Source organism: Mesorhizobium sp. NZP2077 (assembly GCF_013170805.1).
Taxonomy (GTDB): domain Bacteria; phylum Pseudomonadota; class Alphaproteobacteria; order Rhizobiales; family Rhizobiaceae; genus Mesorhizobium.
Genome location: NZ_CP051293.1, coordinates 1460661 through 1517036, shown reverse-complemented (window position 1 = coordinate 1517036; position 56376 = coordinate 1460661). Strand labels below are relative to the sequence as shown.

55 protein-coding genes and 1 pseudogene (1 of these 56 cut by a window edge) are annotated in these 56376 nt (G+C 63.0%); 20 read left to right on the top strand and 36 right to left on the bottom strand.

Annotated elements, in window-relative coordinates; all coding sequences use genetic code 11:
• Positions 1-5: 5 nt before the first annotated feature.
• The 7 genes from HGP13_RS07460 to HGP13_RS07430 form a co-directional block, all read right to left on the bottom strand.
• Positions 6-293, bottom strand: a complete 288-nt coding sequence (locus HGP13_RS07460) for a hypothetical protein (protein ID WP_172223397.1) — start codon at positions 291-293, stop codon at positions 6-8.
• Positions 294-711: 418 nt separating this feature from the next.
• Positions 712-1236: a hypothetical protein gene (locus HGP13_RS07455; protein ID WP_172223394.1), complete on the bottom strand. Its 525-nt coding sequence runs from the start codon at positions 1234-1236 to the stop codon at positions 712-714.
• Positions 1236-1784 carry an HNH endonuclease signature motif containing protein gene (locus HGP13_RS07450; RefSeq protein WP_172223391.1) on the bottom strand — a complete coding sequence of 183 codons (549 nt, stop codon included), beginning with the start codon at positions 1782-1784 and terminating at the stop codon, positions 1236-1238. The genes HGP13_RS07455 and HGP13_RS07450 overlap by 1 nt, the downstream gene beginning before the upstream one ends.
• On the bottom strand, positions 1784-1993 hold the full coding sequence (locus HGP13_RS07445) for a hypothetical protein (RefSeq protein ID WP_172223388.1): 210 nt from the start codon (positions 1991-1993) through the stop codon (positions 1784-1786). The genes HGP13_RS07450 and HGP13_RS07445 overlap by 1 nt, the downstream gene beginning before the upstream one ends.
• 12 nt (positions 1994-2005) lie before the next feature.
• Positions 2006-2188 carry a helix-turn-helix domain-containing protein gene (locus HGP13_RS07440; RefSeq protein WP_246707432.1) on the bottom strand — a complete coding sequence of 61 codons (183 nt, stop codon included), beginning with the start codon at positions 2186-2188 and terminating at the stop codon, positions 2006-2008.
• 175 nt (positions 2189-2363) lie between these two features.
• Positions 2364-3260 carry a hypothetical protein gene (locus HGP13_RS07435; protein WP_172223382.1) on the bottom strand — a complete coding sequence of 299 codons (897 nt, stop codon included), beginning with the start codon at positions 3258-3260 and terminating at the stop codon, positions 2364-2366.
• A 94-nt stretch (positions 3261-3354) separates the two neighbouring features.
• Complete coding sequence (locus tag HGP13_RS07430) at positions 3355-4668, bottom strand: tyrosine-type recombinase/integrase (RefSeq protein WP_172223379.1); 1314 nt, start codon at positions 4666-4668, stop codon at positions 3355-3357.
• A gap of 318 nt (positions 4669-4986) precedes the next feature.
• Here HGP13_RS07430 and HGP13_RS07425 point away from each other — a divergent pair, with 318 nt between their 5' ends.
• Positions 4987-5577 carry a cytochrome b gene (locus HGP13_RS07425; RefSeq protein ID WP_172223376.1) on the top strand — a complete coding sequence of 197 codons (591 nt, stop codon included), beginning with the start codon at positions 4987-4989 and terminating at the stop codon, positions 5575-5577.
• Between the two features lie 57 nt (positions 5578-5634).
• Here HGP13_RS07425 and HGP13_RS07420 read toward each other — a convergent pair whose 3' ends face one another.
• The 9 genes from HGP13_RS07420 to HGP13_RS07380 all read right to left on the bottom strand — a co-directional run bounded on the left by HGP13_RS07420 (position 5635) and on the right by HGP13_RS07380 (position 14862).
• Positions 5635-5979, bottom strand: a complete 345-nt coding sequence (locus tag HGP13_RS07420; protein WP_348647133.1) for a hypothetical protein — start codon at positions 5977-5979, stop codon at positions 5635-5637.
• A 6-nt stretch (positions 5980-5985) separates the two neighbouring features.
• Positions 5986-7473 (bottom strand): multicopper oxidase family protein, encoded by a 1488-nt coding sequence (locus HGP13_RS07415; protein ID WP_172223373.1) that lies wholly within the window; start codon positions 7471-7473, stop codon positions 5986-5988.
• Between the two features lie 240 nt (positions 7474-7713).
• Complete coding sequence (locus HGP13_RS07410; RefSeq protein WP_172223370.1) at positions 7714-8067, bottom strand: cupin domain-containing protein; 354 nt, start codon at positions 8065-8067, stop codon at positions 7714-7716.
• A 127-nt stretch (positions 8068-8194) separates the two neighbouring features.
• Positions 8195-9088, bottom strand: a complete 894-nt coding sequence (locus tag HGP13_RS07405; protein WP_172223367.1) for a sugar phosphate isomerase/epimerase — start codon at positions 9086-9088, stop codon at positions 8195-8197.
• 66 nt (positions 9089-9154) lie between these two features.
• Positions 9155-10093: an ABC transporter substrate-binding protein gene (locus tag HGP13_RS07400; protein WP_172223364.1), complete on the bottom strand. Its 939-nt coding sequence runs from the start codon at positions 10091-10093 to the stop codon at positions 9155-9157.
• Positions 10094-10173: 80 nt separating this feature from the next.
• Positions 10174-11166: a ribose ABC transporter permease gene (locus HGP13_RS07395; RefSeq protein ID WP_172223360.1), complete on the bottom strand. Its 993-nt coding sequence runs from the start codon at positions 11164-11166 to the stop codon at positions 10174-10176.
• On the bottom strand, positions 11163-12707 hold the full coding sequence (locus HGP13_RS07390) for a sugar ABC transporter ATP-binding protein (protein ID WP_172223357.1): 1545 nt from the start codon (positions 12705-12707) through the stop codon (positions 11163-11165). The genes HGP13_RS07395 and HGP13_RS07390 overlap by 4 nt, the downstream gene beginning before the upstream one ends.
• Entirely contained in the window at positions 12704-14083 is a 1380-nt protein-coding gene (locus HGP13_RS07385; protein WP_172223353.1) for an FGGY-family carbohydrate kinase, read from the bottom strand. The genes HGP13_RS07390 and HGP13_RS07385 overlap by 4 nt, the downstream gene beginning before the upstream one ends.
• On the bottom strand, positions 14080-14862 hold the full coding sequence (locus HGP13_RS07380) for a DeoR/GlpR family DNA-binding transcription regulator (RefSeq protein ID WP_172223350.1): 783 nt from the start codon (positions 14860-14862) through the stop codon (positions 14080-14082). The genes HGP13_RS07385 and HGP13_RS07380 overlap by 4 nt, the downstream gene beginning before the upstream one ends.
• Positions 14863-15044: 182 nt before the next feature.
• Here HGP13_RS07380 and HGP13_RS07375 point away from each other — a divergent pair, with 182 nt between their 5' ends.
• From HGP13_RS07375 to HGP13_RS07365, 3 genes are read left to right on the top strand one after another with little or no spacing between them, the layout of a single operon-like run.
• Positions 15045-16088 (top strand): class II aldolase/adducin family protein, encoded by a 1044-nt coding sequence (locus HGP13_RS07375; RefSeq protein ID WP_172223347.1) that lies wholly within the window; start codon positions 15045-15047, stop codon positions 16086-16088.
• Between the two features lie 15 nt (positions 16089-16103).
• The gene (locus HGP13_RS07370; protein ID WP_172223344.1) at positions 16104-17378 is read left to right on the top strand and encodes an FGGY-family carbohydrate kinase; all 1275 of its coding nucleotides are present in this window, start codon (positions 16104-16106) and stop codon (positions 17376-17378) included.
• A complete protein-coding gene (locus HGP13_RS07365) occupies positions 17375-18226 on the top strand; it encodes a TIGR01459 family HAD-type hydrolase (protein ID WP_172223341.1) in 852 nt (283 codons plus the stop codon). Before HGP13_RS07370 ends, HGP13_RS07365 begins: the two co-directional genes overlap by 4 nt.
• Here the strand turns inward: HGP13_RS07365 and HGP13_RS07360 are convergent.
• A complete protein-coding gene (locus HGP13_RS07360) occupies positions 18213-19238 on the bottom strand; it encodes a sugar-binding transcriptional regulator (RefSeq protein ID WP_246707307.1) in 1026 nt (341 codons plus the stop codon). The genes HGP13_RS07365 and HGP13_RS07360 overlap by 14 nt on opposite strands.
• A 157-nt stretch (positions 19239-19395) precedes the next feature.
• Between HGP13_RS07360 and HGP13_RS07355 the strand changes: the two genes are divergently transcribed.
• Positions 19396-20196, top strand: coding sequence for a hypothetical protein (locus tag HGP13_RS07355; protein ID WP_172223338.1), 801 nt, complete (start codon positions 19396-19398; stop codon positions 20194-20196).
• 39 nt (positions 20197-20235) lie between these two features.
• Here the strand turns inward: HGP13_RS07355 and ptsP are convergent, their stop codons facing one another.
• The 5 genes from ptsP to HGP13_RS07330 all read right to left on the bottom strand — a co-directional run bounded on the left by ptsP (position 20236) and on the right by HGP13_RS07330 (position 24994).
• The gene (ptsP, locus tag HGP13_RS07350) at positions 20236-22212 is read right to left on the bottom strand and encodes a phosphoenolpyruvate--protein phosphotransferase (protein ID WP_172223335.1); all 1977 of its coding nucleotides are present in this window, start codon (positions 22210-22212) and stop codon (positions 20236-20238) included.
• Positions 22213-22268: 56 nt separating this feature from the next.
• On the bottom strand, positions 22269-22649 hold the full coding sequence (locus tag HGP13_RS07345) for a PTS glucitol/sorbitol transporter subunit IIA (protein ID WP_172223332.1): 381 nt from the start codon (positions 22647-22649) through the stop codon (positions 22269-22271).
• Positions 22650-22722: 73 nt separating this feature from the next.
• Positions 22723-23727 (bottom strand): PTS glucitol/sorbitol transporter subunit IIB, encoded by a 1005-nt coding sequence (locus HGP13_RS07340; RefSeq protein WP_172223329.1) that lies wholly within the window; start codon positions 23725-23727, stop codon positions 22723-22725.
• Between the two features lie 16 nt (positions 23728-23743).
• Entirely contained in the window at positions 23744-24505 is a 762-nt protein-coding gene (locus HGP13_RS07335; RefSeq protein WP_172223326.1) for a PTS glucitol/sorbitol transporter subunit IIC, read from the bottom strand.
• Between the two features lie 51 nt (positions 24506-24556).
• Positions 24557-24994, bottom strand: a complete 438-nt coding sequence (locus tag HGP13_RS07330) for a transcriptional regulator GutM (RefSeq protein ID WP_172223324.1) — start codon at positions 24992-24994, stop codon at positions 24557-24559.
• Positions 24995-25184: 190 nt separating this feature from the next.
• Between HGP13_RS07330 and HGP13_RS07325 the strand changes: the two genes are divergently transcribed.
• Complete coding sequence (locus tag HGP13_RS07325; protein ID WP_172223321.1) at positions 25185-25826, top strand: hypothetical protein; 642 nt, start codon at positions 25185-25187, stop codon at positions 25824-25826.
• Positions 25827-25927: 101 nt separating this feature from the next.
• Entirely contained in the window at positions 25928-26602 is a 675-nt protein-coding gene (locus HGP13_RS07320; RefSeq protein WP_172223318.1) for an HAD family phosphatase, read from the top strand.
• Here HGP13_RS07320 and HGP13_RS07315 read toward each other — a convergent pair.
• The 9 genes and pseudogenes from HGP13_RS07315 to HGP13_RS07275 form a co-directional block, all read right to left on the bottom strand.
• Complete coding sequence (locus HGP13_RS07315) at positions 26599-27732, bottom strand: DUF930 domain-containing protein (RefSeq protein WP_172234634.1); 1134 nt, start codon at positions 27730-27732, stop codon at positions 26599-26601. The genes HGP13_RS07320 and HGP13_RS07315 overlap by 4 nt on opposite strands.
• 220 nt (positions 27733-27952) lie before the next feature.
• Positions 27953-29137: a DUF930 domain-containing protein gene (locus tag HGP13_RS07310; protein WP_172234633.1), complete on the bottom strand. Its 1185-nt coding sequence runs from the start codon at positions 29135-29137 to the stop codon at positions 27953-27955.
• 160 nt (positions 29138-29297) lie between these two features.
• Positions 29298-30095, bottom strand: a pseudogene (locus tag HGP13_RS07305) (ABC transporter ATP-binding protein); the annotation flags it as partial.
• A gap of 1 nt (position 30096) precedes the next feature.
• A complete protein-coding gene (locus tag HGP13_RS07300) occupies positions 30097-31506 on the bottom strand; it encodes a pyruvate dehydrogenase complex dihydrolipoamide acetyltransferase (RefSeq protein ID WP_172223316.1) in 1410 nt (469 codons plus the stop codon).
• Positions 31507-31509: 3 nt separating this feature from the next.
• Positions 31510-32508, bottom strand: a complete 999-nt coding sequence (locus tag HGP13_RS07295; RefSeq protein WP_172223313.1) for an alpha-ketoacid dehydrogenase subunit beta — start codon at positions 32506-32508, stop codon at positions 31510-31512.
• Complete coding sequence (locus HGP13_RS07290; protein WP_172223310.1) at positions 32508-33536, bottom strand: thiamine pyrophosphate-dependent dehydrogenase E1 component subunit alpha; 1029 nt, start codon at positions 33534-33536, stop codon at positions 32508-32510. Before HGP13_RS07290 ends, HGP13_RS07295 begins: the two co-directional genes overlap by 1 nt.
• 2 nt (positions 33537-33538) lie before the next feature.
• Positions 33539-34867, bottom strand: coding sequence for an NAD(P)H-dependent oxidoreductase (locus HGP13_RS07285; protein ID WP_172223307.1), 1329 nt, complete (start codon positions 34865-34867; stop codon positions 33539-33541).
• A gap of 285 nt (positions 34868-35152) precedes the next feature.
• Positions 35153-35902 carry a phosphodiesterase gene (locus HGP13_RS07280; RefSeq protein WP_172223304.1) on the bottom strand — a complete coding sequence of 250 codons (750 nt, stop codon included), beginning with the start codon at positions 35900-35902 and terminating at the stop codon, positions 35153-35155.
• A 70-nt stretch (positions 35903-35972) separates the two neighbouring features.
• A complete protein-coding gene (locus tag HGP13_RS07275; protein ID WP_172223302.1) occupies positions 35973-36761 on the bottom strand; it encodes a 3-hydroxybutyrate dehydrogenase in 789 nt (262 codons plus the stop codon).
• 246 nt (positions 36762-37007) lie between these two features.
• Between HGP13_RS07275 and HGP13_RS07270 the strand changes: the two genes are divergently transcribed.
• Together HGP13_RS07270 and HGP13_RS07265 are read left to right on the top strand one after the other, a co-directional pair.
• Positions 37008-37796 carry an acetoacetate decarboxylase gene (locus HGP13_RS07270; protein WP_172223299.1) on the top strand — a complete coding sequence of 263 codons (789 nt, stop codon included), beginning with the start codon at positions 37008-37010 and terminating at the stop codon, positions 37794-37796.
• Complete coding sequence (locus tag HGP13_RS07265) at positions 37789-38949, top strand: patatin-like phospholipase family protein (RefSeq protein WP_172223296.1); 1161 nt, start codon at positions 37789-37791, stop codon at positions 38947-38949. The genes HGP13_RS07270 and HGP13_RS07265 overlap by 8 nt, the downstream gene beginning before the upstream one ends.
• Before the next feature lie 436 nt (positions 38950-39385).
• Here the strand turns inward: HGP13_RS07265 and HGP13_RS07260 are convergent, their stop codons facing one another.
• Both HGP13_RS07260 and HGP13_RS07255 read right to left on the bottom strand, forming a co-directional pair.
• Positions 39386-40996: an inorganic phosphate transporter gene (locus HGP13_RS07260; RefSeq protein WP_172223293.1), complete on the bottom strand. Its 1611-nt coding sequence runs from the start codon at positions 40994-40996 to the stop codon at positions 39386-39388.
• Positions 40997-41168: 172 nt separating this feature from the next.
• Positions 41169-42383, bottom strand: coding sequence for an ROK family transcriptional regulator (locus tag HGP13_RS07255; RefSeq protein WP_172223291.1), 1215 nt, complete (start codon positions 42381-42383; stop codon positions 41169-41171).
• Positions 42384-42602: 219 nt separating this feature from the next.
• Between HGP13_RS07255 and HGP13_RS07250 the strand changes: the two genes are divergently transcribed.
• The 6 genes from HGP13_RS07250 to ugpC all read left to right on the top strand — a co-directional run bounded on the left by HGP13_RS07250 (position 42603) and on the right by ugpC (position 48672).
• On the top strand, positions 42603-43841 hold the full coding sequence (locus tag HGP13_RS07250; RefSeq protein WP_172223288.1) for an extracellular solute-binding protein: 1239 nt from the start codon (positions 42603-42605) through the stop codon (positions 43839-43841).
• Positions 43842-43922: 81 nt separating this feature from the next.
• A complete protein-coding gene (locus tag HGP13_RS07245) occupies positions 43923-44807 on the top strand; it encodes a sugar ABC transporter permease (protein ID WP_172223285.1) in 885 nt (294 codons plus the stop codon).
• Positions 44807-45652 (top strand): carbohydrate ABC transporter permease, encoded by an 846-nt coding sequence (locus tag HGP13_RS07240; RefSeq protein ID WP_172223282.1) that lies wholly within the window; start codon positions 44807-44809, stop codon positions 45650-45652. Before HGP13_RS07245 ends, HGP13_RS07240 begins: the two co-directional genes overlap by 1 nt.
• A complete protein-coding gene (locus tag HGP13_RS07235; RefSeq protein WP_172223279.1) occupies positions 45649-46671 on the top strand; it encodes an SIS domain-containing protein in 1023 nt (340 codons plus the stop codon). The genes HGP13_RS07240 and HGP13_RS07235 overlap by 4 nt, the downstream gene beginning before the upstream one ends.
• A complete protein-coding gene (locus HGP13_RS07230; RefSeq protein ID WP_172223275.1) occupies positions 46671-47609 on the top strand; it encodes a PfkB family carbohydrate kinase in 939 nt (312 codons plus the stop codon). The genes HGP13_RS07235 and HGP13_RS07230 overlap by 1 nt, the downstream gene beginning before the upstream one ends.
• Positions 47596-48672, top strand: a complete 1077-nt coding sequence (gene ugpC, locus HGP13_RS07225; protein ID WP_172223272.1) for a sn-glycerol-3-phosphate ABC transporter ATP-binding protein UgpC — start codon at positions 47596-47598, stop codon at positions 48670-48672. Before HGP13_RS07230 ends, ugpC begins: the two co-directional genes overlap by 14 nt.
• A 7-nt stretch (positions 48673-48679) precedes the next feature.
• Here ugpC and HGP13_RS07220 read toward each other — a convergent pair whose 3' ends face one another.
• Positions 48680-49249, bottom strand: coding sequence for a TetR/AcrR family transcriptional regulator (locus tag HGP13_RS07220; RefSeq protein ID WP_172223269.1), 570 nt, complete (start codon positions 49247-49249; stop codon positions 48680-48682).
• A gap of 145 nt (positions 49250-49394) precedes the next feature.
• Here HGP13_RS07220 and HGP13_RS07215 point away from each other — a divergent pair, with 145 nt between their 5' ends.
• The gene (locus HGP13_RS07215) at positions 49395-50711 is read left to right on the top strand and encodes an efflux RND transporter periplasmic adaptor subunit (protein ID WP_172223266.1); all 1317 of its coding nucleotides are present in this window, start codon (positions 49395-49397) and stop codon (positions 50709-50711) included.
• Positions 50708-53842 (top strand): efflux RND transporter permease subunit, encoded by a 3135-nt coding sequence (locus HGP13_RS07210; RefSeq protein ID WP_172223263.1) that lies wholly within the window; start codon positions 50708-50710, stop codon positions 53840-53842. The genes HGP13_RS07215 and HGP13_RS07210 overlap by 4 nt, the downstream gene beginning before the upstream one ends.
• A gap of 134 nt (positions 53843-53976) precedes the next feature.
• On the opposite strand, the gene HGP13_RS07205 is transcribed toward HGP13_RS07210, so the two are convergent.
• Entirely contained in the window at positions 53977-54432 is a 456-nt protein-coding gene (locus HGP13_RS07205; protein WP_172223261.1) for a L,D-transpeptidase, read from the bottom strand.
• 342 nt (positions 54433-54774) lie between these two features.
• Between HGP13_RS07205 and HGP13_RS07200 the strand changes: the two genes are divergently transcribed.
• A complete protein-coding gene (locus tag HGP13_RS07200) occupies positions 54775-55107 on the top strand; it encodes a hypothetical protein (RefSeq protein ID WP_172223258.1) in 333 nt (110 codons plus the stop codon).
• Positions 55108-55163: 56 nt separating this feature from the next.
• Complete coding sequence (locus HGP13_RS07195; protein ID WP_081850344.1) at positions 55164-55331, top strand: hypothetical protein; 168 nt, start codon at positions 55164-55166, stop codon at positions 55329-55331.
• Positions 55332-55399: 68 nt separating this feature from the next.
• Here the strand turns inward: HGP13_RS07195 and HGP13_RS07190 are convergent, their stop codons facing one another.
• Positions 55400-56101, bottom strand: a complete 702-nt coding sequence (locus HGP13_RS07190; RefSeq protein ID WP_172223255.1) for a response regulator transcription factor — start codon at positions 56099-56101, stop codon at positions 55400-55402.
• Positions 56102-56146: 45 nt separating this feature from the next.
• Here HGP13_RS07190 and HGP13_RS07185 point away from each other — a divergent pair, with 45 nt between their 5' ends.
• Positions 56147-56376, top strand: the 5' portion of a protein-coding gene (locus tag HGP13_RS07185) for a response regulator transcription factor (RefSeq protein WP_172223253.1). 544 nt of this gene lie beyond the right edge of the window; only the first 230 of its 774 coding nucleotides appear in the window; the start codon lies at positions 56147-56149; its stop codon lies off the right edge, out of view.

Genomic DNA, 56376 nt, shown 5'->3' with positions numbered 1-56376 from the left:
CTGATCTATTCGGGGACGCCAATCTCGCGGATGTAGCGCAACACGTCAGGGTGACTGCGTTCCCCATTGCGGAGGAGTTCAAGGGCGACTTCGTCGTTTTGCAGCACCATCAGCAGGGCGATCCGGCTGATCTCTATCGGCCCTCCCTTTTTCGCTTGTCTGCCTATGCCATCGTTCTTCACCCATCCTCGAATTGTCTTCTCCGTTCGCTTGGCGTAATGGGCCGCCTGGCTTACGGAGAAAATCTCGTCGCGACGCATCAGAACAGCTTTGGGCTTGGGAACGCTGTTCATCGATAGGCCCCCGCCCGGATAATGGCCGCTTGACGGCAAGCCTCGATCGCCTCGATCGCTGAAAGGCAAAACCGGTCCCGCAACTGAGGCAATACAGCCGCAGCACTATCGGCGTTTCCCGCAGCAAGCCACTCGGCGGCTAGTTTGGCTGTAAGGTCGTCGGTGGCAATTTCTGAAACAGAAGCTATCCGATTGGCCGAGGCCTCGAAGATTGAAACGCTAACGTTCGGTCCTGGCTCTTCTTCTCTCCTAAGCCCTTCGACGCTGGTGACGCTCTCGGCTTTCGCGATTTCCTCCGGTCTAAGGTCTCGGTCTAAGGTCTTGGTCTTGGTCTTGGTATGTGCACACGGTGTCACACGGTGTGAAACCACCCCTACAGACTGTCCACACACTGTCACGACACGGTGTCCACACGGTCTCATTGGCCACCTCGCATCAGTCGGGTGCCCATCAGCCGCGACGTGTCGCCGATGATCTGGGAGACCGACTTTGAGTTGCCGGCGGCCTTGGCGGCCTTATCCGCAGCCTTCTGCGCCTCACGTAGAATCCTGGCATCGTTGGCCTCATCGAACGCGGCCACCGCCTTCTCTCGTAGATTGTCGCTTTCGATCGCCTGGAGCCGGCGGCGCGTGCCGGTGGCATGGTCATCGTTTGCCGGCGGGTTATGTCGAAACCACCGCTCTATCAGGATCACGTCGCCATCGGGATCATGGTCGATTAGCCCTACCTCGATGAGTTCCCTGAGAACGCTGGCGTATGCTGCATCTGTCCAGCACAAATCGGCGCAGGCATAGCCGCGCGGGAGTTCGTAAACACCCGCGCTCGTGACATGTGCATTGCTCAGCAGGTAGAGGAAGCCGACCTTGGCTTCGTCAGGCAGGCCGATGAAACGGCGGGACCGCCAAACGGCCGGCGCAACTTTGGTGAAGGTGCGGGCGCTCATCAGACTGCCCCCTCGCACGAAGGCGCAGCGGCGAATTCGCCATAGTGGTGGCGTTCTGCTTCTCGCCGAGCTGATATCGCCTCGGTCTTGTCCCGGAAGTGGCCGAGTTTAACGATCTGGTTGTCGAGACCGATAAACGCCTGCCATTTATTTCGGCTGGCGATAAAGGACACGCCAACCGTGCCACTCGTGTTGGATTTCCCCGGCTTGCGATTCCTGGCATTTTGCAAGGGGGTGGCTTCGCGGAGATTTTTCCACCGATTGTCGGCTCGCATGCCGTTTCGGTGGTCGACAAGATGCTTCGGCCATTTGCCCGTCATCATCAGCCAGATGACGCGGTGCGCCCTGTACAGCCGATAATCGATCTCAACTTGGGTGTAGCCTTCACTCGTGCGAGTGCCCGCGAGCGCGCCACTACGGCATCCCCTGGCCACCCGCCAGTTGAGGGCGCCGGTTTCGGGATCGTAGATCAGCAATTCGCGGGCACGCTCGGCAGTGAGTGCCGGCATTCTTTTCCGATATTCGGCAATGCTTGTTTTCCTAGCCATCAGCGCACCAACCCTGCCAGGCGGCAGACCTCGAAAGCGGTGGCCGGAGGAACCTGAAAACGGCTTGAGATCTTGGCGACGGCGTAAGAGCCGTCATCGATCTCGATTGCCGGATAGGTTTGATTTTGATAGAAGGATGCCGCGACAGCAATTCTATCTACGGGACCGGTCAGCCTGCCAGGGCTGGCCGTTTCCATTTGGAGGGTCATTGGATTGCCCTCCTATGCTGCTACGGAAGTTGATTTGCGGCGGTGGCCCTGCATCCAGGAATCTAGGTCGGAGGGGCTATAGACCACCGTGCGGCCGAGCTTGATGTACTCGGGTCCATCCCCGGTCAGTCGAAGCTTTTCGAGGGTTGAGACTGAGAGACCGACGTGAAGCGCTGCACCATCGGTGCGTAGCATCTTACGGCTGTCTTGGGTGTTCGAGGCGTCCATTTCTTTCTCCGTGCAACGCCGCGAAAGAGCGGCTAACACTCTGAAAGTGAACGGATTCATTGATGATGGCTATTTACGCCACTCAATTGGTGGCGGATGCTGGAGTGAGACGGCGGAAGGGTGGCGGAAGGGTGGCGGACGGCTATGCGCCCTTTGCCGCTTTACGCGGAAACAACGCCGGGCGACCCGACCATACCTCTTTTCTTAACTTTGGAATCGAAACGCCAGGAAACTCTTGTCGCGCCATGGCTTCAAATTCCGCCTGGGTGAAGATCCGGCGTTGATTGTTTTCAACCGAGTTGAACAGCTCAGTGGCCCAAGCAATCAGTTTTTCTGTCTTATAGTCCGTCTTAGTGGTTCTGTCGGGTTCCGGCCTTGAGGCATCCGCAAGTAATCGTGAATAACCGTCGAGGCTATCCCTACTGAAAAAGATATATTGGTGCCCGTCACCACCAACAACGCTATAGCCAAACGGATTGTTCGGACTCATTTGACACCAAAAGAATCGGTTAGCGGCATGTTCTGTATGCCAGACGTAATTGGGAAGAGGATCTCCAATTCGGCCCCCCGCTTTAGGACGTAGCGCAGAAATTAGGTGCCCTTCCGCGCATGCCGATATGATTGAAGCAATGGCGTCGTTGAGACGTTTTTGGGCGCTCACCAATTTCTGGTTGGCCGCTTCGGCGAGTTCTATCCCGACTTGCCACTCTTCCGTGGAGAAACTCAGCGGCTCAGGGCCGTGAGGCCCATATACGACGGGCTTCCTTTCAAACTCCGGTCGGAATTTCCGCAGCAGCGCGTTGATCGTCTCCTTAACTGTTCTCGAAGCGACTGCTTGTGAAGGTGCAAAGGTGCTGCCGTTGGGCAGAACGGTTCTACGCAAATCTAGGGGATTTGCGGTCGTTGGCTCGGTACCAGTCCAAGCATCCCCGTGTATTACTTTGCCCACCTCGTGAACGGCGCGCGCAGCGAATACATAGCCGGGGACGTTGTTAGGCCAAAGTGCCGAATTGCCCCAAAATTGGATACGCTCCTGCATCGCTGCACCTTTGCGATTGCACCGTGAGGGCCGCAGGGAAACCGATGGTGCTAACCGGCTTGTCGGATGGCCGTCCTATCCCTGCGGGTTCATTTCACGCCTTGTCGGCGCGTATTGGTATGACGTTGTTCGCCGGCGCCGCGCCCTCACCCATGGCAGCGGCGATGGACGCGCCGATTGTATTTGACGCGCGTCGCAACGGATCGGCATCGAGATGAGCATAGCGCTGCGTCGTCGCGGCCTGGGTATGACCCAACAGTTTTCCGATTATGGGGAGACCCATTCCGCCGCCGGCACCGAAGCTGGCAAAATTGTGCCGCAGATCATGTAGCCGGAGATCCGTCAGGTCTGCATGCCGAGTAATCATCGCCCACGGACGTTTCAGGTCGGACCGTGGCTTCTCGTCTTCAGTTCCAGCCGCGTCACCGGCAATGACGTACCGCCCGACACGCATGAGACTGGATAGGACGACCATTGCGGGCGCGTTCAGCACAATCGTCTTTTTGCCAGTCTTGGAATCCGCCAACAGCAACAGGCCGCGATCGAGGTCAACTTGTGACCATTCCAGATTCAGGATTTCACCCAGCCGGGCTCCGGTGAAGATAAGAAGGCGCACGGCCGCCGCCGCGTGAGCCCCTATGATGGTTTCGCGTTTTTTCTTCGGCACGTGCTTGGACTTCTTCGTGGGATCGATTTCCCACGAAATGCCCACTGTCTCCGCTACCCGGATTGCCTCCCCGAGGCGCTCCATCTCGTCACCAGATAGAAGACGTTCGCGTGAGGCTTCCGAATATTTCTCAATGCCCTTTGCGGGGTTGTAGCCTTCAGGCACTAAGCCGTGCTTTCCCGCGAAAGCGTACATCGACCCTACCACCGCGACCATACGGTTTGCCTGGAATGGTGTGTGGCTCCACGTGAGATGCAACTTGGCCAAATCGGAACGTGTGAGTTCCTTTGCTTTCTTGGAACCGAGCGCCGGCTTTACGATGCGGTTCAAGATGTCTTCGTAGAGATCCTTGGTGCTGGCCTTTTTCTTCGCCGTCACATGCTTATCGATAAAGTCGGAAATTACCTCCGCCACCGTAGCGGCTTGGCGGTGGTCAATTTTCGCGGCTTGCGGGTCCTGCCCTAGTTTGGCTTGCGAGCGCAGCTTGTCCGCAATCTTGCGGGCCTGGTCAGGAGTGAACTCATCCGCTCTGCCGATCGTGACACGCTTGGTGCTGGCCTTCCTGCCACCGCCGTCAACTTTGTATTCGAACACCCAGGACTTTTGCCCAGACGGAAAAACGCGCAGACCAAACCCCTTGATGTCGGCATCGAACAGCACATACCGGACATCGCGAGGCGAGGCGGCATCGACCGTTCGCTTTGTAAGTTTAAGTTTGCTCTTGATCACCGAAACGGCCATTTCGATCTGGGGTCGTCACCGGGGCGTCACCAAAACGGCAAACCCCAGGAAACAGGAAGAAAGAACATACCGTGAAATGGAATTGACATCAATGGTTTGTGGATACACACGGAAAGAGGCCGAAACGTCGCGCAACTCGTGCCGTGAAATTCCTAATCTGTAGGTCACAGGTTCGATTCCTGTCGGGATCACCACGCATTTTCAATGGCTTAGCGAAGAAATACCGTACCTTTTTTGCGAAATCAGGTCCGTTGGGGAGGTCGAAGACATCACGCCCTCATGCGCACCGTTGATAGACGTCGAGCCGTCGAGTGAGAGGTGCCTAGCCCGCATTGGCATTTCGGCATTCGTCTGCTGCATTGGCTGACGGTGATCGCGCTCGCGGCGCAGATCGCCATTGCCTTCGGACCGATGAGAGGGCCGGGGATGACGATGATGAACTGGCTGCCGCTTCACATGTCGATCGGCGTGACCATCCTGGCCATCATCGTCCTCAGGCTTTGCTGGCGCAGCTCCACCCAGGCCCCTGTCCGGCCAACCTCACGGTTCGTGCGGTTTGCGACGGCTTTCTTCCATATGTTTCTCTACATCACGATCCTCGCCGTCCTGATAACGGGATGGCTGGGCTACCGGCCAATGCCCTTCATGCCTCCCGCACGGCTTTTCGGAAGCCTGCCTGTACCGTTGGCGCCATCCGTCGGCGCGCTATCGGCAAGGGGCTTCGCGTTCGTCCATGCCAAGCTGGTCTGGATAATGCTTGGACTTACCGGCATTCACGTCCTGGGTGCCCTGGCGCATTTCGTTTTGTTGCGCGATAGTGTCGTGCAAAGCATGATCGTCGGCCGTTCGAACACTGCCTCTCGGAATGACCGGCTGATCAAGCCACCGCCCACAAGCCTCCCGCAATGATCACCGCATAGCGTGCGGCCTTGCCTATCGCCACAAGAGCGACGAACACGCCGAGGTTCACGCGTGCGGCGCCCGCCGCAAGCGTGAGAGCATCTCCGACAACCGGCAGCCACGCAAACAATAGTGTCCATTCGCCAAAGCGCCGGAACGTTGGCATGCCTGCTCATAGCGATCGGGAGTGACGGGAAACCAGCGCCTGTTCCGCAGCGTGTCGATGCCACGCCCCAGAATCCAGTTCACCACGGAGCCGAGCGTATTGCCGATCGCGGCAACGGCAAGGAGCAGCACGGGATCACCACGGCCGGAGACGACAAGGCCGGCAAGCACCGCCTCCGACGAGACCGGCAGGACGGTTGCGGCGAGGAACGCGCTGATGAACAACGCGCCATAGAGCGCCACCACGCCGGACTATGCCCGCACGTCGACAATGCCCATCATGCCGAGCTGCTCATGCTCGAGGATGTGGCAGTGGTACATCCTCGGCCCCGGCCGGTCCTGCCGCAACAGCAGCCGCACCGTCTCTCCGCGCGCGACATTGACGGTGTCTTTCCAGGCGCGATAGGCCGGCTTTGATATGGTGCCGCTACGTTCGTGCTCGATCACCTGGAACTGCGTCCCATGCACATGGAATGGATGATCCATGTCCGCCTGGTTGACGATCTCCCAGAGTTCGACCTCGCCTGCCTTGGCGATGACGTCGGTGCGGTTCATATCGAATGCGGCGCCGTTGATCAGGAACCCCATCTCCATGCCGCTGGCGTTCATGGTCATGGTTTCGGTGAAGACGAAACGTCGGCTGACGACAGGAGCGCCGAGCTGCGCGATCGGTCGCAGCCTGTCGGGCAGTGGCGGAACGGGATCCGCCTCAATCTGCGAGACATTGACCGTCAGCAGCGTCAGCCCGGCATCGGCAGGCCGCCCTGGACCCATCCAGCCGCGGTCATAGTCGAGCGTGGCAAGCGTCGCCGCGCCGGGTTTGTCGAAAGAGACGACCAGTTCAAGCCGTTCCGCCGGGCTGAGCAGGATGTCGCCGGCTGCGACTGGGGCCTCCAGCAGACCGCCGTCCGTTCCGATGATCGTCATCGCCGCAGCGCCAAAGGAGAGCCGCAAAAAGCGCGCGTTGGTCGCATTGTAGAACCGGAAGCGCCGCATCGTGCCACAGGGGACCGTCAGTGTCGGATTCTTCTGTCCGTTGACCAGCACATGGTCGCCGACGCGCCCGTTCATCAGGTCCGTCATCGTGTTGTCGGGCAAGGTGCCATCGGCCGCAAGGCGCAGGTCGGTGAACACCAGCACGGTGTCGCCATAGGCGGCCGGGATCGGATCGGCCTTCGGCTTGACCACGAACGCGCCGGCAAGGCCGCGATAGACCTGCTCGGCCGTCTTGCCGTGCGGATGCGGGTGATACCAGTATGAGCCGGCGCTGCCTTCCGGCAGGTCGAAGCTGTAGGTGCGATCGGTGCCGGTCACGACCGGGTCCATCGGATTGCCGTCCTGGTCGGCGGGCACTGGCATGCCATGCCAGTGGATGGTGCTTGCCTCGTCCGCAATCCGGTTGGCGAAGGTGATCTCGACCCTGTCGCCTTCGACCGCCTCGATCAGCGGCCCGGGGCTGGTGCCGTTGTAACCGAGGATCGGCGTGTCCAGTCCTTCGGCAAAACGCACCGTGGCGGACCCGGCGGTCAGCGTCGCCTTGAACAGGCCGGGCGCACTGGCTTCGTTCGCCAGCAGGGGCAATTCGCGCAACGCCTCGCCTTCAGGCAAAACGGCCGCGCCTTGGCCTGCGTGATCGCCCATATCCATGCCGGGCATGTCGTCCATCTTCATCTGAGCAACCGCACGCTCGCTCACAAGAACCGTCGCAAGACCTGCCGCCAGAAAACCACGCCGATGCATCTGTCGTCTCCTCGATCAGCCGCTGAACGCGGGGGGCGATCCTAAGGAGACTGCCGATGCCCGGCCAGGTCAATGCGGCGTTTGGGCCCGCCTGATCGGTCCAGTGTGATGGCCGCGGGAAAGCCCTGAACAAGATTACTCAGGTCGAATTGGCACAGATGAAGGCAGCCGGATTGAAGAAAAGTATTGCAGGTCGGCACATTGCCGACCTGCCTGCTTGGCGTCATCGAGGCCGGGGCGTTAGCCAACCCTGACTACGAAATGCTTGGTCACCGGCTCGATTATCTTCCAGGTTCCCTTGAAATCGGCTTCCACCACGAAAGCGTCGCCGGGGCCGACTTCGACCGGCGTGCCGCCGTCGGGGGTGATGACGATGCGGCCGGCGATCATGTGCACGAACTCATAGTCGGTGTAGGTCGCATGATAGGTGCCGGGCGACGCGCGCCACGTGCCCGAGATGACCTTGCCGTCCGCGGTCGTGTGCTGGACGGCGGTTTGCATGGTCGGGTGGCCCTCGACCACGATCCAGCCAGGCAGGTCGCCGGCTTCCGCGTGTTCGACGGGGCCGAATTTGAGGATCGTCTTGTTCGTCATGCCTGGCTCCTTCTGCTTCATGTATCGCAGAGGGTCGGATAGCCCATGCACATGACGGGAGCAATGCATGCGTCACGAGAACGAGCGGCGTTCAGCAGCTTGGAAAGTCCTGCCGCCCGCGACCGCCCTATGGCCTGTGCCGAGCCGAGACCAGTTCCGCCTTGCGCCGCGCCGTCTCCAGCCCAAGGCCGATGAAGGCGCGCGCGTGCTTGGCGAGTGCCATATTGTCGGTCCACAGATTGCGCCAGATCGCGGTCTTCTTCGACAGGTTCTCGTCGACAATCTCCGACGAGAAGGATTCGAAGCTGAGATCGTCGGCATAGCCGATCGCGGTCAGCGCATCGAATATCGCTGCAAAGTCGATATTGCCGGTGCCGAGGAAGCCGCGATGGCTCTCGCCGATATGGACATAGCCGATCTTGCCCGCGGCGTGGCGGATGGCGAGCCCGACATCGGCTTCCTCGATATTCATGTGGAACGTGTCGAGATGCAGGAAGATGTTGTCCGAACCGGTGTCCTCGATGAAAGCGAGACCTTGCGCGGCGGTGTTGAGCAGATTGCTTTCGAAGCGGTTGACGATCTCGAGATTGAGCGTGACACCGGCCGCCTTCGCTGTCTCGGCGACCTTGGCCAGCACTGCTGCGCTGCGGTTCCACTGATCACGCGTCGGCGCCTGGACCTGCAAGCCATGGCTGGCCGACAGGATGCCGGCGACCTTGCCGCCGCCAAGGTCGCGCGTCAGCGCGATGGTCTGGTTGAGGATCTCGACGCCGCGCGTCGCAATCGCCTTGTCGGCGCTGGAAATGTCGCCGTCAGCAGGCAATCCGATGCTGATCGCCACGCCGAGGCCGAGATCGGCGATACGCTTCGCGAGCCCGCCAATGTCGACATCGGCAGGGTCGAGATAGGAGAATTCGATCAGGTCGAAGCCGGCCTCTCGCGTGTTGGCCAGCGCGCGTTCGAGCTCGCCTTGCGCCGAACTCGCCGACCAGACGAAAGAATGGATTCCAATGCGCGACATGATCGTCTCCGGTTTGCGGATGAGGAGGGCGCGGCCGGGTCAACCGGCCCGCGCTTGTTGGAGTGATCAGCGGGCCGCGGTCCAGCCCTTGTAGTCCTTCAGGTTCTCGGCGGTGATCAGCTTGGGATCGAGCAGCACGATCGGTTCCGCCGGCTTCTTGCCGGCCAGCAATTCAGCGGCCATCGTCAGCGACTGGCCGGCCATCACGTAGGGGTCCTGCGAGGCCGAGGCCTTGATCATCGACTTGCCGGAAGAAAGCTCCTTTTCGATATCGGGCGCGCCGTCGACCGCGGTAAAGATGAACTCGGAGCGGTTGAGCTGCTTGGCGGCGAGCTGGGCGCCGATCGCCGTCGGATCATTGATGGCGAACACCGCGTCGATCTTGTCGAAGCGGGTGAGCAGCGACTGGAACACTTTCAGGCCGCCGTCGCGCGAGCCTTCGGCGTTCTGGTCGTCGGACAGGATCTTGATGTCGGGATGCTGCGCAAGCACATTCTTGCAGCCCTTGACCCGCTCCAGGATCGACGACGAGGCCGGACCGTTGAGAATGACGTAATCGCCCTTGCCGCCGGTGTGGTCGACCAGGTACTGGCAGGCCTCTTCGCCGGCCTTGACGTTGTTGGTCATCACGGTGACGTCGGCGCCCGGCGCCGAAACGTCGAAGGCGGCAACGATGATGCCGGCAGCCTGCGCCTTCTTCACCGCCGGCGCGATCGCCTTGGCATCGACGGCGTTGAGCATGATCACGTCGACGCCGGCGGCAATAAAGGAATCGACCTGCGAGACCTGCTTGTTGAGGTCGTAGTCGGCCGACACCGACGTCACCTCGACCTTCGGATTGATCTTCTTGGCCGCGTCCTCGATGCCCTTGATCGTGGCGACGAAGAAAGGGTTGCCGAGCAGGCCGACCGAGATGCCGACCTTGTTGAGGTCCTTGGCCGATGCCGGCGCGATGGCGACGGCCGCGAATGCGGCGCCGCAGAGCAATTTGGCTATGATCTTCATTACGCTTACTTCCTCCTGATGCCCCGCGCCTCTCGCGGTGCGTTACACAAGCCGGTCGTTGATGCCGGCGACCAGGTCACTCACGTTCTTGCCCCTGCCTGGAGCCGGTAGCGGTCGAGGGCGACCGCCACGATGATGACCAATCCCTTGATGATGTACTGCCAGATGTCCGAGACACCGGCCAAGATGAGCCCGTTGGACAGCACCGCGATGATCAGGCCGCCGATCAGCGTGCCCCAGATCGAGCCGACGCCGCCGACGAAGCTGGTGCCGCCGAGGATGACGGCGGCGATGGCGTCGAGCTCGTAGGACTGGCCGAGCTGCAGGCCGTTGGCGGCGTAAAGCCTTGCCGCCGACATGGCGCCGCCGAGACCGGCGAGCAGGCCGGAGACGCCATAGACGAAGAGCAGCACCAGCGGCACTTTGATGCCGGTCAGCCGCGCCGCCTCGGCATTGCCGCCGACAGCGTAAATCCAGGTGCCGAGCACGGTGCGCTTGAGCACCAGCCAGGACAACACCACCACGCTGAGCGCGATGATGACCAGCCAGGGAATGCCGAAGAGCGAACCATTGCCGATGAAATCGAACGGCAGGTCCGAGTTGAACACGGTCGTGTCCTGCCCGAGCAGGCGGGCAATGCCGCGCACGGCAGTCAGTGAACCCAGCGTGACGATGAAGGGCGGCAGCCTGATATAGGCAACGAGCAGCCCGTTGATGAGGCCGAAGCCGAGACCAACCAGAATGGCCGCCGGCACGCCCAGCAGGCCCCAGTCCGGCACCAGCGACACCATCACCGCCACCATCGCCGCGGCGGCGAGGATGGAACCGACCGACAGGTCGATGCCGCCGGTCAGGATGACGAAGGTCATGCCGGCGGCAAGCACGATATTGATCGACGATTGCTGCGTGACGATGAGCAGGTTGGTCTCGGTCAGGAAGCGGGGATTGATGAACTGGAAGCCCGCCGCCAGCAGCACCAGCACAGGCAGCATGCCGAGCGCGGCAAAGGCCGCACGCAGCCGCCGGCTCCTGACCGTCGCCTGATCCACGCTCGTCGTCGTTCTGTCGGTCATCCCTGGGCCGCTCCCGTCGCAAGTTCCATGATCGCTTCCTGGCGCAGCGGCTCGCCTTCGGATGCCGTCGCCTCGCCCGCGATAGTGCCGTCGCGCATCACCAGCACGCGGTCGGCGACGCCGATCACCTCGGGCAATTCGCTGGAGATCATCAGGATGGCGATGCCGCTGTTGGCGAGATTGTCGATCAGCCGGTAGATTTCCGACTTGGCGCCGACATCGACGCCACGGGTCGGCTCGTCGAGGATGACGACCTTCGGCTCGGTCTCCAGCAGTCGGGCAAGCAGCACCTTCTGCTGGTTGCCGCCCGACAGCGAGCCGGCATTGGTCTGCGCCGAGCGGGTGCGGATCGACAGGTCCGCAATGGCCTTTGACGCGCGCCTTTCGGCGGCGGTGAAGTCGCGAAATCCGCCGGCCCGCGCGTCCCTGGCCAGCACGCCCATGCTGATGTTGTCGGAAATAGACATGTCGAGGAACAGGCCGAGTTCCTTGCGGTCCTCGGTGAGATAAGCGATGCCGGCATCGAGCGCCTCGCGCGGCGAGCCGATGGTTACAGGCTTGCCGTCGAGTTCCAGCGTGCCTGATGTCCGCCTGTCGGCGCCGAAGATCAGCCGGGCAAGCTCGGTGCGGCCGGAGCCGACGAGACCCGCCAGCGCCAGCACCTCGCCCTTGTGCAGGTCGAACGAACAGTTCTTCAGCAGACGGTCGTCGGACATGCCGCGCACCGAGAGCGCGACGGCGCGCTTTTCGTCCGGCGGGCGATGGTCCTTCTTGTAGAAGGCGGAGAGATCGCGGCCGACCATCATCGACACCAGCCGCGAGGCGTTGAGGTCGGCGCGCTCCAGCGTGCCGACATAGCCGCTGTCGCGCAGCACGCTGACGCGGTCGGCGAGCTGGTAGACCTCTTCCATGCGATGGCTGATGTAGATGATGGCGATGCCTTGCGCTTTCAGCGTCGCGATCACCTCAAACAGCCGGTCGGTCTCGCGCGAGGTCAGCGAGGTCGTCGGCTCATCCATGACGATGATGCGCGCATTGGTCGACAAGGCGCGGGCGATCTCGACCAGTTGTCGCTCGCCAAGCGACAGGCTGGAGACCAGCGCACGCGCCGAGAAGGAGACGCCGAGCCGCGCGATGATTTCGTTCGCACGCCGGCTGCATTGGTCGCGGTCGACAATGCCGAAGCGCCGCGGCTCATTGCCGAGGAAGATGTTCTGCGCCACCGTCAGATTGGGCGCCAGCGACAGCTCCTGATAGATCACCGCGATGCCGGCGGCGCGCGCCTTGACCGGATCGCCGGTCGCGGCGGGCACGCCATCGATCAGGATCTCGCCGCCGGCATCCGGGCGATAGGCGCCCGACAGCACCTTCATCAGCGTCGATTTGCCGGCGCCGTTTTCCCCCATCAGCGCGTGGACTTCACCGGCGTGAACGGACAGCGACACATCCTGCAAGGCGCGGACTGCGCCAAACGTCTTGGTGATGTGGCGCATCTCCAGCACCGGCCGGCGCGCCGTCTCGGTCTTGGCCGCCGCGATCATCGTGCGCCTCCCGCCGTCTTGGCGACGCTGCCATGGCCGGCAACGAGATCGCGCCAGCCGTCGCGGTAGCCGGTAAGGCCGGTGAAGCGCGTCGCATGCACCGGCTCCGGCGCCTCGGCGGCGAAATCGCGGCCGACGCTTTCGAAGGCGAGCGCCGCCGCACCCGTGGCGCTGCCTTCCAGCGTGGCGCCCTGCAGAAAAGCCTGGCCGGGACGCAACTGCGCCAGCAGACCGGCCAGCAGACCGCCCGTGTTCAGCCCGCCATCGACGATGATGGTGTTTTGCGAATGGATGAGGTCGAGGCAGAGGTCGACCATAAGCGCCACATAAAGCAGCGCCACCGCAGCGCGTTGCTCGGCGCCGGGCGTACCGCCGATGATTTCGCCACGATGGCCCGATATCGGCCCGCCGGGCGCGAAGCTCGGCAACGCCATGAGGCCGGCGTCGATCGCCTGCTGTATCGAGCCATGCGGGATCGCGCCTTGCCAGCCGCCGCTTATGGTGGCGAATTCGCGGCCACCCATGAAACGGATGGTCGGCACCGAGCGGCCGTCGACATCGACATTGACCAGCATGTCGCGGTCACGGTCGAGCGCTTCCAGCGGGCAGGCGGGATTGAGCACGATGACCCAGGTGCCGGTCGACACCACGGTCAGCGGGCCAAGCTCTTGCCGGCGATAGGCATAGAGCGCCGCATTCGAATCGTGGACGCCATTGTGTATGGCGATTGGCCGTGACGCGTCACCAAGACGCCGCTCGCCGATGACCGCGCCGGCGCGCGCGAAGGCCGGCATCTGGCCGCGCCACCCCTCGGCATCGACCAACGACGAAAAATCCCGTTTGCGCGGCGCCCACAAATGCGAATGGCAGCCGAGATAGGACACTTCGCTGACCGGTCGGCCACCGAGGCGCCAGCTCCAGTATTGGGGATAGCCGAGGATCGATTTCGCCGCAGCGAACGCGCCGGGATCGACCGCCTGCAGCCACAGCATGTGGCGGCCATAGTTGAACCCAAGCGGCAGGCGGGGCGAGAACGTCTCGGCAAAATCCGGAATGCGGCGATCGATCCGCGTGGCGATTTCGGCCGGCGGCTCCTGCTCGTAGTCGAGGATCGGATGCGTCAGCGCCGCGTCGTCCACGAGAGCAAAGGTGCAGCCATGGCCCGACACCATCACCCCTTCGACGCCATGGCTTTCGACCGCGTCCGTGACGGCACCCAGCGCCCAGTCATGGAGAGCGGCCTCGTCGAGCACGCTGAAGCCGTCCTGGCGCGTCCATTTGGGCTGGGTCCGGCGCTCGTCGAGGATGCGTCCGTCCTCACCGAAGACGAACAGCTTCGAATTGGTCTTGCCGAAATCGAGCACCGCCACTTTCACGGGACGGCTCCCGAGGTGGACGCAATCCGCACCATGACGCCGGCGTCTTCCAGCATGCGTGCATCGGTGTCGGAGAGGCCGTCGTCAGTCACCAGCGTGCCGATGCGCGCCAGCGGCAGGGCGACATTGCGCGCGTGGATCGACAGTTTGCGGCTGTCGGCCAACACCACGATCTGGTCGGCGCAGAGGCTGAGTTCAACGATGGAGCGCACCAGCAACGGATGCGATTCCAGCAGTCCCTCCTGGTTGAGGCCTTGCGCGCCGAGAAAGAACTTCGAGGCGTAGAAGGGCGTTGCCTGAGTCTGCGAATGGATGATGCCGGGCTCGCGATGCAGGTCGCCACCGGCAACCGTCAGGCTGCAATGGCCATGGTCGCTGAGATAGGCCGCGAGCGGCATCGAATTGGTGTAGAGGCGGATGTTGCGGTCGGCGAGCTTGACGCCGAGATGGAAACACGTCGAGCCGCCATGGACGATGACCGCGTCACCGTCGCGCACCATGGTCGCTGCGAGAGCAGCGATCTGTCGCTTGGCTTCGACCGCGAGGTCGCGGTTCTCATCATAGGGTCGGGCATAGGCAACGCCTGCCTGTGAAGCGCCGTCGAGCGCTGAGATGCCGCCATAGACCTTCCGCGCCTCGCCGGCCTCGTCGATTCGATCGATATCGCGCCTCACCGTCGCCGCCGAAACGCCAAGCCGCTCCTGCAGCTCGCGCACCGAGGCGAACGGGCGGTCCCGCAGCAATTCGACGATCTGACGCTGGCGGCCGAGGTCGCTCAACTTTTTCCTCCCAATGCCATTTCTCCATGGCAATTGGCGCAACTTACTCAACATTAGTCAGATTGCAAGCCAGTTTTGACGATAGTAGATCACTGTTGACGCAGATCACTCATATCTGCGATATCAGCGCCAACAGCGGCCCGGGCGACGGGATTCCGCGCAAGCGTTGAGGGAAAGGCGCCATGGCAACCCAAGCTGATGCGCAGGAACTGGCAGCCTTGCGGGCTCTTTCAGCCAGCATCGGGCTAAACCCGCATATGACCCAGGCGGCGGGTGGCAACACTTCGCTCAAGGCCGGCGACACGCTGTGGATCAAGGCATCCGGCACCTGGCTGAAGGATGCGCTCACCCACGACATCGTGGTGCCGGTGGCGATGGCGCCGCTGCTCAAGGCGGTCGACGAGCGCGATCCGGCCGCCGACACGCCGCAGGCCTTTGCAATCGATGAACTCAATCCGCGCGGCCTGCGCCCGTCGATCGAAACCACGGTGCACGCCTTGATGCCGCAACGCGTGGTGCTGCATGTGCATTGCGTCGACACGATTTCGCTTGCCGTGCAGACCGATGGCGAGGCCGAGGTCGCCAGGCGGCTCGCCGGCATCGAATGGGCTTACGTACCCTACTGCCGGCCAGGCCTGCCGCTTGCCCGCGGCATTGCCGAGAAACTGCGCCCTGGTGTCGACGTGCTAATCCTTGGCAATCACGGGCTGGTCGTCGCCGCCGAAACCGTCGCCGAGGCGGACCGCCTGCTCCGCCGCGTCCGGTCACTGCTGGCGCGCCCGGCGCGCGCGACCGCCGCGCCCGACATCGCGGCTCTGACGGAGCTTGCCGCTGACAGCTTCTACCGATTGCCGGCGGATGCCGAAGCCCATGCGGTCGCAATCGATCCGGAAAGCCGCCGCATGGCTGAAGCCGGCAGCCTCTATCCTGACCATGTCATCTTCCTCGGCCCGGGCTCGGTGGTGGCGAGACCGGGTGAGGATGCGGCCGGTGTCACCGCACGGCTCGGCGCGGCGCCCATGGCGATCCTGTTTCCCGGCACCGGCGCGCTGATGCGCCGCGACGCCAGCGCCGGCGCCGACGCCATGCAGCGCTGCCTCGCCGATGTGACGGCACGCGTCGATGTCGCGGCACGATTGAACTATCTCACCGCCGCCGAGAATGATGAACTGGTCAATTGGGACGCCGAGCAGTATCGCCAGAAGCTGAATGCCGCAGGCGGCTAGCAAAGGACTGAAGACATGATGCCCCTTGTCATCGGCATCGATATCGGCACGTCGGGCGCGCGCGCCGTCGCCATGCGCCCGGATTTTTCGATTGCCGGCCAGTCCGCAGTCCGCCTCGACAGATTCGGCCAAAATCCCCGCGACCCTTCGGCGTGGTGGCAAGCGGTCCAGGCGGCTCTGACGGATCTGCTTTCCAGCATTGACCGCGCTGCGGTCCGCGCCATCGCCGTCGACGGCACGTCGGGCACGCTGCTGCCGGTCGACTACGCCGGGCGACCCTTGGCCGAGCCGCTGATGTACAACGACAAGGTCGCCGACGCCGACATTCTGGCCGCCATCGCCCGCGAGGCGCCGGAGGCGAGCGCCGCGCATGGCGCCACTTCAGGCCTCGCCAAGGCGCTGCGCTTCCAGCATTTGACAGGCATCGTGGCCGTGCTGCACCAGGCCGACTGGATCGCCGGAAATCTGTCTGGCCGCTTCGACATCAGCGACGAGAACAATGCGCTGAAGACAGGCTATGACGTCGAGGCCCGCCGCTGGCCGGACTGGATCGCGGCCACCGGCATGCGCATGGACTTGCTACCTGACGTCGTCGAGCCGGGCGATGTCACCGGCACGCTCACCCCGGCCGCCGCGAAGCTGTTCGGCCTGCCGCGTGACGTGGTCGTGGTCGCCGGCACCACGGATGGCTGCGCCTCGTTCCTGGCGACGGGCGCCACATCAGCCGGCGACGGCGTCACGGCGCTGGGATCATCGCTGACCATCAAGATCCTGTCCGACCGCCCGATCTCGGCGCCGCGCTTCGGCATCTACAGCCATCGCCTCGGCGACGCCTGGCTCGCCGGCGGCGCGTCGAATTCCGGCGGCAAGGTGCTGGCGCAGCATTTTCCGCTGGCGCGCATCATCGAACTCAGTGCCGCAATCGACCCGACGACCGAGACCGGCCTCGACTATTATCCTCTTAGTATAGCGGGCGAACGGTTTCCCGTCGCCGACCCAGCACTGCCGCCGCGCCTTGCGCCACGCCCGGCTGACGACGCCGACTATCTCAAGGCGATGTTCGAAGGCATGGCCGCGATCGAGGCACTCGGTTACCGCCGGCTTGCCGAACTCGGCGCACCGGCGCTGACCTCGGTCAGGAGTGTCGGCGGCGGCGCAGCAAACAAGGCCTGGACGGCAATCCGGCAGCGCAAGCTCGGTGTCGATTTCCTGCCCACGCTTTCCGATGAGGCGGCCGCAGGCACGGCGCGGCTGGCACTGAAGGGTGCAAGCAAGGCGGGCCTCCTATGAGTGCGAAAACCATCGAACGCCTCGACGGCATCGGACCGCTGGCTGAGCGCTACCAGGTCTTCCTGCTCGACCAGTTCGGTGTGCTGCATGACGGCCAGGGTCCTTATCCAGGAGCGGTGGAGGCGTTGTCGGCGCTGAAGCGCGCCGGCAAGACGGTGGTGCTGATCTCCAATTCCGGCAAGCGCGCCAGGCCCAATGAGGATCGCCTGCTGAAGCTCGGCTTCGCCGCCGGCAGTTGGGACCATTTTGTCTCCTCCGGCGAGGTTGCATGGCGGTCCTTTGATGACATGGCGGCATCGGGAAAGCTGCGCCCTGAGACAAAATGCTTGCTGATCAGCCGCGACAACGACCGCACGGCGATCGAAGGCCTGCCCTTCTTGCTGACGAAGGCCGGTGAAGACGCCGAACTGGTGCTGATCTCGGCCAGCGAGGGCGATCGCTACGACCTCGACCATTACCGCCAGCTGCTCGCCCCGGCGGCAGCGCGAAAGGTGCCGTGCTTCTGCACCAATCCCGACAGGATCATGCTGACGGCGGTCGGACCCCGCTTCGGCGCCGGCGAGATCGCCGATCTCTACGAAAGCCTGGGCGGCAGCGTCACCCGCATCGGCAAGCCCTATCCAGCGATTTTCGACGCGGCCCTGGCGCTGGCCGGCGAGCCGGACCGCAAAAGCGTGGTCTGCATCGGCGACAGCGTCGAGCACGACATATCAGGTGGCAACGGCGCCGGCATCGCCACGGCGCTGGTGCTCGGCGGAATATTGGCGGACACACCGGATCTTGCCGCCGTTTTCGACGAGCAGCAGGCCTGGCCCGATTACATCACGGGGTCCTTCAGCTTGCGCTGACCGCCTCGAGCATGCGCTTGGCGCTTTCCTCGTCGGTGATAAGGATGGTCGGCGCGATCAGGTGCATCGCGCCTAGCAGCGCCTCGGTCTTCTCCGCACCGCCGGAGGTGAGGATGCGGATTGGCGCCGCGCGCAGACGGTCGACCTCCACCGACATCACGTGGCTGTTGACGGGATGGTCGACCAGATCGCCATTGCGGTCGAAGAAATGGAACAGAAGGTCGCCGACCGCGCCGCGCGCTAGCAGGGCCTCCCGGTCCGCTTCCCTGAGAAAGCCGCCGCGAGAAAAGGTGGTGGCCGAAGCAATGCCGCCGACGCTCAACAGAACGGCATCGAGCACGTTGGCCATCTCAAAAACCTCCTGCAGGCCGCAGCGCTCGACCAGCGCGATCTTGGTCTCGACGCTGTCGACGACGGCCGGCGTCGGGATCAGGTAGCCGTCGCCCTGGAAGATTTGCGCGAAGCGCCAGGCGAACTCGGCCGGATTGTAACGCCGCACGACGCCGACACCCCCAAGCAGCGAAATGACCTTGAAGTCGGTGAGCGATTTGGCGCTGATGAAGGGCAGGCTCGAAAACAGCGTCTGGCCCCAGCCGACACCGACGCGCATACCCGATTTCATCGTGTCGGATAGAAAACTGCCGGTCTTGGCGCTGATTGCCGGGATCGGATCGGCATTGGGCGCGGTCAGCGGCGCCACCAGCGCCTGCTGCAGGCCAAACGTCCGCTCCAGCGCGCGCTCCAGCCGCACGATCTCCGACAATTCGCTCTCGATGGTGATCTTCACCTCGTTGCGCGCCCGCGCCTCGGCCAGCATGCGCACGATGGTGACGCGGCCAACGCCAAGCACGTCGGCAATCTCGTTCTGCGTCATCTGCTCGACGAAATACATCCACGCGGCGCGAATCCTGAGGCGGTCCGTCCGGCTTTCGCTAGCGATCTGCTCGGTCGCTTCGACTCCTATCCGCCCCTCGTCGGCCCGCCCCTCTCCGGATTGTCGTCGCCTGGCCAAATCATCCCTCCCCCGCGGCGACGGACAAGCGCGCTGTCGCCGATTCTGCATGCTGGTCTAGTATCGCCTATTGATCTACCAATCGATAGGAACAATGTAGAGTTGGTGGCAGGCCCCCTGCTGGCCGCCCTCCACGGCACTTTCGAGGCGATCCGCGATGCTCCGACAAATCTCCGAAGACGTCCGCGTCAACCTGAAGGACCGGTTGCGGGAAGTCCGCGACATCATCCGCCAAAGCCGCCATGACGGCACCGGCAACGCTAGCGTCCTGCGCGAAGCAACCAGCCATTTGCCGCCGTTTCCGGGCAAGGGCATCGAGGGCCTGCTCAGCCATGCCGCCAGCGCCTTCGACGAAGCGCTGTCGATCGCCGAATCCTTTGTCCCGCATGAGCGCCCGATCAAGGTGGACGGCACGACCGTAAAAGGCCTCGGCACCTATTTCCCGGCCGGAAACGAAGAGCGGCAGTTGGGCGCTGAGCGCCTGTTTCGGCGCGACATGTACTATCTGACCAAGGCGGTGCTTGCCGGGTTGAAGATCGACAATGCCCGCATCCATGAAGCCGATTTTGCCGCCGTGCATGCCACGATGCGCAAGCGCCACGGCGATCTGCTGGCCGCCCTGACCGCTCCCGGCGCTGGACTGCAGGCGATCGCGGCCACCTGCGCGGCGCTGCTGGTCGAGTTGCTCAACCAGCGTCCCGTCCGCTTTGGCGAGGCCGCGCCCGAAATGGCCGCGATTGGTGGTCGGGCGCTCGATATAAGTTGTTTGGCGCCGGTCGTTCTGGCCTGCGGCCTGGCGACAACCGGCCGCGACGGCGCGCCGGAACCGGACATGCTGGAGATCGCGATCCTGGCTGCCGATATCCGTCACGACCGCATCGTGCAGGCTTGCGCCAAGGCGAGCCCGATCGAGGAACTGACCCCTGTCTTTGCCACCTTGCTTGCCCACTTGCCATAACGCCCGGTTGCGCAAAACAAAGAGAACGGCTGCGGAAACCTAATCTCCAGCGGCCATGGCCGTGATCGTCTTCTTGGCGCGCTGGATCGAGGCCGGGCTCATCGAAAGCTCGGTCAGACCCATCTCGATGAAGGTCGGGATCAGATCCGGCCGGCCCGCCGCCTCGCCGCACATGCCCACCATGATGCCTGCGGCAACGCCGGCTTTTGCCGTCAGCTCGATCGCCATCATAACGGCCGGATTGGTGACGTCGTTGAGCTTCGCCACAGTCGGGTTGAGCCGGTCGGCGGCCATGATGTACTGCGTGAGATCATTGGTGCCGATCGAGAAGAAGGCCACCTCCTTGGCCAGCGCCTGAGCGATCAGCACGGCGGCCGGAGTCTCGATCATCACGCCGAGATCGAACGTCGCATGCGGCACGCCCTCGGCCTTCAGTTCGGCGGCGCATTCATCGACAAGAATGCGTGTCTGCCTGACCTCGCCGATATCGGAAACCATCGGCAGCATCACCTTGATGTTGCCGTGCACGGCGGCCCTGAGCAGCGCCCGGAGCTGGCGCTTGAAGATATCCGGCCGGTCGAGGCACATGCGGATGCCGCGCCAGCCGAGGAAGGGGTTCTCCTCGTCGGGGAACTCGATGCCGGCAATCGGCTTGTCGCCGCCGATATCGAGCGTGCGCACGATGACCGGATAGGGCGCGAAGGCCTTGGCCAGCGCCGCATAGGTCTCGGCCTGCATGTCCTCGGAGGGAAGATGCATGTGGCGCATGAACAGGAGCTCGGTGCGGAACAGGCCGACGCCCATGGCGCCCGCCTCCTGCGCCGCCTCGATTTCCTCGAGCGAGCCGATATTGGCCGCGACCTCGATCACCTTGCCGTCGGCGCGCTTCGGCGTCACCGTCTTGAAGACGGTCAGCCCGGCGCGCTCCTTTGTCGCCGCTTCGACGCGGCCTGCGAATTCGGCGCGCGTCGGCTCGTCGGGGTCGATGATCACATGGCCGGTGTTGCCGTCGAGCGCCACGTCGCGCGCCGTGCGCAAGGCATTGACCTGGTCGCCAAGGCCCAGCACCGCCGGAATGCCGTGCGAGCGGGCGATGATGGCGATGTGCGAGGTGGCGCCGCCATGGCCGCAAATCACCCCACCAATGCGTTTCAGCGGCGCGCGCGCCAGATCCCAGGCGCCGATGTCGTCAGCGATCAGAATGGCGCCCTCGGGGATGTTTTCGAGGCTGACGTCGTCTTGGCCCAGCAGCACCAGGCAGACCTGTCGCCCGACGGCATGGACATCGTCCGCCCGCGCATTGAGATAGTGATCGTCGACGGCGCTGAAATCGGCGGCGATGGTGGAAGCGGCGGTGATGACGGCCGAAACCGCGTCATTGCCGCCTTTGATCGCCTTCTCGGCCTCGCCGGTCAGGCTGTCGTCGGCGGCGATATCGCGAAGGGCCGCGACGATGCCGCGGTCTCCGGCCGACAAGCTGTCCTGCGCCAGCGCCCGGTCCATGCGCGCCTGGACGGCGGCGACGGCGGCACGGAACCTGTCGATCTCGCCGGCGATCTCGTCAGCCTGCAGCATGCGGCCTTGTCCGGCGATGTCAGGCGGGAAATGCGCGAAAGCCGGCCCGATCGCGACGCCCTCGCTTGCCGCGACACCGCGCAATCCGTTTGCTTCGCCGGGTGCTGATTGGCGCGCTGGTACGGGTGTCGCTTCCTGGCCGGCATCATTCGCCGGGCTCTGCGGCTCGGCCTCGTCGTCGAGACCCGCCTTGGGGTTCTCGAGATAGCCGATCAGCGCCTCGATCGCCTCGATGGCGTCGGCGCCATTAGCCCGCACGGTGACTTCCTGGTTTTCCTTGACCGCCAGCAGCATCAGCTTGACCGAACTCTTGGCGCTGACCGCCTTGCCGTCCTTGACCAGTTCGACATCGGATTCGAAGCCTTTGGCGAGCTTGACGAATCGCGTGGCGGGACGGGCGTGCAAACCTTCATGCACTCTGACGATGGTCGAGCGTTCCATGGCAAATACTCTGGTTTTGAGCGCCACCTCGAACATAGGCTGCGGCGCGAATGTTGTCAGGCGGCGATGGTTATGATCGTGCCGGTCTTGAGGGCGGCCACGAGCGCTTGTGCATCGACTTGCGACGCGCAGATTTCGCCCGGCCTTTCGGCCTCGGTGGCGCCATTGAACGAAATGACGACATGGCCCATTTCGAGCACCTTGCTCCAGGCGCTGGAGCCCACCGCCGTTATAACAGCTGAAACCGGGCCGAGGGTGATCGAAGCGCCCTTGGCGGGCGCTCCGTCACTTGGTCCGTGCTCCGTCTTGTGGAGCACGGAAACCTCGGCAAGCTCCGGCGGCGAGCCATCCGCAAACAGGATGACCACGCCTCCTTCGGCAAGGTCCGCCACTTCGGGCCCGATGGCAGTGACCCGTGTTCTCAACAGAACCGTCATATGGCGAACCTCATTTTCCTACTTTGACGCAATTCCGGACGGAAAACCGCTTACACTTTTCCTGGAATTGCTTTTAGAACACGATCAGGCTGACGACCCAGGCGATCAGCACCGAGATCGGACCCATGATCTGACGGCTGATGAGCACCGCCGGCACGCCGATTTCGATCGTCTTGGGCTTGGCTTCACCGAGCGCCAGGCCGACGGGGACGAAGTCGCAGCCGACCTGGGTATTGTAGGCAAACAGCGCCGGCAGGGCCATCGCCGGCGAAATCGTGCCGTTGGCGATCTGCGGACCGATGATGGCGACGCCGATGACCTGCGCGATAACAGCGCCTGGCCCGAGGATGGGCGACAGGAACGGCAGGCCGCAAATGGCCGAGATGATCAGCAGGCCGACGATGTTGTTGGCCAGCGGACCCATCGGCTGGGCGAGCACATCACCGATGCCGGTATAAAGGATCAGGCCGATGAGCATGGTTACGAAGGCCATGAACGGCAGCACGTTGCGCACGACCTGGTCGATCGTTCGGCGGCCGGAATTGAAGAAGATGCCGACCACCCGACCCATGACGCGGCCGATCGAGCTGATCAGGCCGATAAGCCCGCCTTCGCTCGGCAGCGGCTGTGGTGCCGCGGCTGCAGTGTTATTGCCTGAACTCATCGATGCTGCTCCCCCCGCAGTGGTGACCGCCTCGGATCCGTCCGCCATTGTGACGTTGGCCGGCTTCACGCCCGAAACGTAGATGTCCTCGGTGATGAACTGGGCCAGCGGCCCAGCCTGGCCGACCGGCGTCAGATTGACGGTCGGGATGCGCTTGCGCGGATAGACGCCGCAGCGTGCGGTGCCGCCGCAATCGACAACGACGACCGCCATCTCGCCTTCGACCGGCGGCGCCTTGAAGCCGTCGACGGCGGTGGCGCCGGTCATGTCGGCGATCAACTGAGCCACGGGATGGATGCCGCCGCCGGTGACGGAGACAACCTTGTCGCGCTGGCTAGTCGGCTCGATGACGAGCGGACCGCCCCAACCTGTGTTGCCCCGGGAGATCTTTACGGCTTTGTATGTCTTGGCCATGATGTCCTCCCCGCCCTTACAGCTCGACGCCCTGGCGGCGTGCCATGATCATGGTGATGCGCTCGGTCAGCATGCCCTTGAGCAGGATGACGACGAGGCCGACAATGGCGTACCAGATCGCCACCTTGACGTGGTAACCGGCGACGACAACGCCCTTCTTCTCAAGCTCAAGCAGAGCCACGAGAATGCCGCCCCAGACGAAATATTCGCCGGGATTGATGTGCGGGAACAGGCCAAGCGGCGGATGCACGTAGGACACGGCCGCGTCATAGAAGGCCGGCTTGTGCTTCTCTTCCAGGAATGATCCGAACGTGTATGCCATCGGATTGGTGAGGAAGAACACCGCCAGCAGCGGCAGCAGAGTATAGCGGGTCAGAGCAATACGGCCGGCACCGCGCGCCAGGCCGTGGACGCGTTCTTCGCCGACCAGTTCGGTGACGGCGTAGAAGGCGGTCATCAGCACCACCAGCGTCGGAATGATGCCGGTGACGAAGCCGGCGAACACTTCGCCGCCCTTCTGGAAGATACCGATGAAGTATTTGCCGATGGCGGTCAGCCAGCCGAGCTGCTCTTCCTGCTGGACGCCCTTCAGCTTTTCCTTGAATTGGTCGACGGTGATCGGTCCGCTGTCCGCTTGCGCCAGGACAACGAGATGATCGGAAGCATGCTCGACGGCGAGCTTGCCATGCAAAGCAGCATCCGAGACCATGGTACCTGCGACATGCAGATTGTGCACGGCCATGTCGGCATGCTGCGCCAACAACGAAAATACAGACATTTCTCCTCCTTATGCCGCCCGCCGGTTATCCCAGTCGGTGCGCGGCGTGTTTTAGGCCCTTGCTACGTTCAAACCGGATAGACCCGGCCTCTTCCCCGGCTCCGACCGTGCTTTGTCGATCTGTTCGATCGCCCGCTTCACGGCCTCGGCCACACCGGGTTCCCCCTCCCCCATGATCGCAGGGTTGGACCGGAGTCGATCGAGGGGGACACCCTCGAATTCTTCATGTCTTTTGAACTTGGTGAAAACGGACCGGCCGCTCATCACCATCACGCGGCGCACGATCAGGTCAGGTGTCACCACGACGAGCGCGATGGTGCCCTTGGCCAGCCGGCCGCGAAAATTGCCGGCTCCGACAAAGCCGTCCTTGTACTGGTCGGTGACGCCCCGGAAGACATCCGAATAGTGCCGCATCTGCAGCCAGACGCCGAGCGACTGCAGGGCCCACACAATAACCAGCAGAAGCAGTCCCCACTGCCAAATCGCCATTCGGTTCTCCTCCCGAAGCCTCCGTTGAACCGCACCTTGGACCGGCGCGCGACAACAGCAAAGTGAGAACATTTGTTTCCGCGAATGTCAATATGTATGATATTGGACTACACCACGCCATCCACAGGGCCGTCGCCGATTTCGGCGGCGGCGCGGCTGTGCTAGCCTGTCAGCAAACGGGATGCATGCAATGGAACTGCCCTTCAGGGACGAACTGGCCCTTATGCCCGACCTGCGCCACCGGTTGCGGCAGCTACGCTGGTTCCGCGCCACCTTCCGCGGCAGCGCCAAGGTGGTCTCGGACACATTCGGCGTGCGTTTCGAGATCGACGAGGCGAAGCTGACAAGGGCTTTTCTCGACTGGGTCGAGATCATGGAGGCGCAGAAGCGCTTCGCCGCGGTAGACCGCGCCGACTTCATCGTCTTTGCCGCCGGCCTGGTGCTGCGCGAGCTGATCAAGCAGGCGCCGGCCAGGGAAATCTCCGGCCTGAGCCAGCTGATCGAAACAGATCAAAATGCCGGCACGCTGGAAATCATCCGCTTCTGGCCCGAAGGCTTCCTCTACACCAACTACTGCGTCTCGGTGATTTCTGCGATCTACGAGCAGGAGTTCGGCACCGCGCCAAGCATCGACAAATGCGCCGACGATCTGCGCACCTGGTGGTCCTATCGCGAGAACGTGACCGACATGCCGGCCTACGCGGTGGCTTTCCTCGACCGCTTCCTCGGTGCAGAACCTAACTGGATCACGCCGGATCGCGCACAGTCCCGGCAAGCCATGCAACGCGCACTGGGATCGGCGCGCGCAAGCGATGCTCTGCGCCATTTGTGATCACACGCTGTTGGATCCATCGGTCATCAAAAACGCCGTACTATTGAACATTTGACTTTTTCCCGATAGCGATGTGCAAAATCGACTCGGGGGAGAAGCGCGTGGCGCGACCAAGGACTATTATTTTCGATTGTGACGGCGTTCTCGTCGACAGCGAGCCGCTGGCCGCCAGGGCCTATGAGCGCGTCTATGAAAAGCACGGCATGCCAGGCGTTCATGGCGGCATCATCGCCCAATGCATCGGCATGAAGCAGTCCGATATCATCGTCAGGATCAGGGAATTGACCGGCCATCAGTTTCCCGCTGCCGCCGACGGCGACATCTGGGCCGAGACCAAGGTTCTGTTCACGCAGGAGTTGAAGCCGACGCTGGGGATCGCCGCTTTTCTGGAGACGCTCGAGGGCGACCGCTGCGTTGCCTCGTCATCCTCGGTCGAGCGCATCAACCACAGCCTTGCCGTCACCGGGCTGGCGCACTTCTTCGGCGAGGCGATCTACAGCTCCTCGATGGTCAAGAACGGCAAGCCGGCACCTGACATCTTCCTCTTCGCCGCCGCCAGGATGGGCGCCAACCCGGCCGACTGCATCGTCATCGAGGATTCGCCCTTTGGCATCCAGGGCGCGGTCGCCGCCGGCATGACGGCGATCGGCTACACCGGCGGCGGCCACACCTATGCCGAGCATGCCGCGCGGCTGACAGCTGCAGGCGCCGATTTCGTCTGCGCCGACTGGCATGACGTTAGCCGGCAATTGTCTAGGCTCGGCGTGCCGGCCTAATAGAGTCCAAGGCTGGCCCATTCGTTCCGCGGGATCACAGGTCCGACACGGAAGTCGAAGGACAAGACTCGCGTTGCATCGCTATCGATCTCGCACCGGAAGGCCACATGATACCATTTGGTGCTTCCTTCGCGGAAAGCGGTGTCCGGGGCGACAAGAGTATTGCCCACCTTCAGCCGAACATTTGGCACTAAGTCAGGAAAATATGAGGCATCCAGCAACTTCTGCTGCAAAACGTTAGCGCAAAGCATGGCAACACGTCGATCGCGAGGTAGGCCGCCTATCGAGGTCGTCGCCAGCGCATCGCCGGTGGCGTCCTGCGAGTAGAGCTTGCGACCACCCGGAAGGCCCGAGTCGTTGCGAGATGCAGACTTCGAAGCCTTTGAGGGGCTGGGCTTCGTTGCATTTGCTGGTTTGGGCTGCGGCGTTGCGGCTGACATGGGAAGCTCGATCTCGCCGCCGCCATCAGCAGCCAAAGGCGCTGGTGCCGCGCCCTGTTGCTTGGCGGCGTCGAGTGCCGCCTGCCTGTCTGCCTCCTGTTTGGCTGCCTGTTGTTTATCCATCTCGGTTGAAGCTGCCTGCTTCTCCGCATCCTGTGTCGGCTTCGCGTCCGTCGCGGTTACCGGCTTCTTGTCGGCCTTGGTTGGTTCTGCCCGCTGCTCGGCGTCTGGCGGCGTGGCAGGCTGGTTCTCCGCGGGCTTCGGCTCGGCCGGCGGCTTCGACGCGTCATCCTTGGCCGGCGCCGGCGAGCCGTCTTGAGCGCTGGCCCCATCCAGAGATTTCCTCGGGCCGGCATCCTTGTCGCCGAACTGAAAGACAGGCTTCAGGACCTCGACTGGCGGGGGATTCTGTACCTGCTTGTCCGGCGGAGGCGGCTTTTCAACCTTCTGCTCGGGTGGTTTTTCAACCTTCGGCTCCGGTGGCTTAGGAGGCGGCACGGGAGCAGGTTTCGGTTTCGGCTGATCGGGCGGAGGCACGAGCGCGACATTGACCGGCTGCTCCTCCTGCCGCTGTTGGGGAGGAATTGGCAGGCCATATATCAGGATCGCCGCGATAAGCGCATGCAGGACCAGCGATGCGGGGATGCCCCACAACAGATTCCGACGCCGTTCGCGTGCCTCGTCCTTCATCCCGACCGATGTGGAATGAAATAGAGGCAGCTTCAAGCGTAGGCTTTGGATTTGCGCAATAAAGCCGCTGGCAGCTCATCGATTTGGATCGCCACACCCAGGGCAGCCCGACAAAGGCGCTGGGGCGGCTCAACGAGTTGCCGCCCACGATCCGATCCATCAAGACCTGGGATCAGCCAGTTCGCCGCCGCCAGGATGGGCGCCAATCCAGCGCGCCGGCCTAATTTAGCGGATACTTAGTGAATCCACGGCTGGCCCATTCGCCAGGCGGGACTAATGACCCCACACGGAAGTTGAAGGATAGGACCCTCGTCGCATCGGCGTCTACCTCGCACCGGAAGTTTAGATTGTACCAGGCGTTTCTGGTGCTGAAGGCCGTCTGAGGAGGATTGAGAACATTGCCTTTGTCCAGCGTAATGGTTGGCACCCATTTGACCGGAAAGTCGGCACTTTGCAGTTCCTGGCTCAGAACATTGCCGCAAAGGGTGGCCACGCGCTGACCGCGCGGCACATTCTCCATGGAGCTTGTGGCGAACGCATTGCCGGTTGCCCCCTGCGAGTAGAGCTTTCTGACGCCCGGAAGACCAGAATAGATCGGCGATCCTGCAACGTCGTTGTTGGTAGGATTTGACCTTCCAGCATTCCCGATCGGCGCTTTGAAGGCTCTTGCGGGTTTGAACGTCATTGTCTTGGCAGGTTTGGGCTTTGCCTTTCCAGTTGAGGCTGGAGGCGCCGGCTTATCACCGGTCTCGGCCGCCAATGGCTTTGGCGTCACGACCTCTTGCTTCTCGTCGGTTTGAGGCGCCGGCTCCTGCTTGTCCGGCTGTTGTTTATCGGTATCCTCGGTCGCCTGCTTTTCCTCGGTTTGCGCGGGCTTTTCGTCCGGCGCAACGGTGGCCGGCTTCTCGTCGGGCTTGCTGGGCTCTGACTGCTGCTGTGGCGTTGCAGCCGGGGCGGGCTGGGTCGGCGTGGGTGTCGGTGCTACAGGCGGCTTCGCCGCCTCATCATTGGCCGGCGACGGCGTGTTGGGTTTGGCACTGCTTCCGTCGAGCGATTTCTCCGGCCCGGTATCCTTCTGGCCATACTGAAAGACGCGCTTCAGCACCTGGTCGTCTGACGGTTTCGGCGGTTCCGGAGGCGGCTTTTGTACAGGCGGCTTTTGTTCAGGCGGCTTTTCAGCCTTCTTTTGAGGTGTCGGCTCCGGTGGCTTTGGAGCAGGTTTCGGCTTAGGCTTCTCGGGCGGCGGCACGATCGCGACATTGACGGGCTGTTCCTGCGGATCCGGCTGCTGCTCGGATCTCGGCACGCCAAAGAACAAGAACGCTGCGATCAAGGCATGCAGGATCAGCGAAGCGGCCAAGGCCCATCGCCAATTGCGAAACCATTCTCGTATCTTGCCGTTCATTGCGCCCGATGTGGAATGAAATAGCGGCAGCTTCAAGCATAAGCCGCCGGATTGGCGCGATTTAGCCGCTGATAGCCTGGTGATCGGGCGCGCGCACAGGAAGATCAGCTCAGGAGCCCATCCACAAACCGTTCGCCAAAGCCGCCAAGCGGGTCCAGCATCAGCACGCGGTTGATCCCGCGGCCGGGATCAGCCAGCTGGGCTTTATATATTATTCGCAGGCGCGCCTGCGCTCCGCTCTCCAGCAAGACCGGGTCGGGTTGTTCGAAGTGCAAAGTGAGGTCGGGGCCGGCCGAGGGCGTGAATTCGATACGCGCCGATCCCCCTTGGTAGACCACCCGCTTGACGAGGCCATCGAAGCCCGCACCGTCCGGTGACACATCGAGATCCGCTGACCGGCAGCAGATCTTCGCACCCGCACGCGGCCTTTCGCCAGGCCGGCAGCGGACCACCAGCTCGGTTCCGAGAACCCTGACCTTGCAATGGCCGCCGTCTTCGCCCGTCAAGACATCGGCCGGCAGCAGAATGCCTTGCGAGATGAAGGATGCTACCATTTCATTTGCCGGCTCATGATAGAGCTGGCGCGGCGTCGCGAGCTGCGCCAGGGGCCCATGATCCATCACCGCGATGCGGTCGGCCAGCGCCATCGCTTCGGCCTGATCATGGGTGATGTCGACGATGGTGGTGCCGGTGCGCTTGTGGAAGGCGGCGAAACCATCCTCCATCGAGGCTCTGAGATGCACGTCGAGATTGGCGAGCGGCTCGTCGAACAGCACCAGTGACGGCGTGGCGACAAGACAACGCGCCAGGCCACACGCTGGCGCTGGCCGCCGGAGAGATTGGCGGGCCTGCGCTCGCCCAGCCCCTGCAGATCGACCAAAGCCAGCGCGTCTTCCACCTTCTGGCGCGCGACGGCCTTGTCGAGCTTCGCCACCTTAAGCGAATAGCCGATGTTTTTCCTAGACCAGCATGCCCATCGGGTTCTCGATCAGCCGCTTGAAGGCGACCAGCAGTTCGGCACCGAGTGCGCCGTCGACGGCGCGATGGTCGGTCGACAAGGTCACCGACATCACGGTCGCGATCTTGATCTCGCCATTCTTGACCACCGCCCGCTCTTCACCGGCGCCGACCGCAAGGATCGTCGCATGCGGCGGGTTGATCACGGCGGCAAAGTCCTTGATGCCGAACATGCCGAGGTTCGACACCGCTGTGGTGCCGCCCTGGTATTCTTCCGGCTTCAGCTTGCGGCTGCGCGCACGGCTGGCCAGATCCTTCATCTCGTTGGAGATGGTGGACAGCGTCTTTTCGTCCGCATGCCGAATGATCGGCGTGATCAGGCCGCCGGGGATCGAGACGGCAACGCCGACATCGGCGTGCTTGTGCTTGACCATGGCGCTTTCGGTCCATGAGGCATTGGCATCCGGCACCGCCTTCAGCGCCATCGCCATCGCCTTGATGACCATGTCGTTGACCGACACCTTGTAGGCGGGCACCTCGCCCTTGTCGGTCTTGTTGACGGGAGCCGCCGCATTGATCTGCGTGCGCAGCGCGAGCAGCGCATCAAGTTCGCAATCGAGCGTCAGGTAGAAATGCGGAATGGTGGTCTTGGCCTCGACGAGACGCCGCGCGATGGTCTTGCGCATATTGTCATGCGGGACGAGTTCGTAGGAGCCGGGTTCGAAGAGGCGCAGAACATCCCCCTCCTCCTTGAGGGGAGGGTGGCCGGCCAAAGGCCGGTCGGGTGGGGTCGGCTCGACCGGACTCGGCGCCAAGGCGGTGCTGGACTGGGAGGTGCCTTCTGAGGCGACCCCCTCCGTCCGCTTCGCGGACACCTCCCCCTCAAGGGGGGAGGAGAGCGCTGCGTCGATGTCCGCCTTCACAACACGGCCATATGGACCCGTGCCGGATATTTCGGAAAGAGCAATACCCGCTTCCCGAGCCAAACGCCGCGCCAAAGGCGTCGCGCGGGTTTTCCCCTCCCCCTCGAGGGGAGGGTGGCCGGCCGCAGGCCGGTCGGGTGGGGTCGGTTCGACCGGGCTCGGCGCCAGGGCGGTGCCTTCTGAGGCGACCCCCTCTGTCGGCGTCGCCGACATCTCCCGCTCGAGGGGGGAGATTGGCGCGTAAGCCTCGCCATCGGCATAGATCCACGCAACCGGCGCGCCGACAGGAATATTAACGCCTTCCTTGCCGGTTACGTCACGCAGCACACCGCTGGCCGGCGCATCGATTTCCATCGCCGCCTTGTCGGTCTCGATCTCGAACAGCACGTCGCCCTTCTTGACCTGGGCACCTTCCTCGGCGAACCAGCGCGAGATTTGTCCGGTCGCCATGTCCATGTCGACCTTGGGAAGAATGACTTCGGTCGGCATGTCTCAGCGGACCCCTTTCACGAGGTCGCGCGCGGCGGTGATGATGTCGGGAACCTGCGGCACCGTGGCCTTTTCGAGCTCCGGATTGTAGGGGATCGGCGTCTCGGCGCCGCCCAGCCGCACGATCGGCGCGTCGAGATAGTCGAACGCCTCGCTCTCGGCGATCATGGCGCTGACCTCGGCACCGATACCCAGTGTCTTGACCGCTTCGTAGACGCACATCAGCCGCGATGTCTTCTTGACGCTGTCGATGACGGTCTGCTTGTCCATCGGCCGGATAGTCCTGAGGTCAACGACTTCGACGTCGATGCCTTCGGCTTCCAGCGTAGCGGCGGCGTCGAGCCCCTTCTGCACCATGATCGAGGTGGCGACGATGGTGAGATCGCGGCCCTCGCGGCGGATATCGGCCTTGCCGATCGGCACCGTATAATAGCCCTCGGGCACCGGACCTTTCGCCTTATAGAGCAGCTTGTGCTCGAAGATCATCACCGGGTCGGGGTCGGCGACCGCCGCCAAAAGCATGCCCTTGGCATCATAGGGCGTCGCCGGCTGGATGACCTTCAGCCCTGGCACATGGCCGAACCAGGCTTCCAGGCTCTGGCTGTGCTGGGCCGCCGCACCTGTGCCGGAGCCGGCGGGAAAGCGCATCACCACGGGCACCGAAACCTCGCCGCCCAGCATGAAGCGCATCTTGGCCGCCTGGTTGACGATCTGCTCCATGGCAAGCGTGGCGAAATCGGAAAACTGGAACTCGAAGATCGGCCGCATGCCGGTGAGCGCAGCGCCAACGGCGACGCCCGCGCCACCCAGCTCCGAAATCGGCGTATCGATGACGCGTTCCGTGCCGAAGCGCTCTACCAGATCGCCGGTAACCTGGAAGGCGCCGCCATAGACACCGATATCCTCGCCTATCAGGAAGACGCGTTCGTCCATGTCCATGGCGATTGCCATGGCTTCCTGGATCGCCTGGGCGTAGCTCAGTTCACGCACCATCGCGTCCATCACGCCTGCTCCGTATACACGTAATTCCCGGTCTCGCTGATATCAGGTGACGGGCTCGCCTTGGCGAACTCGATACCGTCGGCGATCTCCTGCGCCACCGCGTCACGAATGGCCTCGATACCCTTGTCGTCGATGAAGCCGAATTCCCGCAGCTCGTTCTCGAACAGCGCGATCGGATCGCGGTTCGACATCCAGTCCTCGATCTCTTCCTTGGTGCGATAGCGGTTGCGATCGCTCCTGGAATGGCCGCGATGGCGGTAGGTCTTGGACTCGATCAGCGTCGGCCCCTCGCCGGCGCGGGCACGCTCGACGGCCCTGTAGGACGCCTCGGCAACCTCCGAGAAAATGTTGCCGTTGACGATGACGCCGGGCATCGAATAGGCAGCGGCGCGATCGGCGATGTTCTTGACCGCGGTCGAGCGGGCGGTCGACGTCGACATGCCGTAGCCATTGTTCTCGCAGACGAAGATGACCGGCAGCTTCCAGACCGCCGCCATGTTGAGCGCCTCGTGGAAGGCGCCCTCATTGTTGGCGCCGTCGCCGAAGAAGGAGACGACGACCTTGCCGGTCTTCATCATCTTGGAGGAGAGTGCCGCGCCGACGGCGATCGGAATGCCCCCGCCGACAATGCCATTGGCGCCGAGATTGCCCTTGGCGACATCGGCAATGTGCATCGAACCGCCACGGCCTTTGCAGTAGCCAGTGGTCTTGCCGAAGAACTCGGCGAACATGCGCTTGACCTCGGCGCCCTTGGCGATGCAGTGGCCATGGCCGCGATGCGTCGAGGTGATCTGGTCATCCTCTCCAAGCGGCATGCAGATGCCCATGGCGCTGGCTTCCTGGCCGATCGACAAATGCATGGTCCCGTGGATGAGACCGCGCGTGTAGCTGTCCTCCGCGCCCTCTTCGAAGCGGCGGATGAGGTACATCTTGTAGAGCACCTGCTTGAGCTGTTCGGCGCTATACTGGCGATAGACGAAAGGCAGGTTGGCGCGACTGTCGGCGACGGCTTTGCTGGCTCCGGCCATGATTAGGCTCCCACGGTTCCATAGACGAGCTTGTCCTGGCGGGCACGCAGTTCGGCGATCTTGGAGCCCGGTGCCGGAGCGGCATTGGCATAGGTGATGAGCTCGCCCTTCTTGATCGGTGCCGTCACCGAGCCGCCCTGCAGCAGGCCGCAGGGAATGGCCTTGGCGGCGCGCGCTTCCGGCGCCGTCATGATCCAGGCGCGGTAGCAATATTCGCCGATCGCATCGAGTTTCTCGCCGGGCTGCATGTCCTTCTTGGCCACGGCAGCGACCTCGGCCACGGGCTTGGCCAGCGGCACCATGTCGGCCTTGCCGTAAAGCACGACGCGGGCGCAGGTCAGCGGCACTTCGAGCGAAGTCAGGTGATAGGGGCGATGGAAGGTGAAGTATGGGCCCTTGCCCATCTTCAGATCTTCCATGCGCTCCGAAATGCGCGGATGCGACATATCGGCGACGACGAAGACGCCGGGCGCGACGCCCTTGCCTATGGAATAGTCGACGACCCCGACCCTCGACAGCACACCGCCGTCCTTTTCAGGCACCAGCACTTTCGACAGTTCGCCGAGCGTCGCGGCCGGGCCATGCATGCCGGCCTTGTCGGGCACCAGGCCGGTGGCATTGGCGATCGCCGCCATCTCGACCATGGTCTTCGAACCATCGACGAATTCGACCAGCATGCGCACATTCATATGCCGGCGCTTCGCCTCCTCTTCATAGGCGGGCGGGGTGGCTTCGATGTTGAGCGGATTGTTTTTGCCCTTGCCGGCGGCGACGATCGGATGACCCATCGCCGAGACGAATTCGATCAGTTCCATGCACGAGGACGGCTCGTCGCCGGCGCCCAGCGAATAGGTGACGCCAAGCCGGTCTGCCTCGCTCTTCAGATAGGCGCCGATGGTAACGTCGGCCTCGACATTCATCATCACCAGATGCTTGCCATGCTCCATGGCGCGCAAGCCGATCTCCGCACCGACCGCGGGAACACCAGTGGCATCGATGACGACGTCGATCAGGTCATTGTTGATGACCAGGCTGGCGTCGTTGGTGACCGCCACCTTGCCGGCCTCCATGGCGGCCGTCATCGCCGAAGCGTTCGACACTTCGCGCGCATGCCCGGTTTCCTGGAAAGCGATATCCACCGCCCTGCTGGCGGCCGGCAGGTTCAGTTCCGAGATGGCACCGATCTCGATGCCGGACATGTGGGCGACGCGGGTGACTATATCGGTTCCCATCTCGCCGGAGCCGATCAAGCCGATGCGGATGGGCTTGCCCGACTTGCCGCGTTCCTCGAGATCATGGGCAAGGCCCGTCAACGAAACATTGGAAGCCATACCGCTCATTCCTCCCACATTGCAGGCTTGTTCATTCGCTTGACCGGTATTGAACATCTGTATTTCTGTCAAGACTAATGTCCAAATCCGTGTGCTTTTTGGCACCCTTTCGCGGAGCTCGTGCGGGCCAAAAAAAGCACAGTGAAGGGCGGCAACCGCGAGGACGATGCGCGCTGGGGGAGGATCGCCGGGATATGATCTGCGGCGCACGGAGATGGGAGACACTTTCAGGCGGTCTCGACAGTCGCCTCGTCACGACCGCTGAACCCATTCTCGGACTGGAGACTACACCGGAAAATCGTGGAAATGCGCGATCACCCCATCGGTGTCGATGAAGATCGCGGCATAGGCGGGCGGCTCGTGCCCCAGGCTCCAGCTCTGCGAAAAATCGAGCGCCGTCTGGTGGTTGGTGCTGCGCAGCGTGCTGACCGGTATGCCGCGCCAGCTGCCGGCGATCAGCCGATGGACGTGGCCGGCGAAGATGTGGCCGACATTGCCATGACGCGACAAGACCTCATGCAAGGCATCGGCGTCGGCGAGCCTTACCTCGTCAAGCACCGGCATGTGTATCCGGAACGGCGGGTGGTGCATGAACAGGAAGGCCGGGCCGCGCGCTTCCCTCAGCCTTTCGTCCAGCCAGTCGAGGCGCGCCGCGCACAGCCTGCCCTCGACATGGCCGCTGTCCAGCGTGTCGAGCAGGATCAGGCGGCCCTCACTACCGTCGAATACGCTCTGGACGAACCCGCGCTCGGTGGCGGCCTCCGGGAACATCTCCAGAAATAACGCCCGGTCGTCATGGTTGCCGAGCATCAGCCGGCAGGGCGGAGAAAATTGCGCCAGCCTCTCCCGCAACGCCGCATAGGCGGCGCGCTCGCCATCATTGGTCAGGTCGCCTGAGATCACCACCAGTTCGGCATCGGCATGGTTCTTGCCGATGTCGGCAAGGCAGGCCTCCAGTCTTGCCAGCGGATCGGAGCCATAGAGAAGGCCGCCGGGCGTCATCAGATGCAGATCGGTGAGCTGGATGATCTTCATTGGCCTGACCGAATCCTTCCCGCCGACGCCGCGTGGCGCCAGCCGGAACACCGACGCCTCGATTGACCCTCTACTGTGCCGTCCAGCCGCCGTCCATCGGCAAGGTCGTGCCGGTGATCTGCTTGGCGGCATCCGAGCACAGGAACAGCGTCAGCGCGGCAAGTTCTTCCACGGTAACGAACTCCTTCGTCGGCTGTGCGGCGAGCAGCACGTCGTGCTTGACCTGTTCCTCGGTCATCCCGCGCGCCTTCATCGTGTCGGGGATCTGCTTCTCGACCAGCGGCGTCCAGACATAGCCCGGCGCGATCGCGTTGACGGTGATGCCGTCCTGCGCGGTTTCCAGCGCCACCGTCTTGGTCAAACCGGCAATGCCGTGCTTGGCCGAGACATAGGCCGACTTGAACGGCGAGGCGACCAGCGCATGCGCCGAGGCCGTATTGATGATGCGGCCCCATTTGCGTGCCTTCATGCCGGGCACCACCGCCTTGATGGCATAGAAGGCCGCCAGAAGGTTGATGCGGATGATGGCTTCCCACTTGTCGTCGGGAAACTCCTCGATCGGCGCGACGTGCTGGATGCCGGCATTGTTGACAAGGATGTCGACGCTGCCGAACGCCGCCTCGGCGTCATGCACCATGGCGCTGACCGCGGCACCGTCCATCATGTTGGCATCGGAATAGCGGCACTTGACGCCGAAATCCTTCTCGATGCCGGCGCGCTCCTGCTCGATGGCAGCGGCATCGCCAAGGCCGTTGATGGTGACATTGGCGCCTTCGGCAGCAAAGGCGCGGGCGATGGCCACGCCGATACCGCTGGTCGAGCCGGTGACGAGGGCATTCTTCGAAGATAGGGAACCCATGATGATCTCGCGAGAGGTGGGAGGGAATGAGAGATATAATTGTGCGTCGCAACATGACAATGGCAGAGCCATGTGTCGATGCGATTACAGCCAGACGACAGCGCCGGCATAGCTCTCGACCGCTGCGAAACCATGGTCGTCAGGCTAACACGGCATTGTCATGGTGCCGTGCAACATAATTGGTTGCGCATTCGCGCGCTTATTCCTGGGACGAAAATTCGTCTGAGAACCTGAGGGGGGTGCAGCTTGGAAATCGCCGACGTCGTGAAGCGCGCCTATGCGATGCCGCTGACCAATCCGTCTTTCCCGCCCGGACCCTATCGTTTCTTCGATCGCGAATACATTATCATCACCTACCGCACGACGCGCGAGGCGCTCGAGGCCGTGGTGCCGGCGCCGCTGGAGATCGACGAGCCGCTGGTCAAATACGAATTCATTCGCATGCCCGACTCGACCGGCTTCGGCGACTACACCGAGACCGGCCAGGTCATCCCGGTGAAGTACAAGGGCCAGCATGGCGGCTACGTTCATTCGATGTATCTCGACGACGATGCGCCGATCGCCGGCGGCCGCGAGCTCTGGGGGTTTCCCAAGAAACTGGCCAATCCCAAGATCGTCCATGAAGGCGAGGTGATCGTCGGCACGCTGCACTATGGCAGCGTTCTGTGCGCCACCGGCACGATGGGCTACAAGCACCGGGAAGCCGATCACGATTCGGTGCTCGCCGCGCTCGCCGCTCCCAATTTCCTGATTAAGATCATCCCGCATGTCGACGGCACACCGCGCATCTGCGAGCTGGTGCGCTATTACCTGACCGACATCACGCTGAAGGAAGCCTGGACGGCGCCCGCCGCACTCGATCTTCGGCCCCATGTCATGGCCGACGTGGCGAAGCTGCCAGTGCTCGACATCGTCTCCGCCGTCCACTTCAAAGCCGATCTGACGCTTGGCTTGGGCGAGGTCGTCCACGACTATCTCAGCGATCACGGCCGGCTCGCAGCCAGCACAACCCAGCCGGAGAAAATTCGTGCTTGAGCGCAACCGAAACAAGGAAGCCGCCGCCACGATCGAGGAGATCTCGGCACAGTATGACCGCATCGCCCTGGTGTTCCAAGGCGGCGGTGCGCTCGGCGCCTATCAGGCCGGCGTCTACCAGGCGCTGGCGGATGCCGGCTGCGAGCCGAGCTGGCTGTCCGGCGTTTCGATCGGCGCCATCAATGCCTCGATCATCGCCGGCAATGAGCCGAGCCGCCGCCTGCAGCGGCTCGAACAGTTCTGGCAGACCATCTCGGGCCGCAAGATCTGGTCCCACACGCCTGAAGGCGACATCTACCGCGACATCCGCAACCGTACGTCCTCATGGATGACGATGACCATGGGCCAGCCCGGCTTCTTCAAGCCGCGCAACCCCAACCCCTGGCTCGAGCCGCAGGGCGCCGAGGGTGCCACCAGCTTCTACGACACCGCTGAACTGAAGGACACGCTGGAGAGCCTGATCGATTTCGACGTGCTGAACGACGGCAAGAAGCGGCTGAGCGTCGGCGCGGTCAACGTCCGCACCGGCAATTTCGTCTATTTCGATACCGAGAAGGTCCGCATCGGACCCGAGCACATCATGGCCAGCGGTGCACTGCCGCCGGCCTTTCCATCGGTCCGCATAGAGGGCGAGTATTACTGGGACGGCGGCATCGTCTCCAACACGCCGCTGCAATATCTGCTCGACCAGGAAGAGGACCGTTCTTCCCTGGTGTTCCAGGTCGACCTGTTCAGCGCCCGTGGCGTCCTGCCGCGCAGCATGCCGGACGTGCTGTCGCGTCACAAGGACATCATGTATTCGAGCCGCACGCGCCAGAACACCGACAATTTCAAGCGCATCCATAGCCTGAAGATGCGGCTGCTCGATGCGCTCAAGCGTGTGCCGAAGGAGCAACTGACGCCGGCCGAGGAAGCCCTGATCGCCGACTATTCGGATGCCGGCATCGTCAACATCGTGCACCTCATCTACCAGCACAAGGGCTATGAGGGTCACGCCAAGGACTATGAATTCTCCGGCACCTCGATGCGCGAGCATTGGGAGACGGGCCTGGAAGATACGCAGCGCACCTTGCGCCACCGCAAATGGCTGACGATGCCGACCAATGTCGATGGCATTGCCATCCACGATCTGCATCGCGAAGACCCGACCTGAGACTGGCGAGGCCGTTGCTTCTCGACGGTTCAGCGGTGTTAGCCAGGATTCGAGCGGCCGTCGCCAACGTTTGAGATTGGCCGAGGCTTCTAAACTTCGTCATCCTAGGGCGTAGCAGTCGCGAAGCGACGTCGCACAGACCCTGGGATCCATTCCGTGACCTTAGCCGTGGAGTGCAGCGGAGCAAAATTCTGCACCGCAGCGGCGCTCGGAAGTCGCGGCATGGATCCCTTGGGCTGCGGAGCAGCTCCAGGGGTCTGCGCCGCGTCGCTATGCTCCTTGCTCCGCCCGTGGATGACGAACCGATGGACGTTTTGGCCAATTTCCTAGGTATGTTCCACGTCAATAGAAACGAATACGTCCCCGCCCCGCTTGAACACAGTGCTCACTCAAAGAAAAAGGCAGCGCCGGCGACCGGCGCTGCTTATACGCCCGTTCAGAACACCTGGCGGAAGATGATGAACAGCGTGAAGGCAAGCGCGATCGAGCACGGCAGGGTCAGCACCCAGGCCAACAGCAGGTTGCGCACCGTTGACCATTGCAGGCCCGAGCCATTGGCGGCCATCGTTCCGGCAACGCCCGACGACAGCACATGGGTTGTCGACACCGGCAGACCCAGCCGATCGGCCATGCCGATGGTCACCATGGCCACGAGTTCCGCCGCCGCACCCTGGCCATAGGTCAGGTGACTCTTGCCGATCTTCTCGCCAACCGTGACGACGATGCGTTTCCAGCCAACCATAGTGCCAAGGCCAAGCGCCAGCGCGACCGCAACCTTCACCCAGATCGGGATGAACTTCGTCGCGTTGTCGACGGCCTTGTGGTAGTCGGTGACCGCCTTGAGGTCGGCGTCCTGCATCGGCAGCAGCTTCTTCTTGTCGATCAGCTTGAGCGCCTCGCCGATCAGATAGATGTCGTTGCGGGCGTTGCTGACCAGATCGGTCGGCACGTTATCGACCGAGGCGTAGGGCTGGAGCGAAGCGGTCGTGTTGTGGATGTAGGTCTGCAGCGCGACGGTCGTCTGGTCGCTCCAGGTCCGGGTGCGCACGGCGTCCTGGACGGCTGCCTTGGCGGCATTGGCATCCGCGACCGTGACGCCGGGCTTAACATATTTGCCCAGTGCCGTCTCTACGCTGGCCGAAGCGGATTTGTATGCTTCGAGATAGTTGATGTCGGGCGTGCGGTTCAACGCATAGGCCGTCGGCACCACGCCGATCAGGATCAGCATGATCAGGCCCATGCCCTTCTGTCCGTCGTTGGAGCCGTGCGCGAAGCTGACACCGGTGCAGGTGAAGATCAGCAGTGCGCGGATCCACCAGGGCGGCGGCGCATTGCCTTTCGGCGCCTCGTAGAGGGCCGGATTGCGGATGAGTATCTTCATCACATAGAGCAGGATCGCCGCGGCGAAGAAGCCGATAATCGGCGATACCAGCAAGGTGACACCGACATTGGTCGCCTGCGACCAGTCGACGCCGCTGGTGGCGCTGCCGGCGGGTGCCATGAACTGGTTGGCGAGGCCGACACCGATGATCGAGCCAACCATCGTGTGCGAACTCGATGCCGGCAGGCCGAGGAACCAGGTGCCGAGGTTCCACAGGATCGCCGCGACGAGGAGCGCGAAGACCATGGCGAAGCCTGAGGAGGAGCCTACCTGCAGGATCAGTTCGACCGGCAACAGCGACAGGATACCGAAGGCCACCGCGCCGCTCGAGGTGAGAACGCCGAGGAAATTGAAGGCGCCCGACCAGATGACAGCGAACTCTGCCGGCAGGGAGCGTGTGTAGATGACCGTCGCCACCGCGTTGGCGGTGTCGTGGAAGCCGTTGACGAATTCGAAGCCGAGCGCGATCAGCAAGGCGATGCCCAGCAGGATCCACGGCACGGTCTTGGCCACTGCCAGATCCTGGCTCAGCGCGTAGCCGACATAGACGACGCCGACCAGCACCAGCATGCCGAAGGCCGGCAGGAACCACTTCGCGCTGCCCGAACTATCCAGCGGATGCTCCGGTCTCGGAATGCCCGCCTCACTAGAAACTATGTCCACCATGTCCCACTCCTATTGCATTGCAGCAAAGAACCGAGAAAGACGCTATTTCCGGTCGATGAACCCTGTGTGACGACGACAGCCGGCTTTAGGGCATGTCGCCCAAAGGTGACTTCGGGTTTGGATGAACGACACGCCGGTTCGACGCGACGTGCTTTCAGGTCCTCGCCGCGGCTTACACCGGACCGGGGCTTGTCTTCAGGATCGCCGAGAACAGCGGATCGAAGGCACGGCTGATCGGCGCCGCGGCCGCGCCGAGCGCGATCGACCAGGGATCGGTGGTGCCGAGTTGCAAGCGCGGCAAGACCCGGCCCGGCCGATCGGCGATCGACGGCAGCAGCGGATGCATCGCCTCGACAAGCCGGCGCGCCAGCGCTTCCGGCGCGCCGCTGGTCAAGATCACGGTCTGCGGATCGAAGATCGTTTCAATGAGATGCACGCTCCAGCGCAGATCATGCGCCGCCCCGTCGATCCAGGCCATCATCCCGGGATTCTCGGCCAGCACCAGGGCATTCATCTGTTCGTAGATATCGCTGTCCGCCGGGTTGAGGCCGAGATGCTGGTAAAGCGAGGCCAACGACGCGCGGTGCTCCAGCGGCGTCGAGCCCGGACCGGCCGCCGCCAGCAGCGCCATGCCGATTTCGCCGGCATTGCCATGGCCGCCGCTGTAGAGCTCGCCATTGAGGATCAGTCCGGCGCCGATGCCGTAACCGACATAGAGGCAGACCGCGTGGTCGACGCCGTGTGCGGCGCCGACAATGCGTTCGGCCGTGGCGCAGGCGGCGGCATCGTTCTGCAGGCCGACATTCAGTCCCGTACCTTTGGCCAGCGTCTCCAGCAGCGGAAATTTCTGCCAGGCCGGCATCATCCATTTGTCGTCGGAATCCTTCAGGCCGAAAGGGCCCGGCATGGCAACGCCGAGACCGACCAGCCGTTTTTCCGACTGGGCCGAAATGCCGGCCAGGTCGCGGCGGACACCAGCGATCAGCTCAAGGATGATATCAACGCCCTTCGACGGCTCGTCGAAAGGCAGGTTCGCCTCGGCGCGCGCCAGCACGCTGCCCATCAGGTCGACGGCAACCGCGCGCGTCAGATGGCGGTCGATATGCAGACCGATGGCGAAGGCGCCTTCGGGCACCAGCCTGTAGGGGGTCGAGGGCTGCCCCCTGCCCTTGCGCACGGCATCGAGCGCGACGACCAGGCCGTCGCTTTCGAGATCCTCGATGATGTTGGAGACCGCCTGTTTGGTGAGCTGCGTCGCCCGCGCCAGGTCGGCACGCGAAAGCGCCCCATTGAGACGCAATGCCTCGATCATGACACGGCGGTTGTGCGCGCTGGTGCCTTCCTGATTGGTGCCGCTTTTGGCGCGGATCGGGCTGATGTCGTCCACCGGCGTTTCCCCTCTTGACTCCATTAGAATATTGATCGACTAATTAAGTCAAGCGAGTTGACTTAATGCAGACCGAATGACCCAAAACAAGATGGCAAAGGCCGCTGCCTGTCGCCACTGGTCAGCCGGATAACCATCAGGTCACGCGACATGGATCCGGGAAGACGATGCGAAACATCAGCATCGCCGGCCCGTCAACACCGGAAATGGGAGAAGTAGATGCTTAAGACAATCACCAAAACACTGGTCGGTGCGGTCTTCGCCGGAGAACTGTTCGTCCCTCACGCTTTCGCCGAAACGACACTCAACGCGCTGTTCATGGCGCAGGCCGCCTACAGCGAGGCCGACGTGCGCGCCATGACGGACGCCTTCGCCAAGGCCAACCCGGACGTCAAGGTCAATCTCGAATTCGTCCCCTATGAAGGCCTGCACGACAAGACGGTGCTCGCGCAAGGGTCAGGCGGCGGCTACGACGTCGTGCTGTTTGACGTTATCTGGCCGGCCGAATACGCCACCAACAAGGTGCTGGTCGACGTCTCGTCCAAGATCACCGACGACATGAAGAAGGGCGTGTTGCCCGGCGCCTGGACCACGGTCCAGTATGACGGCAAGTACTATGGCATGCCCTGGATTCTCGACACCAAATATTTGTTCTACAACAAGGACATTCTGGAAAAGGCCGGCATCAAGGCTCCGCCGAAGACCTGGGAAGAGCTCGGCGCACAGGCCAAGATCATCCAGGATAAGGGCCTCCTGAAGACGCCTATCGCCTGGAGCTGGTCGCAGGCCGAAGCGGCGATCTGCGACTACACCACGCTGGTCAGCGCCTATGGCGGCGACTTCCTCAAGGACGGCAAGCCGGACTTCCAGAATGGCGGCGGCCTGTCGGCGCTGAAATACATGGTCGACAGCTACAAGTCCGGCCTCACCAACCCGAATTCCAAGGAATTCCTGGAAGAGGACGTGCGCAAGGTCTTTGAAAACGGTGATGCCGCCTTCGCGCTGAACTGGACCTACATGTACAACATGGCCAACGATCCGAAGGACTCGAAGGTCGTGGGCAAGGTCGGCGTCGTGCCGGCACCGGGCGTCACCGGCATTAGCGACGTGTCGGCCGTCAACGGCTCGATGGGCCTCGGCGTCACCGCGGTCTCGAAGCATCCGGACGAAGCCTGGAAGTACATCACCTTCATGACCTCGCAGGCGACGCAGAACCAGTACGCCAAGCTCTCGCTGCCGATCTGGGCCTCGTCCTATGACGACCCGGCCGTCACCAAGGGCCAGGAAGAGCTGATCGCGGCAGCCAAGCTTGGCTTGGCCGCTATGTATCCGCGTCCGACCACGCCGAAATACCAGGAGCTGTCGACCGCGCTGCAGCAGGCGATCCAGGAATCGTTGCTCGGCCAGTCCTCGCCTGAGGATGCCTTGAACACGGCCGCGAAAAACAGCGGCCTGTAAGGCATTGTTCTCCGATCACGGGCGGCCTTATGCCGCCCGTGCCATATCTGAAATCAACATGAATGAAGAGAGGCTGCTCTGATGTCGGGCACCTGGATGACGACCCGTGCATGGCTCTTGATGCTGCCGCTGCTCGTGGTCATGGTCGCCGTCATCGGCTGGCCGTTGGTCGATACGATCAACTTGTCCTTCACCGACGCCAAGCTGGTCGGCACCGGCGGTAATTACGTCGGCTTCGACAATTACACCAACATGCTGTCGAGTTCGAACTTTTCGCGCACGCTGGTGACCACGACGCTGTTCGCGGTCATTTCGGTTGCCGCCGAAATGGTGATCGGCGTGCTGGCGGCCTTGCTGCTCAATCAGCAATTCCATGGCCGCGCCGTCCTGCGCGCCTTGATGATCCTGCCCTGGGCTTTGCCGACAGTGGTCAACGCCACGCTGTGGCGTTTGATCTACAATCCGGAATATGGCGCGCTGAACGCTGCCTTGACACAACTGCATCTCATCGATTCCTACCGCTCCTGGCTCGGCGAACCCGGCACGGCGCTGGCGGCGCTGATCGTCGCCGACTGCTGGAAGAACTTTCCGCTGGTAGCGCTGATCGCTCTGGCTGCCTTGCAGGCGGTGCCGCGTGACATCACCGCCGCCTCGCTCGTCGACGGCGCGGGACCTTTCAACCGCTTCCGCTTTGTCATCCTGCCCTATCTCGCCGGCCCGCTGATGGTGGCGCTGGTGCTGCGCACCATCGAGGCCTTCAAGGTGTTCGACATCATCTGGGTGATGACCCGCGGCGGCCCTGCCAACAGCACGCGCACGCTGTCGATCCTCGTCTACCAGGAAGCGTTCTCCTTCCAGCGCGCCGGCTCCGGCGCATCGCTGGCGCTGATCGTCACCTTGCTCGTCACGGTGCTCGCCGTCGCCTATGCGGCGCTGGTCAGGAAGACCGCCGGGAGTGCCGCCTGATGGAACGCAAGAGCCCCGCCTTCACGATCTTTATCTATGCCTGTGCGCTGGTGCTGGCCGCAATCATCCTGGCGCCCATCGCCTGGCTGTTCATCATGAGCATTTCGCCGGCTGCCGATCTCGCCGCCAAGCCGCTGCGCTGGTGGCCGCAGGTTGCCGACTTCTCCCGCTATCACACATTGCTGTCGACAGCTGAAAACAGCACCGGCGCCGCCTTCACCTCATCGCTGCGCAACAGCCTGGAGATATCCGGCATGGCAACGCTGGCGGCACTCGCTCTGGCCATCCCCGCCGGCTGGGCGGTCTCGCGCACGCCGGCGATCGGCTGGTCGCTGTCGATGGTCATCGCCACCTATATGCTGCCGCCGGTGGCGCTCGCCGTGCCGCTTTATATGGGTCTGTCGCATCTCGGGCTGCTCAACAATGTCTTCGGCCTGGCGCTGGTCTATCTCACCATATTGGCGCCCTTCACCACCTGGCTGATGAAGTCCGGTTTTGACTCCATCCCGCGCGAGATCGAGGCGGCGGCGATGATCGACGGCGCCGGCCTGTTCCAGACGCTGCGCATCATCACGTTGCCGTTGGCCGCACCGGTGATGGCGACATCGGCGCTGTTTGCCGTGCTGTTGGCCTGGGACGAATTCTTCTATGCGTTGCTGTTCACCTCCGATCAGCGCGCCAAGACCTTGACTGTCGCCATCGCCGATTTGGCCGGAGGCCGTGTTTCCGACTACGGTCTGATCGCCACCGCGGGCGTGCTCGCCGCTTTGCCGCCGGTGCTGATCGGCCTGGTCATGCAGCGCGCGCTGATTTCGGGCCTGACGAGCGGCGGTGTGAAAGGATGATGATGACTGCAACAAAAATTCGACCGGCGGGACTGCTCGCCATCGATCGCGAAATGGCACGCCAGCATGCCGATGCGCGTGCTTCGTTCGAGCACAACGCTGCCATGGCGACTGAAGTCGCGGCCTCGATCGAGAAAACCGGTCGTCTGCTTCTGCTCGGCATGGGCGGCTCGCATGCGGTCGGGCGCGCCGTCGAGCCGCTCTACCGTGCACTCGGCATCGATGCGCTGGCGTTGCCGCTGTCCGAGCAGCTCGGCCAGCCGCTGCCGCTGACGGGCCGGACGGTGCTCGTCACCTCCCAATCCGGCGAGAGCGCCGAGGTCGTCAGATGGTTTGCGGAGGCCGGCAACGCTGCCGATGTTTTCGGCCTGACGCTCGAAGGCGGCTCGTTCCTCGCTCGCACCGCGCCATGCCTGGTCGGCGCCGGCGGCACCGAACTGGCCTTCGCCGCCACCCGCAGCCTGACCGTGACCTTCGCCTTGCACCTGGCCATCCTTGCCGCACTCGGCGAAGACCCTAAGGTAGCCCTTGAGGCACTGGATCAACCACAGGACAACGACATCACACAGGCACTCGCGGTACTGGAAAAGGTGACGACCATCGTCACCTCCGGCCGCCGCTTACAAGGCGTTGCCGAAGCGCTGGCACTTGGTCTTACCGAACTGTCGCGGCTACCCTGCTTTTCTCTCGAAGGCGGCCAGTTGCGGCATGGGCCGATGGAGATGCTCGGCCAAAAAATCGGCGTCATCCTGTTTCGCGGCAACGACCCGACCGCGGAACTGGTGACCGCCATGGCCACCTCCGTCGTCGAGACCGGCGCACCGCTCGTCATCTTCGACGCGTCAGGGCAATCGCCCGTCGCCGGTGCCGTCACGCTATCGTTTAAGCCGGCTTCCGGCATGGCGGCCATCTTCGCCAAGCTGCCGGTCGCGCAGCGCCTGATGATCGCCTTCGCCGACAGCCGCGTCGACAATGCCGGCACGCCTGTCCGCTCCACCAAGATCACCAGGAGCGAGTGATGCGTCCGCTTGCAGTGATCGGCAACGTCAATGTCGACCTGATCGTCGGCCCGGTCGCGCCGTGGCCGAAGGCCGGAACGGAAACCGTCGTCGACCATGACGAACTTCGCGTCGGCGGACAGGCCGGCAACACCGGACTTGCCTGGCAGGCGCTGGGCATCGATTTCGAGATCGCCGCCAATGTCGGCGACGATCAGTTTGGCCGCTGGCTTTGTGAGGCTTTCGGCGACCGTGCCGACAAATGGTCGGTGCGCCCCGAGAGCACGACCCTTTCGGTCGGTATGACCCATCCCGACGGCGAAAGGACGTTTTTCACCACGCGCGGCCACCTGCCCCGCTTCAGCCTTGCCGACGTATTTTCGGTGCTCGGCGGCAAGCGGCTCGCCGGTGGCTACGCGCTGCTGTGCGGCTCCTTCCTCACCGATGATCTCACACGCGACTACGAGGCGTTCTTCGACTGGGCGAACGGGCACGGCATCGCGGTGGCGCTCGACACTGGCTGGCCGCTGGAGGGTTGGACGCCGGCGAACTGCAAGGCGGCACGCGCCTGGCTCGCGCGCTGCGACCTTGCCTTGTTCAACGAGGTGGAAACCGTGACCCTGGCCGGCCTGCCCGATCCGGTCGAAGCCGCGCGGCAAATCCAGTCCAGCATGAAGAAGGGCGCGACCGTCGTCGTCAAGCGCGGCCCAGAGGGGGCGATCGCCATCGGCCCGGGCGGAGCGCTGGTCAGGGCGACGGCGCCCGACGTCAAGGTCATCGACACGATCGGCGCCGGCGATGTCTTCAATGCGGCCTTCCTGGCCGCACTGGCGCAGGACCGGACGCTGACCGCCTCGCTGAATGCCGCGACGCAGGTAGCGTCGCGCGCCATTTCCACTCTGCCCCGCAACTATGGCGGGCCGATGCAGTTCGAGGAATCCATGCATGAGCGCGCTTGAAATCCGCAACGTCCGCAAGAACTACGGCAGCGTCGAAACGCTGAAAGGCATCGACATCGCGCTGCAGAGCGGCGAGTTCCTGGTGCTGCTCGGCTCGTCGGGTTGCGGAAAGTCGACGCTCCTCAACATCATCGCGGGCCTCGCCGAAGCGACAAGCGGCGATGTCCTGATCGGCGACCGCTCGATCCTCGGTGTCCATCCCAAGAACCGCGACATCGCCATGGTCTTCCAATCCTACGCGCTCTATCCGAACCTGACGGTCCGCCGCAACATCGGCTTCGGGCTGGAGATGCGCGGCGTTGCCGGCGACGAGCGCGAAAAGGCGGTGAGCGAAGCGGCAAGGCTGCTGCAGATCGAGGCTCTGCTCGACCGCAAGCCGAGCCAGCTGTCCGGCGGACAGCGCCAGCGCGTCGCCATAGGCAGGGCGCTGGTGCGCAAGCCGCAGGTCTTCCTCTTCGACGAGCCGCTGTCCAACCTCGACGCCAAGCTGCGCCTGGAGATGCGCACCGAGTTGAAACGGCTGCACCAGATGCTGCAGACCACCGTCGTATACGTCACCCACGACCAGATCGAGGCGATGACGCTGGCGACACGCATCGCCGTGATGCGCGATGGCAGGATCGAGCAGCTCGGAACGCCGGAAGAGATCTACAACGAACCAGCCACGCTTTATGTCGCCGGCTTTGTCGGTGCGCCGTCCATGAACATGCTGCAGGCGGTGATCACCGATGGCAAGCTGGCCATAGCAGAGTCCGATGTGCAGATTCCTCTGACGGCACGCTATGCGAACGCGGCGCGCGAAGGCGCTCCGGTGGTCGTCGGTATCAGGCCGGAAGCGCTTCGCGTCGCGACCGGAGCCGCGACGGACCTGTCACTGCCCGTGGAGATCGAGGTTGTCGAACTGACCGGCCCCGAACTGGTGACGACGGCCCGGATCGGCACGCAACGGCTGACGGCCTGCCTGCCGCCGTCGTCCCGTGTCGCGAAAAGTCAGGCAGTCAGCTTCGCCTTCAGCGAGGACGCGCTGCGGCTCTTCGACCCTGACACCGGCAGAGCCTACTGAAAGCCTGTCAGGAGCGCTTCCCCGAAGCGGTCGCACCATCGGGCGAGCCGGCGATGTCCAGCAGGGATGAGACCAGCAGCTCGCGTTCGTCCTTCGACAGCACGTCGGAATCGAAAAGGTTCATGCTGCGCAGCCCCTCGATGGCGAGATAACAGACCAGCAGCGATTTGAGATCTTTTGCCTCACCCTTCAGCCGTTCGAAGAGCTGCCGCTTGAATGTCTTTATCGGCGTCAAGAAATCAGGATCCTCGGCGATCGCCGAAAAGATCCACGATGCCGATGGTTGTTTTTCCTCGCAATCATTGGCCGACAGGCTGATGTAGACGGCGAGCGGATTTTTGCCATTGTCGTTGCTGTTGGCGGATTCGAGCGCTTGCTCGAAATCGCGCAGATAGCCCTCGACCAGCCCCTGCATCAATTTGGCCTTGGTCGGGAAATTGTAGAGCAGCCCGCCTTTCGACACGCCGGCGCGGCTGGCGACGGCATCCAGAGACAGGCTCCCGGGCCCGGATTCCCGGGCAACATCAGCCGCTGCGGCGAGAATCTTCTCGCGCGAGTTCGGTCGTTGGGCTCTCATGGCGCCTCCCTTCGCAAGCTTAGGCCCAATTGACAAGACCGTCCAGACGGTACAGTAAGTCCGCCACTATTTGAAATCGGGACCCGCAGTCGATATGTGTCCCGATGTCCGCGCTTCGCGCCGGATTTCGACTGAGGGGACTTCCTTGTTCAAGCGCATACTTCGTTTCTTTCTCATCATTCTGGTTCTGGTCGTTCTCGTTGTTGTGGTCGGCATCATTGTCGGCACTAACGTCATGCGCGAATACGGCACCAAGCAGTTTTTCGCCACCATGAAGCCGCCGGCAGCGACCGTGTCGACAACCATCGCCAAGCCCTCGAGCTGGACGCCGGGCGTCGAGGCGATCGGTACGGTCAAGGCGGTACGCGGTGTCGACCTGACGGTCGAGACCGCCGGCATCGTCAAGGACATCCTTTTCCACGCGAACCAGAAAGTGGCGGCCAACGCGGTTCTCCTGCAGCTCGATGACGCTGTCGAGCGCGCCGATCTCGACGCACAGAAGGCGCAGGCCGCGCTCGATCAGACATCGCTGGCTCGCGCAATCGAACTGACCAAGCGTGGCGTCGGTTCCGACTCGACGCTGGACACGGCGCGGGCGGCGGCCTCGGCCTCGGCATCCCAGGTCACCAAGCTGCAGGCCGTGCTCGACCAGAAGCAGCTGACGGCGCCTTTCGGTGGCACGGTCGGCATTCCAAAGATCGATATCGGCCAGTATATGGCGCCCGGCACTGCCGTGGTGACGTTGCAGGACCTCGACACGATGCGCGTCGATTTCTCGGTTCCCGAACAGCAACTCCCCCTGCTCAAGATCGGCCAGACGGTTCGGTTGGGCTTCGGCGGTGAGGACAAGCCGTTTGCCGGCGCCATTCGCGGCATCGACCCGAAAATCGACTCCTCCAGCCGGCTGGTCAACATTAGGGCCGAGGTCGCCAATCCCGACGGCAAGCTGACTCCTGGCCAGTTCGTGCAGGTGCGTGTCGAACTGCCCGAAGAGCAGAACGTGCTGACGCTGCCACAGACGGCACTGACCTCCAGCCTTTATGGCGACTACATCTTCGTGGTGCAGCCGGCAAAGCCCGCTGCGGCCACCCCGGCCAAGCCGGACGAAAAGCCTGCCGCGGCGGCTGCCGACAAACCGGCGGACGCCAAGCCGGCGGATGCGATGAAGCCGGCAGCTGATGCCATGAAGCCCGCTGCCGATGCTGCAAAGCCAGCCGACAAGCCGGCCGCCGATCCGGCCAAGCCGGCTGCGGAGGGCGACAAGCCCTCGCTGGTGCTGTCGCAGGTCTTCGTCAAGCCGGGCCGCCGCAACCAAGGCATGGTCGAGATCATTGAAGGGCTGAAGGCTGGCGACGAAGTCGTCACCGCCGGTCAGAACCGCCTCTTCAACGGCATCTCCGTAAATGTCGACAACACCATCGACCCGACGAAATCGGCGAATAAGCAGGCCGAACAGCAATGAGCTTTTCCGATCTCTTCATTCGCCGGCCCGTCCTGTCGACGGTCCTTGCCTGCTTGATCCTGCTTCTGGGTTTCCAGGGCATCTTCAACCTGTCGATCCGGCAGTATCCAAAGGTTGACGAAACCGCGATCACCATCACGACCGCCTATCCAGGCGCCAGCGCCGACCTGATCCAGGGCTTCATTTCCGCCCCGATCGCGCGCGCCGTCGCCTCAACCGAGAACATCGACTACGTCACCTCGTCCAGCCGTCCCTCCTCCAGTACCGTGACGGTGCAGATGAAGCTCGGCTCCAACCCCGACGTGGCGTTGACCGAAGTGCTGTCCAAGGTCCAGGGCGTGCGCGGCACCTTGCCGGATGCATCCAAGGACCCGGTCATCGTCAAGGGCACCGGCCAGCAGTTCGCGATGATGTACATCTCGATGCAGAATCCCAACATGACGAAGGAGCAGCTGACAGAGTATATCGAGCGTGTCATCAGGCCCCGCATGTCGACGGTCGAAGGTGTCGCCGACGTGCAGATCTTCGGCGCCCAGCAATACTCGATGCGCGTCTGGGTCGATCCGGTCAGGCTTGCCGCGCGCGGTGTGACGGCGGCAGAAGTGCTGGCGGCGATCAACAACTCCAACTTCCTGTCGGCGCCCGGCAACACCCAGAACGAATATGTCGTCTCGTCGATCACCGTGCGCTCGACACTGCAGACACCGGAAGCCTTCGCCGAGCTGCCGCTGCGCTCGACCGACGGCAACGTGGTGCGGCTGCGCGACGTGGCGCGCGTCGAACTCGGCGCGGAGAACACCGACACAAGGGTCTCCTTCAACGGAAAGCCAGGCACCTTCCTGGCCATCTTCCCGACACCTGCAGCCAATCCGCTGACGACGGCGGCGGCGCTCACCAAGCTCGTGCCGCAGATTCAGGAGACGCTGCCGAAAGGCATGACGATCGAGGTCGTCTACGACGCCACCGGCCAGATCAGCGCCTCGATCTACGAAGTGTTCAAGACCATCGCCGAAGCGGTTGCCATCGTCGTCGTCGTCATCCTCTTGTTCCTTGGCTCGTTCCGTTCGGTGATGATGCCGATTATCACCATCCCGCTGTCGCTGATCGGCGTCTGCTTTCTTCTGTTTGCGGTGGGCTACTCGATCAATCTTCTGTCGCTGCTCGCCATGGTACTGGCGATCGGCCTTGTCGTCGATGACGCCATCGTGGTGGTGGAGAACATCCACCGCCATATGGAAGAAGACCACATGTCGCCGATGCAGGCGGCGTTCAGCGGCATGCGCGAAATCGCCTCTGCCATTGTCGCCATGACCATGACGCTGGCCGCCGTGTTCGCACCGCTGGCCTTCACCGGCGGCCTGACCGGCGCGCTGTTTCGCGAATTCGCGGTCACGCTCGCCGGCTCGGTGGTGCTGTCGGGCATCATCGCCGTCACCATCACCCCGATGATGTCCGCGCGTCTCTTGAAGGCGGGCACACCAGGCCGTTTCCAGCGCATTGTCGACGGTATTTTCGCGCGGGTCGAACACGCCTATGAGCGGGCCGTCGCTGGTTCGCTGAATTATCGTCCCTTGACGTTGATCATCGTGCTCGCACTCGTCGGCGTGACCGGCTTCATGTTCACCAAGACCTCCAGCGAACTGGCACCGGAAGAAGACCAGGGCTTCCTGCTGTCGATTGTGACGGGGCCACGCTATGCGACATCCGATTACACCGAGACCTATGTTAACCAGATTCTGGGACTGGTGAAGGACATTCCGGAAACACGGGCGCAGTTCTCCGCCGTCGCCTTCGGCGGCACGACAAACAGCGCCTTCGTCGGCTTTGCCTTCAAGGACTGGGCGGACCGCAAGCGAAATTCCAAGGAACTGCAGGCCGACATTACCGCTCGTATCGCAAAAGTGGCGGGTGTCCAGGCCTTCGTCTTCGCGCCGCCGACGCTGCCGGGCTCCGGCGGCGGCCTGCCCATCTCCATGGTGGTGCGCTCGACCGGCGATTCCTCGGAAGTGTACGAGGTGGCCGAGCAGATCAAGAACAAGGCGCAGGCCTCCGGCCGCTTCATCGTCGTGCAGAATTCGATGGCCTATGATGCACCGCAGGTGACGGTAACCATCGACCGAGACCGCGCCGCCGCGCTGAACCTGCCGATCGCCGATATCGGCCGAACGCTGACCTTGCTTGTCGGCGGCGCTGAAGTGGCGCAATTCGACCGCGACTCCAACAGCTACGACATCATTCCGCAGGTGCCGCAGCAATTCCGCGACAACCCTGAAAAGCTCGGCGAGTATTTCGTGCGCAGCGTGACCGGCGAGATGGTGCCGCTGTCGGCGGTGGTGAAGATTTCGACCAATGCGTCGCCGGCCGCCATCGAACAGTTCAACCAGCTGAATTCGGCGACGATTTCCGCGCTGCCGCTGCCTGGCGTCACCACCGGAGACGGGCTGAAAGCGCTGGAGGACATCGCCAGGGAAAACCTGCCCGACACGTTCTTCATCGACTACTCCGGCCAGTCCCGGCAGGAGAAGGAGCAGGGCAACACGATTCTGATCGCATTCGCGGCGGCCGTTATCGTCATTTATCTGGTGCTGGCGGCGCAGTTCGAAAGCTTCCGCGACCCGCTGATCATCATGATGGCGGTGCCGCTGTCGATCTTCGGCGCGATGTTGCCGCTCAACATGATCCCGAATCTCAATATGATTTTCATGATCATGGGATCACACTTCAGCATCCCACCGGCGACGCTCAACATCTACACGCAGGTCGGCCTGATCACACTGATCGGCCTGATCACCAAGCACGGCATCCTGCTGGTCGAATTCGCCAACCAACAGCGCGAGGCCCATGGCATGCGGCGGCGCGACGCCATCATCGCCTCGGCCAAGGTGCGGCTGCGGCCGATCCTGATGACGACGGCTGCGATGGCCCTTGGCGTGGTGCCGCTGATCGTTTCCAGCGGCGCGGGTGCTGCGGCCCGGTATTCGATGGGCATCGTGATCTTCAGCGGCATCTTGGTCGGCACTATGTTCACGCTCTTCGTCGTGCCGATGTTCTATACCTTCATCGCCAGCAAGGATCTGCCGCATCTGGCGGAAAAACCGGATCCGAAGCTGATGCCGGCGTTGCAGGACTGATAGAAAACCCCGAAGAACAAGAAAAAGAGGCCGGGAAATTCCCGGCCTCTTTTTTGGCTGCGCTCAGTACCGCAGGAATGTTCCGGCGGGAGTCCTGAACAGGCGCGGCAGTAAGCCGGCCCGTTCCCAGCCTGCTACTTGACGATGACGATGCTGGTGTTGTCGGGCCCGAAGGTCTCGACAAGCTGGTAGAAATCGGCGGCATTGTCGGGATGCAGACGCACGCAGCCATGCGAGGCCGGCTGGCCGAGGTGCTTGATCGCATAGGTAGCGTGCACCGCGTAGCCGCCGCTGAAGAACACCGAGTGCGGCATCGGCGCGTTGTCGTACTTCTTCGAATACCACATCTCATGCATGCGCGTCGGCTTGAACGAGCCGGTCGGCGTCACATGCGCCCTGTCGCCGGTGGACACCTTCCAGGCAAAGGTCGGCCGGCCATCGACCGAGACTTCCATGACCTGCTGTGACAGTGAGACGCGCGCCACGATCTTGTTGGCGGCGTGCGCTGCATTGGCGCCGAACAGAAGTGCGGTACCCGTAAGCGCGGCCGCGGTGATGTTGATGAGCTTGGCGGAAATGGTGGTGTGCATGATGTCCCCTCTCTCTGCCGGCCCAGCCGGCTCCAATTCGATGAGCGGCTTATCGCTGTGGCATGTTTCGAAGAGATTTCGCGAAATGCTCGTTTGTGTTTCGAATCAGTTTCCTCTGGTTAACGGGCAGACGGCCATAGCGGCCGTGATCTCACCCGCAAAACAAAGAAATGAGATGCAGCACATAGGTATTTTCCGTGAAACGAAAGTTCGAATATCTCTTATATGAAAGGGCAGACCTCAATCTCGAAACCAACTTGCAACAAAGCGCGGCTTCGAGCGGCATGATCCCGATACGGGCCGGCAGCAAAGTTGACGCAACGAAAGCAGACGGCAACGACCATGGGAACGAAAACGAACATACGGTCCTGGCTCTTCAGGATCAGCATCACGGCAGCAGTCATCGGCGGTGTCGGCACGGTTGCCGGCGGCCACGCGGCAAGGCTGGCGGCGATGAGTTCGAGCGAAATCTCTACCCTGCACGTCGCCCTGTTTTCCGCCACGGTCTGGATTGTTTCCAGCCTGCGCATCGCCCGGTTGAAGGCCCTCTGGCGGGTTGGCCTTCGGTTGCTGGCATTGCGCGGCCCCTCCGGCAACTTGCTGCCGAGAGGACCGAAGGCCCGCGCCGCGACGGGGGGCTCCGTGGGCGGCGCGGGCACTTCGGGAGTTTCCTGAAGCGACCCGCGACACACTTGTTTTTGAAGAAATTCGCATTTCCGGGAGTTGGAACGATGAAAACGAAATTCGCGGCCTCGGTGCTTTCCGCACTGCTCTATGCGCAGGGCCTGCTCGGCTTTGCCGCCCTTGCCACTGTTCTCCTCAAGGACCGCGCCCACGCGAACGAAATCGCCATGGCCAATGACATGCCATCGGGTCCGTCGTTGCTGGTGGTACGCTGAGTTTTGGGAGCGTCGGTGAGTAGGAACATCCGATGCTCAGCCAGAAAGATAGCCCGAGTGTCCAGCCTTTAGTCGGCGAATTGCCGCGGCGGATCGAACCGGTAGCCGGTGCCGCGTATGGTGGTGATGGTTTCGGTGTCGAGCTTGCGGCGCAGCCGCACGATACGCGAATCGATCGAGCGATCGAAGGCGTCGGCGTTCTCGGCCGGTGCGGCGGCGATGATGTCGTCACGCGTCAGCACCTTGCGGGGGCTCGCCAGGAACAGCCTGAGCAGCGCCACCTGACCGGGCGACAGCTGTTCCTCAGTGCCGGAGCGGTGCATGACGATCGCCGATCTCAAATCGACGGTCGCGTTCTCCAGCACGATCAGTTCCTGGGTGCCCCTGCCCCGCCGCGAAAGCAGGCCGCCGACCCGGGCAGCCAATTCCCTGACATTGAGCGGGCTTTCGACAACGTCGGCCGCACCCAGTTCGAGCGCCAGCACCTTGTCGACGAGATCGGCCGGCCGGCAGATCAGGATGAAATCGGGCCCATCCTCGCCGCCCCCGCCTTGGCCGCCATAACGCCTGAGCAGGTCCCGCCCTTCCGCCTGGCTGAGACTGTCCCCGACGACGACGACGTCGATGCCCCCGCCAGCCAGCAGCGATTCCGCCTCCCAGGGCTGCCGCGCCTGGCGCACATCATGGCCACGCCGCTCGAGATGGTCGGCAAGTTCGGTCGCCACCACGTCGGCGACGGACACAAGCGCAATGACGGCTCGTGCGGCCATGTTTTCCAACCGTTCCCTTGCAACCGGATATGAGTGCTGGACATCATGTTTATACCCAATCTACTTTCCACTGAAAGTGGGAGCGAGGGCATCGTGCGGGCAAGAATTGTTATCGTCGAAGACGAGCCCGACCTGAGGGACGCGGTTGCCGAATATCTCGGCGCCGCCGGCTATGATGTGGCGACCGCGGAAACCGCGGCCGCCGCGCGCGGCCTGATCGAAACTCAATCCTTCCATCTGGCCATTCTCGACATCGCCATGCCGGGCGAGGACGG

Bases quoted from the DNA above. Each gene is read 5' to 3' on its own strand.
- HGP13_RS07460 (WP_172223397.1), bottom strand. From the start codon at position 293: ATGAACAGCGTTCCCAAGCCCAAAGCTGTTCTGATGCGTCGCGACGAG.
- HGP13_RS07455 (WP_172223394.1), bottom strand. From the start codon at position 1,236: ATGAGCGCCCGCACCTTCACCAAAGTTGCGCCGGCCGTTTGGCGGTCC.
- HGP13_RS07450 (WP_172223391.1), bottom strand. From the start codon at position 1,784: ATGGCTAGGAAAACAAGCATTGCCGAATATCGGAAAAGAATGCCGGCA.
- HGP13_RS07445 (WP_172223388.1), bottom strand. From the start codon at position 1,993: ATGACCCTCCAAATGGAAACGGCCAGCCCTGGCAGGCTGACCGGTCCC.
- HGP13_RS07440 (WP_246707432.1), bottom strand. From the start codon at position 2,188: ATGCTACGCACCGATGGTGCAGCGCTTCACGTCGGTCTCTCAGTCTCA.
- HGP13_RS07435 (WP_172223382.1), bottom strand. From the start codon at position 3,260: ATGCAGGAGCGTATCCAATTTTGGGGCAATTCGGCACTTTGGCCTAAC.
- HGP13_RS07430 (WP_172223379.1), bottom strand. From the start codon at position 4,668: ATGGCCGTTTCGGTGATCAAGAGCAAACTTAAACTTACAAAGCGAACG.
- HGP13_RS07415 (WP_172223373.1), bottom strand. From the start codon at position 7,473: ATGCATCGGCGTGGTTTTCTGGCGGCAGGTCTTGCGACGGTTCTTGTG.
- HGP13_RS07410 (WP_172223370.1), bottom strand. From the start codon at position 8,067: ATGACGAACAAGACGATCCTCAAATTCGGCCCCGTCGAACACGCGGAA.
- HGP13_RS07405 (WP_172223367.1), bottom strand. From the start codon at position 9,088: ATGTCGCGCATTGGAATCCATTCTTTCGTCTGGTCGGCGAGTTCGGCG.
- HGP13_RS07400 (WP_172223364.1), bottom strand. From the start codon at position 10,093: ATGAAGATCATAGCCAAATTGCTCTGCGGCGCCGCATTCGCGGCCGTC.
- HGP13_RS07395 (WP_172223360.1), bottom strand. From the start codon at position 11,166: ATGACCGACAGAACGACGACGAGCGTGGATCAGGCGACGGTCAGGAGC.
- HGP13_RS07390 (WP_172223357.1), bottom strand. From the start codon at position 12,707: ATGATCGCGGCGGCCAAGACCGAGACGGCGCGCCGGCCGGTGCTGGAG.
- HGP13_RS07375 (WP_172223347.1), top strand. From the start codon at position 15,045: ATGGCAACCCAAGCTGATGCGCAGGAACTGGCAGCCTTGCGGGCTCTT.
- HGP13_RS07370 (WP_172223344.1), top strand. From the start codon at position 16,104: ATGATGCCCCTTGTCATCGGCATCGATATCGGCACGTCGGGCGCGCGC.
- HGP13_RS07365 (WP_172223341.1), top strand. From the start codon at position 17,375: ATGAGTGCGAAAACCATCGAACGCCTCGACGGCATCGGACCGCTGGCT.
- HGP13_RS07355 (WP_172223338.1), top strand. From the start codon at position 19,396: ATGCTCCGACAAATCTCCGAAGACGTCCGCGTCAACCTGAAGGACCGG.
- ptsP (WP_172223335.1), bottom strand. From the start codon at position 22,212: ATGGAACGCTCGACCATCGTCAGAGTGCATGAAGGTTTGCACGCCCGT.
- HGP13_RS07345 (WP_172223332.1), bottom strand. From the start codon at position 22,649: ATGACGGTTCTGTTGAGAACACGGGTCACTGCCATCGGGCCCGAAGTG.
- HGP13_RS07340 (WP_172223329.1), bottom strand. From the start codon at position 23,727: ATGGCCAAGACATACAAAGCCGTAAAGATCTCCCGGGGCAACACAGGT.
- HGP13_RS07335 (WP_172223326.1), bottom strand. From the start codon at position 24,505: ATGTCTGTATTTTCGTTGTTGGCGCAGCATGCCGACATGGCCGTGCAC.
- HGP13_RS07330 (WP_172223324.1), bottom strand. From the start codon at position 24,994: ATGGCGATTTGGCAGTGGGGACTGCTTCTGCTGGTTATTGTGTGGGCC.
- HGP13_RS07325 (WP_172223321.1), top strand. From the start codon at position 25,185: ATGGAACTGCCCTTCAGGGACGAACTGGCCCTTATGCCCGACCTGCGC.
- HGP13_RS07315 (WP_172234634.1), bottom strand. From the start codon at position 27,732: ATGAAGGACGAGGCACGCGAACGGCGTCGGAATCTGTTGTGGGGCATC.
- HGP13_RS07310 (WP_172234633.1), bottom strand. From the start codon at position 29,137: ATGAACGGCAAGATACGAGAATGGTTTCGCAATTGGCGATGGGCCTTG.
- HGP13_RS07300 (WP_172223316.1), bottom strand. From the start codon at position 31,506: ATGCCGACCGAAGTCATTCTTCCCAAGGTCGACATGGACATGGCGACC.
- HGP13_RS07295 (WP_172223313.1), bottom strand. From the start codon at position 32,508: ATGGACGCGATGGTGCGTGAACTGAGCTACGCCCAGGCGATCCAGGAA.
- HGP13_RS07290 (WP_172223310.1), bottom strand. From the start codon at position 33,536: ATGGCCGGAGCCAGCAAAGCCGTCGCCGACAGTCGCGCCAACCTGCCT.
- HGP13_RS07285 (WP_172223307.1), bottom strand. From the start codon at position 34,867: ATGGCTTCCAATGTTTCGTTGACGGGCCTTGCCCATGATCTCGAGGAA.
- HGP13_RS07280 (WP_172223304.1), bottom strand. From the start codon at position 35,902: ATGAAGATCATCCAGCTCACCGATCTGCATCTGATGACGCCCGGCGGC.
- HGP13_RS07275 (WP_172223302.1), bottom strand. From the start codon at position 36,761: ATGGGTTCCCTATCTTCGAAGAATGCCCTCGTCACCGGCTCGACCAGC.
- HGP13_RS07260 (WP_172223293.1), bottom strand. From the start codon at position 40,996: ATGGTGGACATAGTTTCTAGTGAGGCGGGCATTCCGAGACCGGAGCAT.
- HGP13_RS07250 (WP_172223288.1), top strand. From the start codon at position 42,603: ATGCTTAAGACAATCACCAAAACACTGGTCGGTGCGGTCTTCGCCGGA.
- HGP13_RS07245 (WP_172223285.1), top strand. From the start codon at position 43,923: ATGTCGGGCACCTGGATGACGACCCGTGCATGGCTCTTGATGCTGCCG.
- HGP13_RS07240 (WP_172223282.1), top strand. From the start codon at position 44,807: ATGGAACGCAAGAGCCCCGCCTTCACGATCTTTATCTATGCCTGTGCG.
- HGP13_RS07235 (WP_172223279.1), top strand. From the start codon at position 45,649: ATGATGATGACTGCAACAAAAATTCGACCGGCGGGACTGCTCGCCATC.
- HGP13_RS07230 (WP_172223275.1), top strand. From the start codon at position 46,671: ATGCGTCCGCTTGCAGTGATCGGCAACGTCAATGTCGACCTGATCGTC.
- ugpC (WP_172223272.1), top strand. From the start codon at position 47,596: ATGAGCGCGCTTGAAATCCGCAACGTCCGCAAGAACTACGGCAGCGTC.
- HGP13_RS07220 (WP_172223269.1), bottom strand. From the start codon at position 49,249: ATGAGAGCCCAACGACCGAACTCGCGCGAGAAGATTCTCGCCGCAGCG.
- HGP13_RS07210 (WP_172223263.1), top strand. From the start codon at position 50,708: ATGAGCTTTTCCGATCTCTTCATTCGCCGGCCCGTCCTGTCGACGGTC.
- HGP13_RS07205 (WP_172223261.1), bottom strand. From the start codon at position 54,432: ATGCACACCACCATTTCCGCCAAGCTCATCAACATCACCGCGGCCGCG.
- HGP13_RS07200 (WP_172223258.1), top strand. From the start codon at position 54,775: ATGGGAACGAAAACGAACATACGGTCCTGGCTCTTCAGGATCAGCATC.
- HGP13_RS07195 (WP_081850344.1), top strand. From the start codon at position 55,164: ATGAAAACGAAATTCGCGGCCTCGGTGCTTTCCGCACTGCTCTATGCG.
- HGP13_RS07190 (WP_172223255.1), bottom strand. From the start codon at position 56,101: ATGGCCGCACGAGCCGTCATTGCGCTTGTGTCCGTCGCCGACGTGGTG.